53 protein-coding genes and 1 pseudogene (2 of these 54 cut by a window edge) are annotated in these 57259 nt (G+C 63.4%); 13 read left to right on the top strand and 41 right to left on the bottom strand.

All coding sequences use genetic code 11. From position 1 onward, the window contains the following. Positions 1–822, top strand: the 3' portion of a protein-coding gene (locus IVB18_RS20090) for a Xaa-Pro peptidase family protein (protein WP_247990729.1). 300 nt of this gene lie to the left of the window's left edge; the window shows 822 of its 1122 coding nt (coding positions 301–1122); its start codon lies beyond the left edge, outside the window; the stop codon is at positions 820–822. Positions 823–1515: 693 nt separating this feature from the next. Next, positions 1516–1638, top strand: a complete 123-nt coding sequence (locus tag IVB18_RS51645; protein WP_256476975.1) for a hypothetical protein — start codon at positions 1516–1518, stop codon at positions 1636–1638. Between the two features lie 17 nt (positions 1639–1655). Here IVB18_RS51645 and IVB18_RS20085 read toward each other — a convergent pair whose 3' ends face one another. The 10 genes from IVB18_RS20085 to IVB18_RS20040 form a co-directional block, all read right to left on the bottom strand. After that, positions 1656–2669: a formate dehydrogenase subunit gamma gene (locus IVB18_RS20085; protein ID WP_247990728.1), complete on the bottom strand. Its 1014-nt coding sequence runs from the start codon at positions 2667–2669 to the stop codon at positions 1656–1658. A gap of 42 nt (positions 2670–2711) precedes the next feature. Next, positions 2712–3308: a formate dehydrogenase FDH3 subunit beta gene (fdh3B, locus tag IVB18_RS20080; protein ID WP_247990727.1), complete on the bottom strand. Its 597-nt coding sequence runs from the start codon at positions 3306–3308 to the stop codon at positions 2712–2714. Positions 3309–3320: 12 nt separating this feature from the next. Beyond that, positions 3321–6263: a formate dehydrogenase subunit alpha gene (locus tag IVB18_RS20075; protein WP_247990726.1), complete on the bottom strand. Its 2943-nt coding sequence runs from the start codon at positions 6261–6263 to the stop codon at positions 3321–3323. A 12-nt stretch (positions 6264–6275) separates the two neighbouring features. Next, positions 6276–6485: a twin-arginine translocation signal domain-containing protein gene (locus IVB18_RS20070; RefSeq protein ID WP_247990725.1), complete on the bottom strand. Its 210-nt coding sequence runs from the start codon at positions 6483–6485 to the stop codon at positions 6276–6278. A gap of 29 nt (positions 6486–6514) precedes the next feature. Next, complete coding sequence (locus IVB18_RS20065) at positions 6515–7297, bottom strand: Cro/CI family transcriptional regulator (protein WP_247990724.1); 783 nt, start codon at positions 7295–7297, stop codon at positions 6515–6517. Between the two features lie 130 nt (positions 7298–7427). After that, complete coding sequence (locus IVB18_RS20060) at positions 7428–8051, bottom strand: DUF3306 domain-containing protein (RefSeq protein ID WP_247990723.1); 624 nt, start codon at positions 8049–8051, stop codon at positions 7428–7430. Next, positions 8048–8563, bottom strand: a complete 516-nt coding sequence (locus IVB18_RS20055; RefSeq protein WP_247990722.1) for a DUF3305 domain-containing protein — start codon at positions 8561–8563, stop codon at positions 8048–8050. The genes IVB18_RS20060 and IVB18_RS20055 overlap by 4 nt, the downstream gene beginning before the upstream one ends. Beyond that, entirely contained in the window at positions 8560–9567 is a 1008-nt protein-coding gene (locus IVB18_RS20050; protein ID WP_247990721.1) for a DUF6352 family protein, read from the bottom strand. Before IVB18_RS20050 ends, IVB18_RS20055 begins: the two co-directional genes overlap by 4 nt. Beyond that, a complete protein-coding gene (locus IVB18_RS20045) occupies positions 9564–10103 on the bottom strand; it encodes a DUF6505 family protein (RefSeq protein ID WP_247990720.1) in 540 nt (179 codons plus the stop codon). Before IVB18_RS20045 ends, IVB18_RS20050 begins: the two co-directional genes overlap by 4 nt. Continuing rightward, positions 10100–10807: a biotin/lipoate--protein ligase family protein gene (locus IVB18_RS20040; RefSeq protein WP_247991678.1), complete on the bottom strand. Its 708-nt coding sequence runs from the start codon at positions 10805–10807 to the stop codon at positions 10100–10102. Before IVB18_RS20040 ends, IVB18_RS20045 begins: the two co-directional genes overlap by 4 nt. Before the next feature lie 200 nt (positions 10808–11007). On the opposite strand from IVB18_RS20040, the gene IVB18_RS20035 reads away from it, so the two are divergent. Continuing rightward, on the top strand, positions 11008–12978 hold the full coding sequence (locus IVB18_RS20035; RefSeq protein ID WP_247990719.1) for a 4Fe-4S binding protein: 1971 nt from the start codon (positions 11008–11010) through the stop codon (positions 12976–12978). 17 nt (positions 12979–12995) lie between these two features. Here the strand turns inward: IVB18_RS20035 and IVB18_RS20030 are convergent, their stop codons facing one another. Beyond that, on the bottom strand, positions 12996–14276 hold the full coding sequence (locus tag IVB18_RS20030; protein ID WP_247990718.1) for a c-type cytochrome: 1281 nt from the start codon (positions 14274–14276) through the stop codon (positions 12996–12998). Between the two features lie 292 nt (positions 14277–14568). Here IVB18_RS20030 and IVB18_RS20025 point away from each other — a divergent pair, with 292 nt between their 5' ends. Further along, a complete protein-coding gene (locus tag IVB18_RS20025; protein WP_247990717.1) occupies positions 14569–14808 on the top strand; it encodes a hypothetical protein in 240 nt (79 codons plus the stop codon). Between the two features lie 124 nt (positions 14809–14932). On the opposite strand, the gene IVB18_RS20020 is transcribed toward IVB18_RS20025, so the two are convergent. The 10 genes from IVB18_RS20020 to IVB18_RS19975 all read right to left on the bottom strand — a co-directional run bounded on the left by IVB18_RS20020 (position 14933) and on the right by IVB18_RS19975 (position 23300). Continuing rightward, complete coding sequence (locus IVB18_RS20020; protein ID WP_247990716.1) at positions 14933–15145, bottom strand: hypothetical protein; 213 nt, start codon at positions 15143–15145, stop codon at positions 14933–14935. Positions 15146–15477: 332 nt separating this feature from the next. Continuing rightward, a complete protein-coding gene (locus tag IVB18_RS20015) occupies positions 15478–16044 on the bottom strand; it encodes a hypothetical protein (RefSeq protein WP_247990715.1) in 567 nt (188 codons plus the stop codon). Beyond that, positions 16005–16217, bottom strand: a complete 213-nt coding sequence (locus IVB18_RS20010) for a hypothetical protein (protein WP_247990714.1) — start codon at positions 16215–16217, stop codon at positions 16005–16007. Before IVB18_RS20010 ends, IVB18_RS20015 begins: the two co-directional genes overlap by 40 nt. A 423-nt stretch (positions 16218–16640) precedes the next feature. Beyond that, positions 16641–17678 (bottom strand): hypothetical protein, encoded by a 1038-nt coding sequence (locus IVB18_RS20005; RefSeq protein WP_247990713.1) that lies wholly within the window; start codon positions 17676–17678, stop codon positions 16641–16643. Positions 17679–18033: 355 nt separating this feature from the next. Next, the gene (locus tag IVB18_RS20000; RefSeq protein WP_247990712.1) at positions 18034–19029 is read right to left on the bottom strand and encodes a LysR family transcriptional regulator; all 996 of its coding nucleotides are present in this window, start codon (positions 19027–19029) and stop codon (positions 18034–18036) included. Positions 19030–19157: 128 nt separating this feature from the next. Next, positions 19158–19838, bottom strand: coding sequence for a DUF1028 domain-containing protein (locus IVB18_RS19995; protein WP_247990711.1), 681 nt, complete (start codon positions 19836–19838; stop codon positions 19158–19160). 7 nt (positions 19839–19845) lie between these two features. Next, positions 19846–20265, bottom strand: coding sequence for a RidA family protein (locus IVB18_RS19990; protein WP_247990710.1), 420 nt, complete (start codon positions 20263–20265; stop codon positions 19846–19848). 68 nt (positions 20266–20333) lie between these two features. Beyond that, positions 20334–20876: a flavin reductase family protein gene (locus IVB18_RS19985; RefSeq protein WP_247990709.1), complete on the bottom strand. Its 543-nt coding sequence runs from the start codon at positions 20874–20876 to the stop codon at positions 20334–20336. Positions 20877–20897: 21 nt separating this feature from the next. Next, the gene (locus tag IVB18_RS19980; RefSeq protein WP_247990708.1) at positions 20898–22412 is read right to left on the bottom strand and encodes a 4-hydroxyphenylacetate 3-hydroxylase family protein; all 1515 of its coding nucleotides are present in this window, start codon (positions 22410–22412) and stop codon (positions 20898–20900) included. A gap of 141 nt (positions 22413–22553) precedes the next feature. Further along, positions 22554–23300 (bottom strand): class II aldolase and adducin N-terminal domain-containing protein, encoded by a 747-nt coding sequence (locus IVB18_RS19975; protein WP_247990707.1) that lies wholly within the window; start codon positions 23298–23300, stop codon positions 22554–22556. Positions 23301–23642: 342 nt separating this feature from the next. Between IVB18_RS19975 and IVB18_RS19970 the strand changes: the two genes are divergently transcribed. From IVB18_RS19970 to IVB18_RS19950, 5 genes are all read left to right on the top strand, one after another. Beyond that, entirely contained in the window at positions 23643–24803 is a 1161-nt protein-coding gene (locus tag IVB18_RS19970; protein WP_247990706.1) for an ABC transporter ATP-binding protein, read from the top strand. Between the two features lie 71 nt (positions 24804–24874). Continuing rightward, positions 24875–25954 carry an ABC transporter substrate-binding protein gene (locus tag IVB18_RS19965; protein ID WP_247990705.1) on the top strand — a complete coding sequence of 360 codons (1080 nt, stop codon included), beginning with the start codon at positions 24875–24877 and terminating at the stop codon, positions 25952–25954. A gap of 45 nt (positions 25955–25999) precedes the next feature. Beyond that, on the top strand, positions 26000–27364 hold the full coding sequence (locus IVB18_RS19960) for an LLM class flavin-dependent oxidoreductase (protein WP_247990704.1): 1365 nt from the start codon (positions 26000–26002) through the stop codon (positions 27362–27364). A gap of 37 nt (positions 27365–27401) precedes the next feature. Beyond that, a complete protein-coding gene (locus tag IVB18_RS19955) occupies positions 27402–29180 on the top strand; it encodes an ABC transporter permease subunit (RefSeq protein ID WP_247990703.1) in 1779 nt (592 codons plus the stop codon). Between the two features lie 411 nt (positions 29181–29591). Continuing rightward, positions 29592–30452 (top strand): alpha/beta hydrolase, encoded by an 861-nt coding sequence (locus IVB18_RS19950; protein ID WP_247990702.1) that lies wholly within the window; start codon positions 29592–29594, stop codon positions 30450–30452. Between the two features lie 109 nt (positions 30453–30561). On the opposite strand, the gene IVB18_RS19945 is transcribed toward IVB18_RS19950, so the two are convergent. The 10 genes from IVB18_RS19945 to IVB18_RS19900 all read right to left on the bottom strand — a co-directional run bounded on the left by IVB18_RS19945 (position 30562) and on the right by IVB18_RS19900 (position 41327). Next, positions 30562–30915 carry a Rieske 2Fe-2S domain-containing protein gene (locus tag IVB18_RS19945; protein WP_247991677.1) on the bottom strand — a complete coding sequence of 118 codons (354 nt, stop codon included), beginning with the start codon at positions 30913–30915 and terminating at the stop codon, positions 30562–30564. Further along, the gene (locus IVB18_RS19940; protein WP_247990701.1) at positions 30908–31612 is read right to left on the bottom strand and encodes an ABC transporter ATP-binding protein; all 705 of its coding nucleotides are present in this window, start codon (positions 31610–31612) and stop codon (positions 30908–30910) included. The genes IVB18_RS19945 and IVB18_RS19940 overlap by 8 nt, the downstream gene beginning before the upstream one ends. Beyond that, positions 31605–32387: an ABC transporter ATP-binding protein gene (locus IVB18_RS19935; protein ID WP_247990700.1), complete on the bottom strand. Its 783-nt coding sequence runs from the start codon at positions 32385–32387 to the stop codon at positions 31605–31607. The genes IVB18_RS19940 and IVB18_RS19935 overlap by 8 nt, the downstream gene beginning before the upstream one ends. Further along, positions 32387–33433, bottom strand: a complete 1047-nt coding sequence (locus IVB18_RS19930; protein WP_247990699.1) for a branched-chain amino acid ABC transporter permease — start codon at positions 33431–33433, stop codon at positions 32387–32389. The genes IVB18_RS19935 and IVB18_RS19930 overlap by 1 nt, the downstream gene beginning before the upstream one ends. Continuing rightward, a complete protein-coding gene (locus IVB18_RS19925; protein ID WP_247990698.1) occupies positions 33430–34302 on the bottom strand; it encodes a branched-chain amino acid ABC transporter permease in 873 nt (290 codons plus the stop codon). The genes IVB18_RS19930 and IVB18_RS19925 overlap by 4 nt, the downstream gene beginning before the upstream one ends. Positions 34303–34372: 70 nt before the next feature. Further along, positions 34373–35527, bottom strand: coding sequence for an ABC transporter substrate-binding protein (locus IVB18_RS19920; protein WP_247990697.1), 1155 nt, complete (start codon positions 35525–35527; stop codon positions 34373–34375). Between the two features lie 81 nt (positions 35528–35608). Continuing rightward, positions 35609–36814: a 2Fe-2S iron-sulfur cluster-binding protein gene (locus tag IVB18_RS19915; RefSeq protein ID WP_247990696.1), complete on the bottom strand. Its 1206-nt coding sequence runs from the start codon at positions 36812–36814 to the stop codon at positions 35609–35611. Next, positions 36811–37647, bottom strand: a complete 837-nt coding sequence (locus tag IVB18_RS19910) for an FAD binding domain-containing protein (protein ID WP_247990695.1) — start codon at positions 37645–37647, stop codon at positions 36811–36813. The genes IVB18_RS19915 and IVB18_RS19910 overlap by 4 nt, the downstream gene beginning before the upstream one ends. Next, the gene (locus IVB18_RS19905) at positions 37644–40043 is read right to left on the bottom strand and encodes a xanthine dehydrogenase family protein molybdopterin-binding subunit (protein ID WP_247990694.1); all 2400 of its coding nucleotides are present in this window, start codon (positions 40041–40043) and stop codon (positions 37644–37646) included. The genes IVB18_RS19910 and IVB18_RS19905 overlap by 4 nt, the downstream gene beginning before the upstream one ends. A 6-nt stretch (positions 40044–40049) precedes the next feature. After that, positions 40050–41327 (bottom strand): amidohydrolase/deacetylase family metallohydrolase, encoded by a 1278-nt coding sequence (locus IVB18_RS19900; RefSeq protein ID WP_247990693.1) that lies wholly within the window; start codon positions 41325–41327, stop codon positions 40050–40052. A 159-nt stretch (positions 41328–41486) separates the two neighbouring features. Between IVB18_RS19900 and IVB18_RS19895 the strand changes: the two genes are divergently transcribed. From IVB18_RS19895 to IVB18_RS19885, 3 genes are all read left to right on the top strand, one after another. After that, positions 41487–41981: a MarR family transcriptional regulator gene (locus IVB18_RS19895; RefSeq protein WP_247990692.1), complete on the top strand. Its 495-nt coding sequence runs from the start codon at positions 41487–41489 to the stop codon at positions 41979–41981. Between the two features lie 298 nt (positions 41982–42279). After that, positions 42280–43698: a cytosine permease gene (locus IVB18_RS19890; protein ID WP_247990691.1), complete on the top strand. Its 1419-nt coding sequence runs from the start codon at positions 42280–42282 to the stop codon at positions 43696–43698. 9 nt (positions 43699–43707) lie between these two features. Next, positions 43708–44646, top strand: a complete 939-nt coding sequence (locus IVB18_RS19885; protein WP_247990690.1) for an acetamidase/formamidase family protein — start codon at positions 43708–43710, stop codon at positions 44644–44646. Here the strand turns inward: IVB18_RS19885 and IVB18_RS19880 are convergent. From IVB18_RS19880 to IVB18_RS19840, 10 genes and pseudogenes are all read right to left on the bottom strand, one after another. Further along, positions 44613–45029, bottom strand: a complete 417-nt coding sequence (locus IVB18_RS19880; protein WP_247990689.1) for a hypothetical protein — start codon at positions 45027–45029, stop codon at positions 44613–44615. The genes IVB18_RS19885 and IVB18_RS19880 overlap by 34 nt on opposite strands. A gap of 236 nt (positions 45030–45265) precedes the next feature. Then, positions 45266–48583, bottom strand: a complete 3318-nt coding sequence (locus IVB18_RS19875) for a molybdopterin-dependent oxidoreductase (protein ID WP_247990688.1) — start codon at positions 48581–48583, stop codon at positions 45266–45268. A gap of 2 nt (positions 48584–48585) precedes the next feature. Next, the gene (locus IVB18_RS19870) at positions 48586–49578 is read right to left on the bottom strand and encodes an ornithine cyclodeaminase family protein (protein WP_346732644.1); all 993 of its coding nucleotides are present in this window, start codon (positions 49576–49578) and stop codon (positions 48586–48588) included. Between the two features lie 24 nt (positions 49579–49602). After that, on the bottom strand, positions 49603–50265 hold the full coding sequence (locus IVB18_RS19865) for an XRE family transcriptional regulator (protein ID WP_247990686.1): 663 nt from the start codon (positions 50263–50265) through the stop codon (positions 49603–49605). Positions 50266–50330: 65 nt separating this feature from the next. Continuing rightward, entirely contained in the window at positions 50331–51560 is a 1230-nt protein-coding gene (locus IVB18_RS19860; RefSeq protein WP_247990685.1) for an ABC transporter substrate-binding protein, read from the bottom strand. Between the two features lie 101 nt (positions 51561–51661). Next, complete coding sequence (locus IVB18_RS51955) at positions 51662–52558, bottom strand: branched-chain amino acid ABC transporter permease (protein WP_346732669.1); 897 nt, start codon at positions 52556–52558, stop codon at positions 51662–51664. 141 nt (positions 52559–52699) lie between these two features. Next, positions 52700–53575 (bottom strand): annotated as a pseudogene (locus IVB18_RS51950) (branched-chain amino acid ABC transporter permease); the annotation flags it as partial. 13 nt (positions 53576–53588) lie between these two features. Next, a complete protein-coding gene (locus tag IVB18_RS19850) occupies positions 53589–54290 on the bottom strand; it encodes an ABC transporter ATP-binding protein (protein ID WP_247990683.1) in 702 nt (233 codons plus the stop codon). Then, a complete protein-coding gene (locus IVB18_RS19845) occupies positions 54283–55044 on the bottom strand; it encodes an ABC transporter ATP-binding protein (RefSeq protein ID WP_247990682.1) in 762 nt (253 codons plus the stop codon). Before IVB18_RS19845 ends, IVB18_RS19850 begins: the two co-directional genes overlap by 8 nt. Positions 55045–55196: 152 nt before the next feature. Next, on the bottom strand, positions 55197–56480 hold the full coding sequence (locus IVB18_RS19840; RefSeq protein WP_247990681.1) for an FAD-binding oxidoreductase: 1284 nt from the start codon (positions 56478–56480) through the stop codon (positions 55197–55199). A 204-nt stretch (positions 56481–56684) separates the two neighbouring features. Between IVB18_RS19840 and IVB18_RS19835 the strand changes: the two genes are divergently transcribed. Further along, positions 56685–57259, top strand: partial view of a LysR substrate-binding domain-containing protein gene (locus IVB18_RS19835; protein WP_247991676.1) — the 5' portion only. The gene runs 322 nt beyond the window's last position; only the first 575 of its 897 coding nucleotides appear in the window; it begins with the start codon at positions 56685–56687; the stop codon falls past the right edge of the window.

Below are 57259 nucleotides of genomic sequence, written 5' to 3'. Positions count from 1 at the left end.
GGCTATGCGACAGGCCGCGTCGGGCTCGACGAGGACTCCTATTGCATGCCGCTCTCCCGCTTCAAGCGTCTGTCGGCGCAACTGCTGGACGCGCGCTTTGTCGACTTCTCCGGCGTGATGGCTGAGCTCCGCGCCAGGAAGAGCACAAGGGAGATCGCCGTGCTCCGGCGCGCTGCCGCGATCGGCGACCTCGGCATCAATGCAGCTCTGAAAGCGTCCGGCGAAGGCCGATCGGCCCGCGACGCGGCAGCAGCCGTGTATCAGGTCTTCATGCAGGAAGGCGCTGACGTCGCACGCGCAGGGATCATTACCGCCGGTGTCGGCAACGCGTTCCTGCATGGCGGACTGACCAAGCAATCGCTGGCCAAGGGCGATATCCTGCATATGGAGCTGTTGCCCTATATTGACGGCTACAGCGCCCGCCTGATGCGCTCGGCCGTGATCGGAGAAATCGACCCGCGCCGGTCGCATCTCGCCCGGCGGCTAATTGATATCCAGGACCGGCAGTTCGAGGCGATCAAGCCTGGAGCCAACGCCGCCGGCGTCGACGCTCTGGCGCGAAAGGCGATGCTCGCCGATGGCCTGCGCCCCGACTACCCCAACATCACCGGCTATTCGCTCGGCTGCTATCCACTCCATAGCCCGCGCACCAGCGACTTCTCGCGCGCCTTCCTGCCCACGGCCCATTGGACGCTGGAGGAAGGCATGGTGTTCCACATGTACGTCTCCGCCGACGGCATCGCGATCAGCGAGACTGTGCTCGTCACTGAGACCGGGCATGAGTGTCTGACGCGCTCGCCGCGGCAAGTGTTTCAAGTCTGAGCAACGCACGACCGAGAGACAGGGTTGGTCGCGAGAGCCGCGCGATGCTCAGTGAAGGGACCACACGTTCGAGTTCCGATGATTGAGATTGCTCTGTCAACGCTCCACGAACTCCCCTCCCCCGGCGAATTCATGTCGTGTACGTCCCCCAACTTGAGGTGGCCTACCCACTTCGGAAGGCCTGTTCACATTGGCTGAGAAGAGATTTTCTTTGATCTCCCGGTGCACACGTCGTGCACACACCGCCTCCCAACTACTTGAAAATCCTGAACTCTCGCTCCTATCCATCATTGGCGCCGCGCCAAATTTTCGATCTAAGGTCTTCATTTTGTTGAGCTATTTTTACTCCTGTCGATCCTCTATGTGAATTGGATCGACTGAGAAATTGTGTTGGACGACGCTTCCGCGGACCGCTCGTCCTAGGCCCTTATACCTCAGGATTGGAAGCGCAAATCGGCCCTTCGGATTCTCAGTGCACACGACGCCGTGTCCACAAGCCTCGCATGGGCTGACGTCTCGCATGCGACGCGGCCTGGTCGCTCGCCTGTCAGAGGAGAAGCTGACACGCCCAATGCCCCCTCCACAGCGGCACCCCACCGTGACCGGCCATTGCCCCTCTGCCCAAGCGCAACGTTTGTTCGCAGCCTGACATCCTGTATAATACTTGTGAGGCAGCTTTTTTGGAGGATCGCGATGAAGGCTTTCATCCTTGCCTGCGTTGCGACGATCGTCACGGCGGCGATTGGAGTTGCCGTGCTCGACCACGCACAGCAACCCGTTGCAGAAGCCTTTGCAACAGCGGGCGTGCGTCTGTAGACAATGGTCCGCCAGCTCTATTCGGCTGCGGATGCAGCACGGCGAGGCTGCGACTGAGAATCGTTCGGGCCGCTCCGTGCCAACTGCTGGTCGAGCCACAGGCTGTGGTGCTCGCGCGCCCAATTGACATCCACCTCACCTGATCCCATCGCGTCGAAGGCCCCCTCCATCCCGATCGTGCCGATGTAGATGTGAGCGAGCATCGCCGCGATAAACAGCACGGCCACGATGGAGTGAACAATCTGGGCAATTTGCATGCCTTCGATTCCCGTCAGGTAGAACGGGAACATGAGCTGATAGCCGGTCGTGGCAACCAGACCTCCACCGATCACAACGATCCAGTAGATCCCCTTTTGACCGGCGTTGAAGCGGCGTGCCGGCGGATGATCATGTCCGATCAGGCCGCCTCCGCGCTTGATCCACTCCAGGTCCACCCTGCTCGGGATGTTGCCACCAATCCACATCAGAAAGATCAGCACGACGCCAATTGTGAAGGGAAAGCTGAGGTAGTTATGGGCGTACTTCGCCCATTGCGACCATTCCGAGAAGGCCTCAAATCCAATTAGCGGAAGCAGCAGCGGCCGCCCGAATGTGATGTTCAGTCCCGAGACCGCAAGGATGACGAAACAGGTCGCAGTCATCCAGTGCGCGAAGCGCTCAAAGGCGTTGAATCGCACGATTGTGCGGCCGGATCGGCCACTCTCCAGACGAACCATGCCGCGCGTCAAATAGAAGATCACGAGAACCGCCAGAATTCCGAGGATGGCAACGCCGCCGATCCAACGCAGCACGACGTTGCGGAATTCACGCCACTCGCGGCCGGCCGGTTGCATCAGCACGCTGGAGCGCTGGTCGGGAATGCTGACGCGCCCCTGGATCCGGTCCATCTCCTGGAGCAACTGGCGCTCGCTAACCGAGCTCGCCGTCGGATTGATCTGCTCCGCCGATGACGGTGCCGGAGCCGCCATGATCAACAGAAGCAACGCCCACGCGCCGATGGCGAGTCGAATGAACCTTCCAAATGACGACATGAACTCCTCCTCGGCATTGGTGCCGCGCGACCGCGGCCTGCTTCAGGACTCGATCGTCTCACGATAGGCGGTCTTCCAGCCCCACGCGCCTGAGCCGTAGCCACGCTTCAGCACGCGTTCTTTGTATATCTGGGCGATGATCTCGCCATCGCCGGCGAGCAGCGACTTGGTCGAACACATCTCGGCGCACAGGGGGAGCTTGCCTTCGGCGAGACGGTTCGCACCATATTTTTCGTATTCCTCCTTGCTGCCATCGGCCTCGGGGCCGCCGGCGCAGTAGGTGCACTTGTCCATCTTGCCGCGCGAGCCGAAATTGCCGATCTTCGGGTATTGCGGCGCGCCGAACGGGCAGGCGTAGAAACAGTAGCCGCAGCCGATGCAGAGATCCTTGGAATGCAGCACCACGCCATCGGCGGTGGTGTAGAAGCAGTTCACCGGGCACACCGCCGCGCAGGGCGCATCCGTGCAGTGCATGCAGGCCATCGAGACCGAGCGTTCGCCCGGCTTGCCGTCATTGATGGTGACGACACGGCGCCGGTTGATGCCCCAGGGGACCTCGTGCTCGTTCTTGCAGGCCGTCACGCAGGCGTTGCACTCGATGCAACGGTCGGCGTCGCAGAGAAATTTCATACGTGCCATCGTCGTTGCTCCTTACGCCGCCGCGATCTGGCAGAGAGTGACTTTGGTCTCCTGCATGTTCGTCGCGGGATCATATCCGTAGGTGGTGATCGTGTTCGCGCTTTCGCCGAGCACGATCGGATCGGTGCCCTTCGGGTAGTTGCTGCGAAGATCCTTGCCTGCGAGCCAACCGCCGAAGTGGAAAGGCATCCATGCAACGCCCTTGCCAACGCGCTCGGTGACGAGTGCCTTCATCCTTGCCTTGGAATTGTTCTCGGCGCCGGTGACCCAGACCCAGCCGCCGTCCTTGACGCCACGCTCGGCGGCATCAGCCGGACTGATCTCGATGAACATGTCCTGCTGCAATTCGGCGAGCCACGGGTTGGTGCGAGTCTCCTCGCCGCCGCCCTCATATTCGACCAGACGGCCGGACGTCAGGATGAGCGGGAATTGCTTGGCGATCCCCTTCTCCACCGCCGCCTTCTGCACGGAGAAGCCGATATTGGGCATGCGGAATTGCTTGGCGTCGGGCAGCGTCGGATATTTGGCGACGAGGTCAACGCGCGGCGTGTAGATCGGCTCGCGGTGCACCGGGATGGGATCCGGCAAGCCAAAGGCATTCATGCGCGCCTTGCCATTGCCATAGGGAACACAGCCATGCGCCAGCGCGACGCGCTGGATACCGCCTGAGAGATCGAGCGCCCACGACACCGTGTCGGGAGTTGCCGGATTGATTTTGTTGATTGTTGCCATCTCGGCTTCCGTCAGCTCCGTGTCCCAGCCGAGCTTCTTCAGGACCGCCAGAGTGAACTCCGGATAGCCGTCCTCGATCGCTGACCCCTTCGAGTACGAGCCGTCCGCGAGCAGGCTTACTTTCCGCGTCGTGCCGTCCGGCAGCTTCTCTTCACGCTCGACGCCAAAACGCGGCCGGAACGTGCCGCCGCCATCCATCACATGCAGATTGGTGTTGTAGAGCAGCGGCGTGCCGGGATGCTTGACCTCTGGTGATCCCCAGCATGGCCAGGGCAGGCCGTAATAGTCGCCGCCGACCTCGGGATCGTCCTTGGGCGCCCGCATCGTCAACATGTCGAACTTCGCCTGGTTCTTCATGTGCGCCTTGAGACGCTCGGGCGATTGTCCGCAATAGCCGGTCGACCAGCTGCCGCGGTTCATCTCGCGCAACACGTCTTCTGCCTCGGGCAAATTGTTCTCGACCTTGATTTTCTTGAACATCTGGTCGGCGAAGCCGAGCTTCTTGGCCATCAAATAGATGACCTCGAGATCATCCTTCGATTCGAAGACCGGCTTCACGATCTGCTCGCCCCATTGCAGCGAGCGGTTGGAGGCGACACGCGAACCCTTGCACTCGAATTGCGTAGCGACCGGCAGAATGTAGACGCCGTCCTTGCGTCCCGCCTCGACCGAGAGCGAGGCCCAGGTCGTCGGATGCGGGTCGGCGATGACGAGCAGCTCGAGCGCCTTCAGGCCGTTCAGGGATTCGGGAATGCGGGTGATGCTGTTGGAAGCGTGTCCCTGCACGAACACGGCCCGCACATTGTCTTTTTGCGCTATCTGATCCTTCGGCAGCGTCACCGCGTCGAACCAGCGCGTCAGCGGGATGCCGGGCGTTTCCATGATCTGCTTGGAATCGAACCGCGACTTCAGGAACTCATAGTCAACGTCCCAAACGCGTGACCAGTGCTTCCAGGCGCCTTCGGCGAGGCCATAGTAGAATGGCAGCGTGACGATATCGAGCCCGACATCGGTCGCGCCCTGCACATTGTCGTGGCCACGGAAGATGTTGGCTCCCATGCCCGGTCCGCCGACATTGCCGGTCATCAGCAGCGCGATACAACTGGCGCGCACATTGGCGGTGCCGACGGTCTTCTGGGTCTGGCCCATCGCCCAGATCAGCGTGGCCGGCTTTTCGGTGGCAAACATCTTGGCGACGCGCTTGAGCTGCTCGCCAGGAATACCAGTGACGCGCTCGACTTCTTCCGGATTCCACTTCTCGACTTCCTTGCGGAGATCATCGAACCCATAGACCCGCTGTCGGATGAATTCCTTGTCCTCCCAACCGTTCTGAAGAATGTGCCACATCATGCCGTAGAGCACCGGGATGTCGGTGCCCGGCCGCATGCGCACATATTCGGTCGCGTGTGCGGCCGTGCGCGTCAGGCGCGGGTCGATGACGATAAAGTTGGCCTTTTGCAGCTCCTTGCCTTCGAGCAGATGCTGCAACGAGACCGGATGCGCCTCGGCCGGATTGCCGCCCATTATGACCTGGGTCTTGGCATTGCGAATGTCATTGTAGCTATTGGTCATCGCACCGTAGCCCCAAGTGTTGGCGACGCCGGTGACGGTGGTTGAATGGCAGATTCGGGCCTGGTGGTCGGTGTTGTTGGTTCCCCAGAACGCACCAAGCTTGCGGAACAGGTAGGCGCCTTCGTTGGTCATCTTGGCCGAGCCGAGCCAATAGACGGAGTCGGGACCCGACTTCTCGCGCACGGCCTGAAGCTTGTCTCCGATCTCGTTGATCGCGGTATCCCAGGAGACGCGAGTCCACTGCCCGTCTACCAGCTTCATCGGATAGCGCAGCCGCCGCTCGCTGTGCACCAGTTCGCGCACGGAGGCGCCTTTGGCACAATGCGAGCCGCGATTGATCGGAGAATCCCAGCTCGGCTCCTGGCCGATCCATACCCCATTCAGCACCTCCGCAGTCACGGTGCATCCAACCGCGCAATGCGTGCAAACGCTCTTGCGAACGGTCGCGCCTGCCGTGAGCGGACCGGCCATCGCCGCTTTCGCCTTGCGCACGCCGCCGACCGGCAGGGTTCCGATCGCGGCGAGCGCGCCGCCGACAAGACCAGATTTGCGTAAGAAGCTGCGACGGTCGAGACCGCCGGCCTGCCCTGCGAGGGATTCGGCGACGGAGCCGTGGCGCTCGGAGCGCTGGTATGTTCGCTTGATCAGCACGGCAGCCTCCCTTCAAACCGGATAACGATTGACGCGATAAAAGGCCTTCACGTGATCGGTTTCCTTGTAGCGCGCCTTGCGCTTCTCATCGTTGGTCTCGCTATCGGCCTGGGCCGACTCGACCAGCGGTGTCGCGAGCGTCACGCCGGCGCCGGCCGTGCCGATGGCGAGCTTGCGCAGGAAGGCGCGGCGCCCGACTGTGGCTTTCCTGTCTTCACCCATCGCATTTCTCCTGGACCTGCGCGTGCAAGTCAGTTGGCGAATGTGAATGCTTCCGTCTCGATGTCCATAAAGGCGCGACCGAGCGCGCCGACCGCACGATAGAAGGTGGCGCTCTTTGCGCTCTCGATGTCGGCGAACAGCCGCCCCATCCAGGGCGCGACGTGTTTCTCGAAGAAGGTGCGCTGCGCGTCAGACGAGGCCTCGAGGCGGCCGCCGGCAAAGCCCGCCATGATCTCGCACAGGATGGCCGCGTGATCTTCCGGCTCCGAATTGTTCGCGACGCGCTCGATCCCAAACGCAGCGAGATCGGCGCGCAGGCGCGACAGCGGTCGCTCGTTGAGAAAGCCGGTCAGGTAGTAGGAAGCATAGGGCAAGAGCTCGCCGCGGCCGAGACCGACGAACAGGTCGAAATATTCGCGTTCGACCTTCGCCACGACCGCCTCGCCGGCGGCTGCGGCCAGCACAGCATGCGCGCGCCCAAGCGGCGTCGCATCACCGGCCAACGCGGTCAGTTGATCGAGCAGCTTTTTTGACGGTGCTGCGGACAAAAACGTCGCGAGCAGCAGATATTCCTGCGCACGCGCCGCGTCGACGGGATCATCAATCGGCTCTTCGGACAACAGCGGTTCCCTGTACAGATCAGGCCGCAACTCGTTGCGCGATATGCCGGTGGCCGATTCGACTGCAATCACCCGTTGCGCGGGCACCTTGCTCCAGTCCGAAACGGAGGGCTGGCTGATGCCGATTTTGCGCGCAAGCTGGGCAACGCCGCCGGCGGCGTCAATGGCTCGCTCGAGGCCATCATCACGCACGCGGACCTCCATCCAAGTCCCAGGTGCTTGATTTTTCTTTTGTTACAAAGCGCTAAGCGAAGCGTAGTCCTGGCCCCGCGGGGGGTCAATTGCCTCCCCATAGCCCAAGGCTATAGCTTTTCGTCGGGGTCTAGCGAGGCAACGCGCCGCCATGTGTGCAGCGCCGAATGGGCTCGCTTTCGCTCTCGCTGGTTTCGGCCGCCGTCGGTTGCGATGCAACAGGAACAGGGGCGGGTTCGGTCGTCGTGGATTCCTCGGCGGCAACTTCGACGCTTGACGTCGCGGCTTGGCGCAATTCTCGCGAAGAATCCGCGGGTTCTACCGGTATCTCAGGCTGCGCCTCGGCGGACTTGCGCAGGCCACCGACGACCCTGTCGACCAGCGCGGCCAACGATCCCTCGGAACAATCCAGCGGGCCAAAGCCCGGCATAGCCGTCGGATCGTTAAAATCCCATGCGTTCTCCGCAAGCCCAACGAAGTCGCGAATGGCAGGATCGGCGCTCCAGGCGCGACGAAGCGCCGCATGGGTCAGCTCCTGCGGAATCCCTTTGCGCAGGAACGCCTTGATGTCGGTCGCGGACGTGATCGAGTCGATCGAAGGCAGGCTCGAGAGGTCGAATTCCACATCGTCGTCTTTCACGGCGGGCGGCGGTGCTGACTGCACGTCGTGCATTGCCGGGTCCGGTAGCGTGGCGTTCGCCTTCGCCTCCTGCTTGCGACGGGACCAGCGCGCCAGGAACTTGTCCTCACTCATTCGTGTCCGCCTTCATGCTGCCGGCGCGCCAGCGCTTCCGGATCTGCCTGCCGCCGCTTGCGCTTGAAGAACTCACGTTCGACGTGGTGCTCGGCAACGAAACTTTCAATCGCCTCGCGCAGCATCTCCGGCATCGGTACGGCCTCGACAAGATTGGCACCGGCCCCGGTGAACGCCTCGCCTTCCGCAGGATCGGCGGTGGCAGCGGCCACCGAATAGGAACAAGCGCCTTCCGCAGGCGACAACACGGTCCAGATGCTCGGACTACCCGAAGCGAGATTGTCGCGATAGCGCGCCGTCTCAGACGGATAGAGATCGACCGTGGCGCTGCCGGCATAGAACAGCATTGCCTCGTTCTCTTCGCGAAGCACCGTCCAGGGTTTCGTGTCCGGCTCGTCTGGCAGCACAGCGACAGCGCGCCAGACAAAATCGGTCCACGGCGAGTCCGCCTTGTGCCGCTCGACCACGATGCCGACGGGAATGCGCACAAGCGGCAGCGCTGCCGGGCTCACGTCACCATCTCCAGGTGTTTGATCGGCAGCCCCGTCAGCAAATTCTGCGGCTTCATCCGGAGCTTCCGATCAGAGTTCATCGACAAGATGAGATAGACCGGCTCGCCCTCTATCTCTTCTGTGGCCGTGTTCGTGTCTGCAAACGTCAAGCGGAACAAGGAGAGCACGCGTCCGGCGCTGCGATCATCGAGCCGCTCGCCATGCCAGAGACGGTCGCCGAGCCCGGTAGCATCGGCGTCGAGCCCGACATACCAGGTGAGCCGCGCGTCGCGCAGCTCGCGCAACGGCTCGATGGTAACGTCGATTCCGAGCAGATGGGAGATCCAGCGCGCCATCGCCTGCGCCAGCGCCCTCGGCCCGCGGCCGCCAGCGGTGAGGTCGAACGCCATGTCGAAATGGTCGCTTCGGTGCCAATAGTCGTCGGCATTGTCCCCGCTCAACACGTCCAGCTGGGCATCGGTCACTGCCCGCAGCATCGACATCAGCGAGAGCACCGGGGTCGGGCTCTGCCCACCGACAACCTCTTCATCGCCGAGCAGCAAGGCCTGTTCATGCGGCAGGATGCGCTGCGGGCGGAAGAACAGCTCGGCTGCGCGCAGCACGAACGGATCATCGCAGTCATCGAGCGCGTTGCGCAGGATCACGTGCACGAGGTGATTGACGAATAGCGGCGGAAAATCGCTGGCCCTCGACCGGACGGTTGCGAGATAGGCAGCTTCCAGCGTCGGATGCCGCACGAGGAGATCGCGAAAGGCGAGCACAAACCGCCAGTTCTCTCGGGCATCCACATCGGCAATCGCGGCGATCTCGTCCGCGCTCACCGGCTGGCGGGGAGCGGCGAGCAGCTCGCGGTGCAGCTGCCGTTCGACCGGGCATGCTGCGTCCGGCGGCATCAGCTCGGGACGGGCGAAATAGGCTTTCAGGAACTCGTCGGTGACACAGAGCCCACCGCTCTCGTCGCGATCGAGCAGATGGTGTCCACACGCGATCCAGAAATCATTCATCGGTGCTGCGACTCCTGGCTCATGTCGGCAAGCCTGAGATCGCTGTCGGGTTCGACATCATCCTCGACCTCCATGAACGAGAACGCCTTGCCGTGTCCCTGCCCTTCCCGCAGTTGCAGCCTGCGGAATGACTCGCGGACTTCGCCGTCGCTCACCAAGCGGTGGACGGCAATGAGCGAACTGATCGGATGCGTGCAGAGCGACTGCGCAAAGGCGATCTCCTCTTCCGCGGCCGTCCGCGCGGTTGGCAGATCTGGCGCGCCGAAGCGATCGAGGAGTTGCCTGGCAAGGAGTTCGATCAGCGCCTGGCAATCGTCCTCCGTCGCCGGCACAATCTGCACCAGCGTCGACCAGCCCCAGGATTTCACCCCGAGGAAGCCGCTGCGGAAGGCCGCGCGAGGCTTTCCGGTGAGCTTCGCCGGATCCTGCTCGCAGAAGCGGAAGGTGCCGGAGACAGCCCATTCGCCTGGCTCGGCCGGCACATCGAACACGAAGGTGTCGGAGGCGTCGAGCGCGATGGTGCGCAGCAGTTTCACAGCCGCGGCCCTCCTAGCTTCAGATCGAGCCAGGATGGCGTGGCGAGCGCGTTGACGAGCTCGCTCCGCTCAGTCCTGTCGGTGCCAACGCGGCGCGTCAGGAGATCGCCGCCATCGTCGATCCTCTGAAGCGTTTGCCGCTCGCGGGGAACCCGGCTGAGATAGTCGCGCGCGACGCTGTCAAAGCCATCGACCTGCCAACTATCGATAACCCGCATGAGGTGCCGTGCAAAGCTCTCGGTCACCTGCTCGGCTCCCGCTTCGCCAAACCCCTCCTCGTCCAGCGCAGATGCGAGCGGATGAACGCCGGGCCCCCGGTCGGTCATTGCGACCGTCCGGATCATGGCGCCAAACACGAGCCATGCGGGCGGCTCGTCCTCGCGCGCGGACGACGGCCATCCCATCCGCCCGCCGCCGACCAGCCCGCCATCAATCCTGACGGCGTCGGGCCAACCGATCGCGACTGCCTTGTTCGGCGGCGCGTAGGCGCCGAGAGCGTCGGTGAGCGCGACCATGCCGGCGTAGAAGGCGCGTCGCGCGGTGCTCAAGGGTTCGCCGGGCTCGAGCACCACGGCGAATTCGGCAAGATCGAACCGCCCGACACACACCAGCGTGCCGGCACCGCTCTTGGGTGCAATGCAGCAAGCGTGGGCAAAGGCGTCACCGCTCTCGCGCAATCGGACGAGCGTGAATGGCGGCGGCAGATGGATCGGTTCCGCCGGGGAAACGTGGCTGGTTGGGGTCGACCGCAGGGCCGTCCTCCACTTTCCTTTTCTTCCCGATAGTAACTATCTATACGAGGTGTAGGAATGACGCGAGTCCGTAAGTCGGCGCCCGCACTGACGGAGGGATTCACCTGGAGCAGCCAGCGAAGACCGTCCTGATCTGCTCGTGTGAAGACACGATGCGCCTCGACATGGCTGCGATCCGGCGTGGATGCCCCAACTGCGAGATCAGGAGCTTTCGTCATCTCTGCGGCGCAGAGCTCGATCATTTCCGCAACGCCGCAAAAGCGGACAGCCCGCTGATGGTCGCCTGCACGCAGCAGGCTGCGCAGTTCACCGATGCGATTGGCGAACGCCCTGGCGGGATCACGTTCGTTAACATCCGCGAGACGGCGGGCTGGTCGCGCGAGGGCGCGAATGCAGGCGCGAAGATGGCGGCGCTGCTGGCGGCGGCTGCGATTCCCGCACCGGACTATCCGCTGGTCACACTATCGAGCGAAGGTATCATCCTGATCTATGGGCACGATGAGGCTGCAGTCGACGTCGGCCGGCTGCTCGCAGGCCACCTCGATGTCACGGTCATGCTCAAGCAGCCGGCAGACGTCACGCCGCCTGCCACGGCAGTGTTCCCGATCGTGAAGGGCACGATCCAGAACGCGCGGGGACATTTTGGCGCTTTCGAGCTCACGATCGACGACTACGCCCGCTCCCGCCCGTCTTCGCGCGACCGCTTCGTGTTCGAAGCCCCGCGCAATGGGGCGACCTCGCGCTGCGATCTCGTGCTTGACCTCTCCGGCGAGCCGCCGCTGTTTCCCGCGCACGACCTCCGGGACGGCTATCTCCGTGCGGATCCGAGAGATCCCGCGGCCGTACTGCGCGCGGTGCTTGCCGCGCGCGATCTGGTCGGCAGTTTCGACAAGCCGAAATATGTCGAATTCACGCCCAGCCTCTGCGCCCATTCGCGCTCGAAGCTGACCGGATGTCATCGCTGCCTCGATCTGTGCCCGACCGGCGCGATCACGCCCGCCGGCGACCATGTCGCTGTCAACGCAGAAGTCTGCGCAGGTTGCGGGCAATGCGCGGCCGCTTGCCCCACAGGAGCTGCATCCTATACGCAGCCGCCCGCCGACACCCAGTTGCAGATCCTTCGCGCCATGTTGCTCACCTATCAAGAGGCCGGCGGCACGCATCCGGTGCTGCTACTGCATGACAGCCAGCACGGCACGCCGCTGATCGATGCGCTCGCCCGCCACGGCGACGGATTGCACGCCAACGTGCTTCCCCTCACTGTCAACGAGCTGACGCAGGTCGGCCTGGAGGCAATCATCGGCGCATTCGCGTATGGCGCGGCTGCCGTGCGGTTCCTGCTGCGCGCCAAGCCGCGACACGGCGTGACCGGATTATTGCTGACGATCAGCATGGCAGAGACCATTCTTGCGGGGCTCGGATTTGACGGACGCCGTGTGGCCACGATCGAAACTGACGATCCCGATGCTTTGGCTGAGCAACTGACGGGGATTGGAAACCTTGCTGGCCTCGAGACGCCAGCGACTTTCCGGACGGTCGGCAAGCGGAGCGATCTGCTTCGCTTCGGCTTGAGTGAACTACATCGCCTCGCACCCAAGACCGTTGACGTGATCGCCTTGCCCGAGGGCGCACCGATCGGTGCGATCACCGTCGACACCGGCGGTTGCACGCTGTGCCTGTCCTGTGTTTCGGCCTGCCCAACCGGCGCGCTTCGCGCCGATCCCGAGCGTCCCGTCCTCAAATTCGTGGAAGACGCTTGCGTGCAATGCGGTCTGTGCGAGAGCACCTGTCCTGAAAAGGTCATCCGGCTCAAGCCGCAGATCGACTTCCGAGCAAGGCGCGCGCCAGCGCAAATCATCAAGGAGGAAGAACCGGCCCTGTGTGTCCGCTGCGGCACGCCCTTCGGCGTCAAGAGCACGATCGATCGGATCGCGACGGAGCTCGAGGGGCGGCATTGGATGTATCCCGCCGGGGACAAACGGCTCAACGTCTTAAGGATGTGCGCGGACTGTCGCGTCATTGTCATGAGCGAGCAACAGTTCGATCCATTCAAGGGCGTTCCCGAGCGCGCGCCGCCGCGCACGACGGATGATTACCTCCGCCGACGCGAAAACAAGGATTAGAGCGCAAAACTATAAGGCTATCTCGACGTGGCCCGGCCGAGAAAGTCCGTCAGCGCGCGGCGATCGTCGGCCGACCCAATGCGCTGCTCCGGCATCTTCGTGCCTGGCGTATAGGTGTTCGGACCGACCTCGAACAGTCTTGAGACCGTCTCGGGTGTCCAGACGATATCCATCTTCTTGAGCGCGTCGGAGAAGCGGTAACCCGGCAACGAAGCGATCTTTCGGCCGTAAAGTCCGGCAAGCGTCGGACCTGCACGTTGCACGTCTGTTTCCGATAAAGTGTGACACGCAACGCACGCTCTAAAGATCTCAGCTCCGTGATCGCCGGCGAACGCAGCGAGTGGGTCCGCTGGCGTGCCGAGCAGGTTCGACCCGATGGGCTCGCCGCTGCGCGCACTCCAGCGCCGGATCTTTCCGTCGGCGTCGCCGGTCAACAAGGTCGTGCCATCCGGCAAAAAAGCAACTGACCAGACGGGAACGCCGGACCCCGCAAGCGTGCGCACCACACTGCGCGCCTTGCGGTCGACGATCGCGACAGTACCGCCAACGCTTGCGGCGGCGATCAACGCGCCGTCGCCGGAGATTGCCAGAGCCACGATCGGTGCAGCGCCGGCCGCCACCTCGCCCGCATCCTTACCCTCGGAGGTCAGCAGGCGCAGCTTGCCATCTGCTGCGCCGGCGACGATTTCGCCATCAGGCGAGACGGCAACGGCATTCAATGGCGCCGGCATCATAACGATCTCGGAGGTGCCGTCCGGCAACTGCCAGATCCGCATTGTCCGGTCGTAGCCCACGCTGACCAGCGATTTTCCATCGGGAGCAAAGGCCACACCGTTCACGTTTTGCAAGTGACCTTCCAGCACGCGCGTCGCACCGTCGAGCAACGGTGAAACCCGCACAGTGTGGTCCCACGAGGCTGATGCGAGCTTCGATGCATCGGGCGAAGCGGCGAGCCCGACGATGGGCCCCGTATGGCCTTCGAAAACCTGGTCGGGCTGCTGCCGGCCTGGCGTCCAAATTGCAATCTGGCCGTCTGCCCCGGCCGTTGCCATTCTTCCGTCCCCGAGGAAGGCAACCGCGTCCACCGCATCCGAATGGAAGCGAAGGACTTGCTCGGCGGACTCGGTTGCAAGGGACCATCGGATCGCCGCGGTGTCGAAGCTACCCGACAGGACGGTCTTGCCATCGGCCGAAACGGCGATCGCACGGACAGGTCCGCCGTGTCCCGTCAACTGCGCGCGCACCGGTTGCAGCGCCAGAAGCAGCGATGCCGTCAGAAGCGCAGTGACAAGACGCAAGGTTAATTCCAAGGGAACAACGCAGCTTTGTCTTGCTGATTGATCTTTGTGGCACAGTCAAAATGCCACTGCTTGACGCAAATCTATTCTCACCGGCGCTGACCGTTGTGCGGATCTTTCCGGTACCGTTCGTGCGCCCGGCAGGCTTGGCGGCCGGACAAAAAGACCACCTATTTGATTCAACTCAACGAAGGGCGTCGTGTTCGGTTCCAGGGTGCGACAACCGGCGCCTTGAATGGCGACCCACGTCGTCGCAGGCTCGCCAATGGCCCCTCACAGGCTGAGGCCGAACATGCAAATGCACCCGAAAGCATATCTGCAGTTCATCTCGCGGTTGTGGCACTTTCGCGCCTTGCCGCCGAAAGATAGCGATCCCGCCACTCAAAGCGCGTCGCCACTGCTCGTCTACATCGTCGCCGTGCTAGCGCTACTATTCGCTATCCTTGAAATCGACCTTCACCGTGCGCCGCCTCAATCTTTCGGAGTGCCCGTCGATCCTGTTGGAATCAATTCCATTTTCATGAGTCCTTGAGACACCGCCGCTCTCGCAGGCGGACCAGCCGCCGGACGCATCGAGCTGTTCGAAATCGTACGAGCCGCCTGACGCGCAGATCGAACCTCAGTTAGTTCGGGGCGCAGCAACCGCAGCATTCCCGCTACCGCTGTGTTTCCCTTGGAAAGACCAGGGATCGATCTTCGAAATCTTCAACCGGCAGATGACCTTGTTGCGGCGCCTTTTGGATCTCTTGCACTGCGGGCATCCCTGCTACCGATGTGCGACCCGCCGACGATGGATGCGATCGCGGCATACTTGTCGCGGCCACGAAAAGCGCGAGGACGGTCAGGCCGGAGATCATCAGGAGCTTCATGCGAATCTCCGTTGGTTCTGAGAGAGTCGAAGCTCCTGACTAGTGCAAGACTCGAGGCCGCCGTGTGAGATCCTTCACATCTCTCTTTTTCTTGATCATCGATCGAGTTGTCCTTCGCTCCAATCCATCATGGGCCAATTTGAGCCAACTCAAGCCCTGCGCGCGGAACACCAAGATGTCCAGGCGAGTCCCAAAGCGTCGTCTTTAACGACGCGGCGCCGTCTACTTGAAGTTGTTTTCGCTCGACACGAGCGACCGATAACGGCAGGCGCTGAACTCCCGGCTCTTTGTCGCTCACACTCCCTAGGTCCTGAGATGTTCCGGCGAACCGCTCAGCGGTTAAACTCGAATCCGCCGTCGTTCACGAATCTTCTTATCGCGCGAGCGCCATCTGGCCAATCGCATCGTAGCTTGAGGAGGAACAGATCGAAGGTATCGAACAGCCGCGCGTGAACCTTCGCCACGTAGCCCCCTGCCCCGGTGAGGCTGACATGGCCCTCCGCCGCAGCCTCGACGAACAGGTTGCGGATGTGCGTCCGCGAGACTCCGACCCGCTCGGCAATGGCGGTGAAGGACAACTCGTCGCTCACAAGCTGCTTTCCCGAGAGCACCGCCTTCATCAGCAGAAGGAAGGCGCAGTAACCGGCATCGCGGGCGAGGAACATCATGATCGCCGGATGGCGGCCGATGAACGCGGTGGCGGTCGGAAACTCGAGAGAACCGATTCTGCGTATCGCCAGATGCAGGCGTGGATCACGCCGAACCACCGGCTCGTAGCCTCGGTCCGGAAACAGAATGTCCAAGGGATACAGAGCAGCAATGTAAGCTCGGTCGTGCGCAAGCAGCCGCTCCGTCGGTTTCAGAACCCGAATCCGTTTGTCGACCACGCTCGACGCCATTTTTCCACGTAGCCGGTTTGACGAAAGCGGGCGATGAGATCGTCCATTCGGCGCCGGCTCGCCAGGCCGAGCTCGGCGACGAGCTTCTGCAACCGTCCCACGGTCGCCCAGGTCGTCGGATCGCCGCGGTCATGGGCGGCAAAAAACCCGACCAGGAGATCCACCGTCAGCACGCAGGCCGCGTCGACGATGAGCCGGTTCGGAATTCTGCTCCTGACGAACACTGCGGCCAAAGCGTCGACATGAGCGCGGCGAGCCTAAGTGAAACGCGGGTGGGCGAGGATCTCTTCGGCCGACTTGTACGAAACTCCGATCATCGTCACCGCGCCGGCTCACACATTTCCTTTCCGGCCGCATTGACGAGACGACGATCGCACTTCGCGCCAGAGCACGCCGCGCCTCGCTCCTGGGTTCCAGATATCCGCAATCTTCAAGCAGGCGCGAACGTTTCTTCTTAAGGTTGTAACTCGTATAGATCGAAGTTCTTAAATCTTACTATCTTGGCGTGGGACGCGTGAAGGCATGAGCATGGCCGGGATAGCAAGTAGCAGTTCATTGCACAGCGACGCCGTCGAAGCTGCGCAATCGATTGGCCTTCAGCAGTCGCTCACACCGCTGCCAAACGGATTGAAACCACGCTGCGATTGCAAGCCGGACTTTCGACGGCCGAGCACCTCAAGACCTCGGGGTGCGCTGTGATGCCCGCGATTGATCAAGGCGCACCGGACTGGCAAGGCAGCACCCTGACCGGGGATTTCATCGTCCTGCCGGCTTTCGGCGACGACCACCTCTACTTCGCCGTGCCGCGAAAGGCGCTTCTCGGTCGGAGAACCGACGGTTCGCCATGGCTCTTCCTCGAATTCTTTTCGGACCGAAACGACGCGACGCTCAACAACAGCCTGTACGCCGTCATCGATCTGGGCCTCGAGCGCGATCGCAATCTTTCCGTCATCTACGATCTCATCACGAAGAACGGCGAGAGCGCCGCCCTCATGCCGGCGACGTTCACCGCCGGCACCTATTGTCATCTGGAGTGCGGCGAGGCGCATGTGACGGCGCCGTTCGCCTGGGAAGATGCGCAACGGGCGACGCTGCGTAGCCGGATTGGCATCTTCGTCCTGGATTGTCGGGATCGCCACCATCTTGCAGTGATCACGCTCGCCGCGCAGCCAGCCGAGAAAAGAGCGTTTGAGCAGCTCGGTGTCGAGCCGATCGGTCTTGGCGCGCCGGTGCTCGCGCGACACCGCCACACTCGATGCGTGAATGACGTGAGCCTCAATGTCGCGTGCCCTGAGCCAGCGCGCCAGCCAGAAGCCGTCACGGCCGGCCTCGAAAACGACGGCGATGCGTTTGATCCGATGCCCGGCCTTCGCCGCTTCCTCTCGCCATCGATGCAGCAACTTCAGCAATGCGCTCTCGTCGACCGCGAGCTTCTTCAATGGCTGGCGCTCGACGCCAGGCACGATGCCGGCGACGAGCCAGCTCGACAGGCTCAGTTCGATAACGGCGATCAGCGTGCCATTCGGGTCGAGGGGGCTCGGGGATCGGCTCAGATCGTTCAACTTCTGCATGGGGCGCTCCATCGGTTCATCAGCAACAATGGATGCAATATCCTCGTCGCCGCCCCATAGCATCTCCCTTGGAGGCTTTCGGACGCCGGCCCCGTGCGCGCGGCCCCACCGTCATGGGGCCGGCATCCGAAACCCTTCACAGGAGCTGACACTCGCTCCTGAGCAACTTCGCACGCGCGGCGAAGCCCATCCCCATCTTCAGCCGCGAGCAACAAGCGCGACAGGATGCGTTTTCTGAAGACGCCGCTCTCACATCCAATGCCGGAGTTCGCCGGTGCGGGCGGCTCTGCTCTACTGAGCACCCCCAATCACCGCCATAGATCGAGGGCCGTGACCTGGATGGACACGACTTGATAACGGATCGCCCGTCCGGGAACGAAGCAACGGCTTCGCCGATCCGCAACGGCCGTCCGGCGCATTAACTCGACGAGCCGTTGCTGGGCAACGCCCCGTCGCCATTGATCTGCCCCAGAAAGGTGCGGCGCTCCATGACGGGCGCGACCATGCCCGGGATGTATGCGTCGGAGACAAAGCGGCGGCAGTGCTCCTCGAAAACCGTAACCAGGCGAGGCTTGCGGCTTTGCGACAACGTCAGCACGCCGATCACCATCGGTCTGTGGTCACCGGACAAGCGAACCCGGGAGACGCGCCGTCCGTCCAGCGCGAGCTCGCAACGCGGGCGCACGTTCGCCAGCGTGTAGCCGTAGCCGTTAGCTACCATCGTCCGGATCACGTCCTGGTGCGTCGAGCGCGACGCAATGTTGGGCTCAAGGCCCTCCTTCATGAACATGCTGAGAAAATATTCACGGCTGATCGGCAGATCCAACAGGATCAACGGCTCGCGTGCCAGTTCCTGCAGACTGACGGCAGAGTGTCGCGCCAATGGCCCCGCCTCGCTGACCACGACGTGTGGCGGCAGACTCGCCAACGGCAGAAACTCGAACTCGTCGGGAATCAACAGGTCATAGGTGATCGCAACGTCGAGTTCGGCACTTAGCAGACGCTCCAGCAACTGCTCATGGTCGGCGACCGTCTGGACGATGCGCGATTCCGGATAGGTCGATGTGAACGAATGCGACAGCTCCGGCATCACCATCGGCGCGAGCGTGATGAAACAGCCCAGCGACAATTGTCCACGGACGCGCTCCCCGACCTCGGAGGCGACTGAATAGACATGCTCGGCCTGTTCGATCAGTTGCTTTGCCTCGACCAGCAAAAGCCGGCCGGCCGACGTGAGCGAGAGCCCTTGCGCATGGCGACGGATGAAAAGCTGGGTTCCGAGCTCCTCTTCGAGATGCGTGATCGCCGTCGAGATCGAAGGCTGCGATATGTTGACGCGCTCGGAGGCCAGAGTGATGCTTCCTGTCTCAGCCGTCGCGATGAAGTACTCGATCTGGCGTAGCGTGTATCTCATGTGGTACTATTCATCTCTGCTGAACTTGGCCGATAGCGACCACACCCTCTTGCCGGCATGGGCGCCGATTGCGTTGCTTCGGCCTGAATATAGCAGGATTGACCGGGCTGAACCGGCCCATCGGTCGTTCAGATCCGACTTTCACCGGCCACACCAAAGCGGGGCGCTTCGGACGGGTTGCTCGCGCGCCGGATATAGTCTTCGACCTGGGGCTCATAGCAGGTCCAGGCCTCCTCGAGCGCGGCGATCGGCCGGTCGCTCCAGTCGACCCGCAAGTCCACAATCGGCCAGGACACATCTCGCACCACGCAAAGACCCGCGGAGCGGACCGGGCCGGCCTCCCCGCCCTGGTCGAGCCCCGCCTGCAGGGCCGCGACCAGCCGCGTGGCAAACGGCTTGCCGGCGGTGGCCTGATAATTCTGGACCATCGCGGCCGGCACCTGGTCATTGGCCAGCAAGTTGCCGGCAGCAATCACGCCATCGCCGAGATGGATGGCGTGATTGCCGAGCGTGTTGCTGCCGGAGTGGAACGCCACGCGCCCAACTGCGTCGACAAGCGCAAGCTGCCGATATGCGATGAAGGGGGTCGATGCGACGACCGCATCGCGAACGTCACTGGCGCTCAGGCCCCGCGCCAGCAGGTCGAGACCGATCTGGCCCAGCGCAGGATCGGTAATGTTCTGGCTCGCGACCGCGCCGGCTTTGGCGCGCAGATGAACACAGCGTGCCGCAACTGCCGGCGAGGAGGACGAGATCACTATTCCGAACATCCCGGTGTCCGGACACCGGGCCGTCAGAGAAAACGTCATGTCGGCCTCATCGGTTGTCGGGAACGACGGCGGTGACGTCGACCTCGACCAGCCATTCCGGCCGTGCCAGCGCCGACACCACGAGACCGGTCGAAACCGGAAAGACGCCCTTCAGGTAATCACCGATCTTGCGATAGACCGGCTCGCGATAACGTGGGTCGGTGATGTAGATGGTGATCTTGCAGATGTCTTCGAGCCGCGAGCCGGCTTCCTCCAGAAGCATCTTGACGTTGGCCATCGCCTTGTCGGCCTGACCGACGGGATCGCCGATGGCGACATTCACCGCGGTGTCGAGATCCTGCCCGACCTGTCCGCGGACAAAGACAATGCTGCCCGTGGCAACCACGGCCTGGCACAGATCATTGTCGAGCTTCTGCTCAGGATAGGTGTCCTTTGTGTTAAACTTACGGATGCGCGTGTGGGTCATCGGGTTCTCCCGGGTGGTCATTGGAGCGATAAGGCTTGACCTGCGGCACGACCTCGTGCCGCAGGCGGTTATGGTGACTTTGGCTCGGGTGAGACGATGCGCTGAGCCTTGCCATAGGCGCGGTCCGCGTAGATCAACGCCGTGCCCAATCCCATTGTCACCGAGCCCACTGCGCCGATGAAGATGTGATGCGTGCCGACCCGTTCGGCCGACAGCACGCGGCAGTCGAACGCCACGACCGCATCGGCCAGACGCGGCGCCCGCGTGTCACCCTCTACCCATTTGCCATAAGCAAACTTGTCGGCACTCTCGAGCTTGCGCCCGCCGAAGCAGTCGGCGATGCTGGATTGATCGTCGCGCAGAATGTTGATGCAGAACACGCCGTTTTCGACGATCGCCGCCGCCGTCTTGCTCTGGTGATGGATGCAAACCAGCACCGTCGGGCTGTTGCCGTCGGCGGAAATTGATGACATTGCCGAGACCGTAACACCGGCGCGGCCTGCCGGGCCGTCGGTCGTCACGACGTTGACACAGAATGCGGCACGGCTCATTCCATCAAGGAATTGCGCACGAATGTCCGGCGCGGCCTGTTGCAAGCTGATGGCTGACACGAAAGACCTCCTCTGCGTGCGTTATTCGGCGGCGTCCCTGACCTGACCGAACCATTGGCTCACGGCGCGATCGCCGGTCCGGACGCCCTTCGCGTCGAGGACCTTTCTGGACAGCCCTGCGGACCTGCGGACGAAGTCCAGCGGACCGTCCCAATCGAAATTGCGATAGACTGCGGCAAGATGCGCGAACGGCGCCGATTGCGCGAACAACTGGAACGTCAGGCGATGACCGCCATAGTCCGAATTCAGGAGATCGCGCGCAAAGGCAAGCAGTCGCCGCCTGTCATCGGCAACCCACTGATCGTTGATCGTGTAGAACTTCTCGAGCCACGGGCCTGTCTCGGCATCGTCGAACGCCGCCTTGTCCGGCGTCACGCAGATCTGCCCCCCGCACAATTCGCGCGCGATATGCATCATCTCGTGGAGCTGCGAGCAGGCCAGCACGCGTCCCGTATAGAGCAGCGACTGGTTCGGCATCATCAGGCCACCGGGACTGCGCTCGGGCAGCGCAATCGCTGCGGTGAGATGGGCGTTGATACCCTCACGGTAGATGGCGAGTTGCGAGAGCTTCTCCTGCACTGCCTGCTGCTTCTCAAGACCGGTCTGACGGACGTTGAAAAGCGCCGCGCCGATCAGCATGTCGGCGAGCTTGAGATTGCGCTGCACGAAGGCAAAGGCCGAATAGCGATGCAGCGTGGCACGAATGAACACCGCGGCCTTGGTGTGCCGGTAGAACAACACGTTCTCCCAGGGGATCAGGACGTTGTCGAAGACGACGAGCGTGTCGACCTCGTCGAACCGGTTGGACAGCGGATAGTCGTCGATCGGCGCGCGGCCGGCGAAGCCGGTACGACAGATGAACTTCAGTCCAGGTGAACCAAGATCGCAAATGAAGCCGACGGCATAGTCCGAATAGGCGGCATCTCCCCAATTGGCGATCGTCGGCTTGGTGAAGGCCTGGTTGGCGTAGGCAGCGGCAGTTTCGTATTTCGCCCCGCGCACGATGATGCCGGCATCGGTCTCCTTGACGACATGCAGCAACATGTCCGGATCCTGGTCCTGCGGCGCCTTCGAACGATCGCCCTTGGGATCCGTGTTCGCCGAGACATGAAAGGGATCGGTATGGAGAACCTTGAAGATATGGTTGCGGATGTTCTTCGAGAACTGCGGGTCCACCTCGTTGAGCACATCCTGTCCATCGAACAGTGACCACATTTCGCCGACGGTTTCGTCGCCGACGCGCGTGACCACGCCGCCGACATCTTCCAGCACCGTATCGGTCGCGCGGCGCTTGTCCCACCAGTCCTGCTGGCTCAACGGCAGCTTGTTGTTAATGGCATGGATTTCGCCGTCCTCCCTATAGGTCATCAGGTGACGGCTCGCCGGGTCATGCTGGAGGTCGTAGATGCGGGCGCGGATATCGACCAGCGGCTTGAACGACGGATGAGTGGTGACGTCCTTGATCCTCTCACCGTTCATATAGACGGCGCGGCTGTCCCGAATGGAAGCTTTGTATTCTTCACCGGTCCGTATCATATCCGCTCCTGTTTCGTCTTCTCGGTGGCCTGGTTGGAACTATCGCGTGTCGGCAAGCAAAGAAAAACTCGAACTTTCCGGTGCCCTGCTTAGCGATAGCCGAACCACGGCGCTCCGAGGCGTCCATGCCTCAGCCGCAGCTCAGTGCGCGTAGGACGGATCTTCGGCATCAAGAATGCGCTTCATCTCCTCGAAATGAGCGATCGAGAAGTCGGTGATCCGCTCCCAATCCTGCGCGGTGTTTTCGGCGACCTCGTCGGGCAGAACCTTGAGCGGCTGGCCGGTTGCGTAGGCCTGCACAAGGATCTGACAGCTGCGCTCAAGCGTATAGATGTCATCGAAGGCTTCACCGATGCTGCTCGCGGTAACGAGCACGCCGTGATTCCCCATCATCAGCCGCGACTTGTTGCCGAGCAGCCGGGCCAGGCGGGCGCCCTCCTGCTCGCTGTCGGCCATTCCGGCGTAGCTTTCGTCGATGGCGAGCCGGTTGAAGTAGCGCGCCGTATTCTGATCGATCGGCCTGACGCTCGGATCTGCCAGCGACGCGATCGTCGTCGCAAAGGGCGGATGCAGATGCATCACGACCCGGGCCTGCGGCAGTTGCTTGTGCATCTGGCCATGGATCGCCCATGCAGTCGGATCGACATCGGGCCTGTCCTTCAGACCCCTCGCGTCATCGAGATCGAACAGCACGAGATCGCTGGCCTTGATGCGGGAAAAATGGCGCCACTTCGGATTCATCAGAAATTTTCGGCCGTCGGCCGAAACGGCGGCGCTGAGGTGGTTCGCGACAGCCTCGTGCATGCCGAGCCTGGCGATGATGCGGAACGCCGCAGCGAGATCAATGCGGAGCTGCTGTTCATCCGGCGCTGCGGCGGAGTGGTTCATCTGTCGCTCCGAGGAATCTGAAGGCGTCTCGAATGGGGCAGCTGAGATTTACGGACTTCGATCCATGGGGTAAAATAGGAAAATCGTGGCCGGTGATTACTGTGAAGCTATAGTTGCAAGTGCCGCCGCATCGAGCGCAAAGATCAATGCATAGTCAATCATCGCCCAATAATTCCGCACTCCGGCCGATTAGGCCTCGTCTAAGCAAAGGGCCCGGATTTCGTAATTTACACATTGCGGCTCCGGACGGCTTACTTTGCGCAAGTTGACCCGACAGGACCTGTAATGGACGCGATCCGCGCCTTTCCACCCCTTCGAAGCCGCCGTAGCGATGCGTTTCGGATGTTGTGGCGATTGGCGCGTAATGACCTCGGTCCGGAGGTCGACGATGTGGCATCCGATCAGACTCCGGCAGGTGAGCCCGCGCAGCAGTCGTCGCGGGTCAAACTGCATGTCCGTGGCATCGCGAAGGCGTACGGCACCTCGATGGTGCTCAAGCCGCTCGAATTGAAGGTCGTTGCCGGCGAGCTATTGGCCGTTCTCGGCCCATCGGGCTCGGGGAAGACGACGCTGCTGCAGATCATCTCCGGGCTGGTCGAGCCGTCAAGCGGCCGTCTTGTCATCGACGGTCGTGATGAGACCGACAATCCCGCCAACAAGCGCGATATCGGCGTTGTCTTTCAAAACTATGCGCTGTTCCCTCACCTCACCGTGCGGGAGAATGTTGCATTTCCCCTGCAGATGCGCGGAACGCCGGCAGACAAAGTGCGGAGCAGGGTCGAGGCGACGCTCGCAATGGTCGGCCTGTCGGAGTTCGCCAGCCGCTTCCCCCGGGATCTGTCAGGCGGCCAGCAGCAACGCGTGGCGCTTGCCCGCTGCTTCGTTTACCGGCCATCGCTGATCCTGATGGATGAGTCGCTATCCGCGCTGGACAAGAAGCTGCGGGATAGCATGCGGATCGAGATCAAGCGGCTGCACCGGGAGACCGGCGCGACCATCATCTTCGTGACGCACGATCAGGAGGAGGCGCTGGCGCTGGCCGACCGCATCTGCCTGATGAACGACGGGCGGATCGAGCAGTTAGGCAGGCCTGAGGACATCTACGAGCGGCCCGCCAACACGTTTGTCGCCGACTTCATCGGTGCATCAAACCTGATCTACGGGACCGTCGCCGCAGGCGGTCGCATCGAAACTGCCGATGGCGTCTTGCCGCTGCCCGACGGTTGCTCCGCGCCGATGGGCGAACAGGCCGCACTGGTCGTCCGCCCTGAAAAGCTCCTGCTCTGCAAGAATGATGACAGCTTCCTGTCCGGCCGCATCGAGGAGAGCATTTATGCGGGCTCGGAGACGAGACTTCTGGTCCGGCTTCCCAGCGACACCGTGTTGACCGTACGCCGTGGCGCCGGTTTGCCGCCGGTTGCGATCGGCGAAAATGTCTTCCTGCGCTGGGACCGCCAACAGGCCCGCCTGCTCGAGGGCCGCTCGGCCGCGGCGATTACATGAGCAAGGCCTGCGAGCGCCGCCACGCAGCTTTCGATTGCGGAAACCGACACGTGTATCACGGAGAACAATAAATGTCTGCCATCACCACGATCACGCGACGCAAGCTTCTGAAGGCTGCCGGCGCGGCTGCGTCGGGCATTGCACTCCCGGCTGTCTGGAGCGGACGGGCCAGCGGGGCGGAGCAGATCACCGTCGCCGACGTCGGCGGCGCGCCGGGACAGGCGCTACGGACCGCCTTCTACGATCCATTCGAGAAAGCCAGCGGCATTCGCGTTGAAGGCGTCGCCCATGAATCCGACCCGGTGACCCAGTTCAGGCTGGTCGTCGATACCGGCAGCAAGATCTGGGATGTCTGCATGGTGACGCCCGACGACGTGGCACGCCTGACCTCGGACAAGAACTATCTCGAGCCGTTGGATATCTCCAAGGGCCCGGATGATGACCTCATTCCCGGCGCGCTGATGCCGAACTGGTTCGGCTTTTCGGCTTACGGCATTGTCATGGCCTATCGCACCGACGTCTACAAGAAAGAGGCGCCGACCGGTTGGGCGGACTTCTGGGACACCGCCAGGTTTCCGGGACGCCGCGGCCTCTACCGCAATCCGAAAGGCGTGATGGAATCGGCGCTGCTGGCCGACGGCGTGGCACCGAAGGATCTCTATCCGTTGGATATCGATCGCGCCTTCGCCAAGCTGGACAAGCTTCGCTCGGATGTGGCGGTTTGGTGGACGAGTGGCGCCCAGAACACCCAGATCCTGCAGAGCGGCGAAGTCGATATGGCGGATACGTGGTCGGCCCGCGCCTTTGCCGCAATCGATGGCGGTGCACCCGTCAACATCGTCTGGAAGGGGCTCTATTCCATCGACGGCTGGTCGATCCCGCTCGGCACGTCGAAGCTCAAGCAGGCACGCGACTTCATCAAATTCTGCATGCAGCCGGAACGGCAGGCGGCCTATTCGAGCATCGTCGCGAACGGTCCGAGCAACCTGAAGGCCTACAAGTTCATCGCGCCGGAGCGCGCGAAGATTCTGCCGACGCTGCCGGACAATCTCGCCGGTCTCACCGTGCGCGACTACGCTTATTGGGGCAAGAACTACGCTGCGGTCTCCGATCGTTTCCAGGAATGGCTGCTGACGGGCGGAAAGCGCTGACGCACGGCATCAGGCGATGATGCAAAGAAACATCGAGGGATGGTCATGAGCAAGAAGAAGCAGATGGTGGTCGGCGCGTTGATTCATGCCAACGGATCGCACGCGGCATCCTGGCTGATGGACGAGGCACGGCCGCACGCCTCGACCGATATCGACTATTACCGCGAGATGGCGCAACTGGCCGAACGCGGCAAGTTCGACTTCTTCTTTATCGCCGACACCCCCGCGGCGCGGACCGAGAACCTCAAGGTCTGGAGCCGCTCTCCCCTGTTCATGAACGTGCTGGAGCCGATCACCCTGCTCTCGGCAATCGCTGGCGCCACCACGCATATCGGCCTCGGCGCGACGGCTTCCACGAGCTTCTTCGAGCCCTACAATCTGGCCCGGCAGTTCGCCTCGCTGGATCACATCTCGTACGGCCGGGCCGCCTGGAACGTCGTGACCTCTGCCAACGACTACGCGGCGCGCAATTTCGGCCTCGACCGTCTTCCCCCGCATGCCGACCGCTACGCCAAGGCAAAGGAATTCGTCGATGTCGTCGAAGCGCTGTGGGATACATGGGAAGACGGCGCTTTCGTCTACGATAAGACAAGCTGCCTGAGTTTCCTGCCCGAGAAGCAGCATCTGCTAGATCACAAGGGCAAATATTTCACCGTGCACGGCGCCCTCAACATCGAACGCTCACCGCAAGGCCGGCCGGTCATCATCCAGGCTGGCGCGTCCGATACCGGCAGGGATTTCGCAGCCGAATACGCCGAAGTGGTGTTCGGATCGAGCGGCGATCTCGATGGCGCCAAGTCGTTCTACAGCGACCTGAAGGAGCGGATGGGCAAGTTCGGCCGTCGGCCGGATGATCTGAAGATCGCATCGGGTATTTCGGTCGTGATCGGCGAGACCGAGCAGGAAGCCCGCGACAAGCTCGATAGCTGGCAGGAGCTCATTCATCCCGACGTCGCCGTGATGCGGCTTGGGATGGACCTCGAAACAGACCTCTCGGATCTGCCGCTGGATGAGCCGGTGCCGAAACATCGAGTTCCGACGTCATCCAATCACCACCAGGCCTATTTCAACGAGATCGCCGGCATAATCCGTCAGGGTCTGACCTTGCGCGAGATCGCGAAGCGCTACAATCGCAACAAGGCGACCTTCTGCGGTACCGTCAAGCAAATCGCCGATCACATGGAAAACTGGATCGAGGCCGGCGCCTGCGACGGTTTCATGATCTCATTCGTCGCCCTGCCGAGCACGCTCTCTGATTTCGTCGAGAAGGTGGTGCCAGAGCTGCAGCGCCGCGGTGTCTTCCGCCGGGACTATGAGGGACGCACGCTACGGGAACACCTGGGCTTGTCACGTCCGGAAAATCGCTACGTCGCGTCCGAGCTGACATCGCCGGCCGCAAAGCGCGCTTAGCCAGCCCCTGCAACGGATCGAACAGAGGTACTGACCGATGGCCGAGATCGCTTCTCTCGGAATCGCCGACCGGCCGAGGCGCCGGAAGCTAAAGCTCGATCCGTTGTGGCTCGCCTTGCCCGGCCTCGCGTTCCTGGCCGTGTTTCTGATCGTGCCGACGGCTCAGATGCTGTCGCTGAGCTTCGTCGACAAGGTCACGGGCGCGGCAACCCTCTCGGCCTTCACCAGGATCTGGAACGGAGGCCCCTACCTAGCCGTGCTATCGACGACTTTTTCGGTCGCGCTCTGGACGACCGCGTTGTGCGTCGGGCTCGGTTATCCCCTGGCCTATTGGCTCGCACGAAAACCACCGCGGCAGCAGCGAATAGCGGCGCTGTTCGTGCTGCTGCCGTTCTGGACCAGTGCGCTGATCAAGAACTTCTCCTGGCTCGTCCTGCTCGGACGCAACGGAATCATGGCAAAAACCATGGCCGCGATCGGCATCAAGGGCGGCGACCAGCTGCTCTTCAGCCGCACGACGGTCGTGTTTGCCATGGTGCACACCTTGCTGCCGCTCGCGGTCGTGACGATGCTACCCGTGATGAACCAGATCGATCGTCGCCTGATGATGGCTGCGTCGACCTTGGGCGCCAACAGCGCGCGGGCGTTCTGGCAGGTGTTCTTCCAGCTCTCGATGCGCGGTGTTGCCGCGGCCGGCCTTCTGGTCCTGGTCGCCTCGCTCGGCTTCTTCATCACGCCTGCGTTGGTGGGCGGCCCCAGGGATACGATGATCGGGCAGTTGGTCATCCTGCAGATCAACGAGTTGCAGAACTGGCAGCTCGGCAGCGCGTTGGCCGCGATCCTGTTGATCTCCACGATCGCCACCTGCTTCGTCTATGACAGGATCTTCGGCCTTTCTTCAGCGACGAATGATGGCGATCGACCCACGCGCCCGGATAGCCTCGTGCGGCGCGTGGGGCTTGCCGTCGTCAATCTCGTGGGACTGATTTGTGGACTCGTCGAAGAGACCTGGAAACGCAATATCCGCGGCCTTCGCGGCGGTACCCTTCTCTCGGTCTATGCCTGGACGATGATTGCGATCCTGCTGGTTCCGATTATTGCCTTCATTCCGATGGCATTCACGGGATCCACCTTTCTGTCTTTCCCGCCGCCAAGCTGGAGCGTTCGCTGGTTCGAGCAGTTTGCCGCTTCACCGCTTTGGCTCGGCGCAATGATCCGATCCTTCAGCATCGGGTTTGCGGCCGCCGCGATTACATTGCTGATCGCAGCGACGGCAGCCCTCGGCGTCGCACGGACGCGCAGCCGGCTCGGCAGCGCCGTGTTCCTGCTGTGCTTGTCTCCGATGATGGTTCCATCGATCGTGATCGCGATCGCCCTCTTCTACCTGTTCGCGCGGATATCACTGGTGGCGAGCGACGTTGGCATCATCATCGGCCACACCGTCATCGCCATGCCGGTCGTATTCATGGTGATGCTGGCGACCTTCAAGGGATATGATTGGAAGCTAGATGCGGCGGCCTTGACGCTCGGGGCGGGACGCCTGCGCGCTTTCTGGCGCATCACACTTCCGCTCGTCGCGAGCGGGCTGGCGGTCGGCTTCGTGACCGGATTCCTGCAATCCTTCGAAGAACTGACCGTCGCGCTCTTCATCGGCGGCGGAATCAAGACGACATTGCCCAAGCAGATGTGGGACGGGATCCTTCTTCAGGTCAGCCCGATCATCGCCGCGGCGTCAGTCGTCGTCCTCATCGTCGTGATCGTTATGTTTGCGATTATTGAATTCGTCCAGGACCGGCGTCTGCGTTCTTCCTCGTGAGCTTCCATAGCCCAGCTAGCGGGATCGTCCTCTTGATAGACCTGTGGACCCGTTCCAGCGCGCTTTGCTGACGAATCTTGAGAGTTCACCGCTTTGAAGCCCGGCGAATGGAACGTCTGCCCCCGAACCTCTGCACGCCACGGACCGACTGCTCAGATTTGCCGTCAAATCGCAATGAGTCTGTACTTCACGGCCGACTGTTTGAAGCGATGCGGCATTTCCTTCAATTGATGTTCAACTGGAATGAGATTTGTGGCACTCAGGAGAGAGCACCGTCGGTCACACGTGCTGTAACGCGAACTATCTGGGTCCAGATTCGGCGCGGATGGTCCAACACCTCAATAGACGGTGAACGGCCGGCTCAACTTGGACGAGCCGTCGGAAGCCGCCGAGTGCCGGCCCGGAGAATCTATGGTTGATGACACCCGTTTGACACATCCGCTGCTCGATCCGCGTCCGAACTGGTCGGAGCTTTCCCAAGCGGATCGCGACGCTGCCTATGACAATAACGCGGCCGTCAAGAACAGTGCAGCCCTGATCGCCGAGCGGAACGAAACTTCGGGGCGGCTGCGGGACACATTGAAATCCCACCTCGATCTGCCTTACGGCGAGCGGACGAAAAACAAGATCGACCTCTATCCTGCTGCGAAGCATGATGCTCCCTGCCTAGTCTTCCTGCATGGCGGCTATTGGCAGCGCAATTCCCGAGAGCTGTTCGCCATGCTCGTCGAAGGCGTTGCCGCGCATGGCTGGTCGGTCGCCATTCCCGGATATTCGCTGGCGCCCGAGGTTTCCCTGACCGACATCGTTGTCGAAATCCCCCGGGCGCTCGACTGGCTCGCCGAGCACGGCGCATCTTACGGAATCTCCGGACCGATAGTGCTCTCGGGCTGGTCCGCGGGCGCCCACCTCGTTGCGATGGCGCTGGACCATCCGCGCGTGCGTGCGGGACTGGCGATATCAGGCGTCTACGATCTCGCGCCGATCCGCGATACCGGGCTGAACAATGCGCTGAAGCTGACGGATGAAGAAATCGCCGCGCTGTCGCCGCTTCGTCTGCCCGTGAGGCAGAAACGGCTCGACATAGCCTACGGCAGCGCCGAGCTTCCGGCACTCGTGCTCGATTCAATCAATTTCCACGACAAGCGCGCGGCCGCAAAGGCGCCTGGCAAGCTGATCCCGATCGCAGGCGCCGACCATTTCACCATCCTCGAGGCGCTGCGACGCTCTGACGGCATTCTGGTGGACGCTGCCCGCCGGTTGCTGGATTAAAAACGCGAAAACAACCCCATGCACAGTAGAATGCCCCTTGTTTCTGAAGGCAAATCCACCTCGCGCATGGCTTTGACTCGTTGGGCAAAACAGGGGCAGAATGCCATCATCACCCTGACTGTCCCGCCCCCGCATCAATCCGGACCTGCTCTCCCGTGACCCGGACCGGATAGAGCCGCAATGGCGGACTTGACCAGCCCGAAGAGATGCAGCCGTCGCGCAAATCGAACGATGCTGCGTGACGGGGACAAGACAGGCGTCGCGCCGCCACCTGTCCAAGGCCGAGATCAGCCTGTTCGTGCGGACACGCGCGCTCGCAGGCTGTGACCTCGCCATCGTTCCAGATCACGAGCATGTCGAGCCCGGCCACGCGCACGCAAACGATCGTCTCTGCCTTCAGCCGATCCAGCTCACAGACCGCAATCCACCCCGACTCGTCTGGGCGGACCGTCGCATCATCCACCAAGATAGGCCTTCCGCACATGTTCGTTCTCGATCAGCTCAGCGCCGGCCCCGGACAGCACGATGCGGCCGTTCTCGAGCAGGTAGGCATGATCGCACATCTCGAGCGCGGCGAACGCGTTCTGCTCGACCAGGAGCACCGTGGTGCCGGTATCGCGAATGCGGCGGATAATCGCAAAGGTCCGCTCGACGATGTTGGGGGCCAGCCCGAGCGATGGCTCATCGAACATGATCAGCCGCGGCCGCGACATCAGCGCACGCCCGATCGCGAGCATCTGCTGCTCCCCGCCGGACAGCGTGCCGGCCGCCTGCCGGCGCCGCTCAGCAAGCCGCGGAAATTCCGCGTAGATGCGATCGCGATCGGCCGCGATCTCGCCGGAACCGCTCCGCAAGTAAGCTCCCATGTCGAGATTTTCCTCGACACTCATGTGCGGAAACACCCGCCGCCCTTCCGGGCAATGCGCGATCCCGCTCGCCAGGACGCGTGGCGGCTTGGCTCCCGTGATGTCGAGGCCCTCGAAACGCATCTGCCCAGAGCGCGGCGGCACCAGTCCGGAAATCGCGCGCAGCGTCGTGCTTTTGCCGGCGCCATTGGCGCCGATCAGCGCAACCAACTGGCCGGCCTTCACGTCGAGCGAAATGCCGCGCAGCGCGGTGACGCCGCCATAGCCGCACACCATGTCGCGGATCTCAAGCACGCCCCGCCCCATGTCCGAGATAGGCCTCGATCACGGCCGGATCGTTGCGGATCACTTCGGGCGTCCCCTCGGCGATGATGCGGCCGTAGTTCAGCACCACGATGCGGTCCGAGACAGTCATCACCATCGGCATGTCGTGCTCGACCAGCAGGATCGTGATGCCGCGGTCGCGGATGCCTCGGATGAGCTCGACGAACCGGTGCGTCTCCGAAGCATTCATGCCCGAGACTGGTTCGTCCAGCAGGAGCATCGAGGGTTCCGCAGCGAGCGCCAGCGCGACGCCGACCAGACGCTGCTCGCCATAGGAAAGCGACCCGGCCGGATCGTGGGCGCGGCGTTCGAGGCCAACCCATTCAATCAGCTCGCCTGCGCGCCGTCGCAGCTTGCGCTCCGCGGCGCGCGCACGCGGCAGTCCGAGAATCGCATCGACCAGCCGGACCTTGCCCTGACGATGCAACCCGATCAGGAGATTGTCGTAGAGCGTGTCATTGGGAAAAACACTGGTGCGTTGGAACGTCCGGATCAGGCCGAGATCCGCGATCTGATGCGGCTTCAATCCGTTGAGCGTGGTGTCGCGATAGGTGACGCGCCCTGCGCTGGGCTCCAGGAAACCGGTCATGACGTTGAATGCCGTAGTCTTGCCGGCGCCGTTGGGCCCGATCAGACTGACGATCTCGCCCTCCCCCACCGTGAAGCTCATGTCGGAGATCGCGACCAACCCGCCGAAGCGCACCGCAACCTGCTCGATCGTCATGGCAACGGCGCTCACCGTCATCACACGCGCTCCTTGACACCGGTGTCGGTGAGCCCGATCGGCGCCAGCGCCGTCTTCCCGCTCCGTCTCCCGGCAAAGCGCTGGGCGAGCGACGGCACGATGCCGCGCGGCAGCACGAACAGAATGGCGATCAGCGCGCCGCCATAGGCAATCCACTGCGCTTCAGGTGCCATGATCGGACGCAGCGCGACCGGCAGCAGCCCGAAGATCAGGCCGCCGACGACGGGGCCGACCAGCGAGCCCTTGCCGCCACTGACGACCATGATCACCATGGTGACGGTGTTGATGAAGGCAAACACCTCGGGATCGATGATCCGGATATAGTGGGCATAGAGGCTGCCGGCTGCGCCTGCGATCGCGGCCGATATCACCGCTGCCAGCGTCAGCGTCCTGGTCACGTCGATGCCGACCGAGACTGCCAGCGTTTCGTTCTCCATCAGCCCGCGCATCGCCCGGCCGAAATGCGAATGAACGAGGCGCGCGATCAGGAGATAGGCGATCAGCCCCACGACCAGCACGAGGTAATAGTTCTGCATCTTGGTGCGCAGTGTCAGCTCGCCAAGGCCAGCCAAAGGGAGCGCAATCGAGGGAATGTTGGTCAGTGCCAACGGGCCTTGCGTCAGCTCGACCCAATTCAACGCGACCAGCCGGACGACCTCGGCAAAGGAGATCGTCACGATGACGAAATAAGCACCACGGACACGGAATGAGAGCAGCCCGACGAAATAGCCGCACGATCCGGCGATCAGGATCGCGAGCACGAATCCCAGGATCGGCGGCCAGGGCTCATGAACCAGCCGGAAGCCCCCGGGCAGTCCGATTTCGAAGCCGAGCGATGTCAGCGCGCTGACATAGGCGCCGATGCCGAAGAAGGCGATGTGACCGAGGCTCAGTTGGCCGGTGAAGCCGAGCAGCAGATTGAGACTCATCGCGCCGATGACGAAGATTCCGGTCGTGATCAGCGCGTTCAGGAGATAGGGATCACGCAGCCAGAGCGGCACCGAGGCAAGTGCTGCGACCGCGAAGATCGTTACAGCTGCCCTCATCCGACGCGCTCCGCGCGCGCGAACAGGCCGGTTGGCTTGAAGATCAGAACCGCGATGATGATCACAAAGCCCATGGCGTCACGATAACCGGAGGAGACATAGCCGGCGCCAAGCTCCTCGGCCAAAGCCAGGATGAAGCCGCCGATGACCGCTCCAGTGATGTTGCCGAGGCCGCCGAGGATGACGATGGCGAAGGCCTTGACAGCGGCAAGATCGCCCATCTGCGGAAAGATCACGTAAACCGGCCCGAGCAGCGCGCCTGCGGCAGCTGCAAGACTGGAGCCGATCGCGAAGGTCGAGGTGTAGATCAGGTCGACATTGACCCCCATCAGCGATGCCGTGTCGTGATCCTGAAACGTTGCCCTCATTGCACGGCCAAGTCGGGTCCGGTTGATCAGGAGATACGTGACCAGGATCAAGAATGCCGCCGCCGCCAGCACGAACAGGCGCAGCCAGGACACCGAAACCGGTCCGAGCACCAGGGGGGCCTCCGGAAACGGCGTTGCCACCGATTTCGCGACGCCGCCCCAGATCCACAACGTGCCCGACTGCATCGCGATCCAGGCCCCGATCATCACCAGCATCGTGGTGTCGATGTCGGAGCCCCGCAGGGGCCGCAACAACGTCAGCTCGATGGCCGCACCTAGCAGCCACCCGGCCAGCACGGCGACGGGCAGCGCGAGGAAGAAGTTCAGTCCGAGCTGTTGCACCACGATGAACATGATGTAGGCGCCGAACGTGTACAGCACGCCATGCGTGAAGTTGACCACGTTCATGATGCCGAAGATCAGCGTGAGCCCGATGCCGAGCAGCGCATAGGTGCCGCCGAGCACGAGCATGTTGACCAGATGCTGAAGAAATTCGCTCAAGGCTATTCCTGACTGACCCGTATATGAGCGAGGGCCGCCATGCGCCGCCCTCGCCCGGGATTGGTCGACGTCAGAGCGTCTTCATCTCGACCTTGCCGTCGTTGATCTCGATGAGATAGACGTTCGGCTGGCTCTGCCCGCTCTCCTTGCCTTCGGGACCGGACTTGCGGAATACGATGTCGCCGTTGAGCCCCTTCACCTTGATGTCCCAGAACGCCGCCTTGATCGCCGCGGGCTCGGCCTTGCCCGCCTTCTCGATCGCGGCCGCCGCAGTGCGGATGCCGTCATAGCCGCGGAAGCTCTCGGTGCAGCCGGCGAACTCGAAGCCGCGCTTCTTCCATTCGGAGATGAAATAGTTGGTCGCTTCCGGATTCGGCGTCTTGTCGGGGAACCACGGCAGGAAGGTGGTCAGGTGCATGGTGCCGTTGGCGGCGGCTCCGGCCTGCTCGATGATCTGGTCCGGATTCTGCGATCCACCGGTGGTGATGATGCGCTTCTTCAGCCCCAGCGCCGCGGCCTGCTTGAAGATCAGCGTCAGTTGGTCGACCGCGGTCGTGACGATGACCGTCTCGGAATCCGAGCTCTTGATCTTGGAAAGCTGGGCGCTCATGTCCTGCGCGCCCTGGTCCATGGTTTCGACAAGGCCGATGCTGATGCCCTTGTCCTTCATCATCTTGCTGAAGTCCTCGGCGGTGCCACGGCCCCAGTCGTTGTTGATGACGAGGAAGTCGACCTTCTTCAGAGCGAGCTTGTCGACGATCCCCTTGAACGCGGCGGCCTCGACCGCCGAGGGCGGCGAGATGCGGAAGATGAAGGGATTGCCGGTCGTCGTGATCTTGCCCGAGGACGAGGTCTCCACCACCATCGCCGTCTCATATTCCATCAGCTTCGGCATCACGGCCAGCGTCAGGCTCGAGCCCCAGGCGCCCATCAGGACCGGCACCTTGTCGCTGGTGATGAGCTTCTCCGCAACGGCGGCCGCTTCGGTCGGGTTGCTCTTGTTGTCCTCGATCACGAGCTCGATCTTCTTACCGAGAACACCGCCCTTGGCGTTGATCTCGTCGGCCGCGATCTTGGCACCATTGACGACGTAGGTGCCGGACGCCGCGAACGCGCCGGTGAGCGGTTCGTTGATGCCGATCTTGATGGTCTGCGCCTCCGCCGCGCTACCGAACAGGGCTGCCGCCAGCGCGACTGCCGGAACAAGTCCGAGTGCTCGTGTCATTCTGTCTCTCCAAATCCCACGCTGTTGATCCCTAGGCAGTCCAAGCTTCGTCGCTCCGCGCTGCGCGAACGCGCCGATCCGTCATCCCGCTCCGCCCCGGCTGGCGAAGAAGCGGCCAAAGACGCGCGCGACCCGGGCGCGCAAGACATCGAAGATGATCGACAAGCCGCTGAGCTCCGCCGGAGCCACCTCGCGCAGCGGCGCACCCGACATGTGGCGGTCGAGATTGCCGGCGAAGTCCGCAATCAGACGTCTGGCGAGATCGCGCACCAGGTCGGGACGACCGACCTGGGCCAGCATTCCCGTGAGCGTGTAGCCGATCGACAGTTCGACCGCGGTCGCCGTGCCATCATCGACCGGCACGAGGCGATAGCGGATTTCTCCCTGCGTCGCCGAGTGGCTGCGCCGGTCGGTGCCGATGCCAATGATGCGGCCTGAGAGCGTCGCAGGATCGCGTTCGACGCGCGCGGCCCCCTCGAAGGCCGCCGCGATCGGCCCGAGCCTGACGCGGATCGCGCCTACAACGCGCTCCGGGCTCGGTGGCGCCGTCAGCGACACGCCGGGCAGGCAGGCTGCGACGCCCACGATATCATCGAACATCGCAAACACCTTCGCCGGCGCATGCGGCAGCGTGAAGCGCTGCTCCAGAACAGTTGCAGGGGTGAAGTCCGGAATGACGCCCGGGGCGACACCGTCCAATGCCGGCGCGAACTCCTGCCGCGCGAGCCGAAGCGGCTGCTCGTTTCGACCGGGTGCGGCTCGCCCCGAGCCCGCGGGGCCAAGGCAGCTCCGACCACCGCCGGCTTGCGGCGCGATATTGCGCGCGCGCCGGGCCTCGATCACGGACTGCACCGCCCGCACGATTCCGACATAGCCGGTGCAGCGGCAGAGATTACCGCTCAGGCCGACGCGGATTCGGCGCTCGTCGCCATCCGGCAGACGCAGCACCAGGTCGCGCGCCGACACCAGCATCCCCGGGGTGCAATAGCCGCATTGCAAAGCATGCTCCCGGGTGAAGGCGGCACGTAGCTCGGCCGTGACCTCGTCCTCGTCGAGGCCTTCGATCGTGGTGATGTCGGCGCCCTGGCAGGCCACGGCATAGGTGATGCAGGAGCGCGCCGGCACGCCGTCGAGCAGCACGGTGCAAGCGCCGCAAACGCCGTGCTCGCAGCCCAGATGCGTGCCGGTCAGGTCGAGCTTGTCGCGGACGAAATCGGCAAGACTGGTGCGCGGCTCCGCCAGCACCTCCACCGCACGACGGTTGACGTTGAGGGCGATGATGTTCATGCGGCGGCCTCTTCAACGGCGCGCTTCAACACGCTGACATGGATATGACGTTGTACGGCGTCACTGATGCCCGCCTTCGCAAGGAGAACATCCGCGACACGGGCGTCAAAACGCTGCTTGTAATCGGCGGCGACCCGCCCGCCGAATAGCTCCGCTGCATCGGTCACGACGATCGGCGCCGTGTCGATCGCACCGATCACGACGCGGGCCGTGGCGCCGGTCGGATCGACCAGGACCGCGCCGATGGCATGGGCAAACTCGCCGGTCTTGCGGCAGCTCTTGGCATAGCCCCAATGCGCCGAGACCGATCGCGCCGGCACGCGGATGGCCTCGACGATCTCACCGGCGTGCAGCGCCGATTCGAGGGCGCCAACGACGAACGCCTCGATGGCCAGCGTGCGTGCGCCGGCGAGGCTGCGCAGCGTCAACCGCGCCCCCAGAGCCGCGAGCGCCGAGACCCAGTCCGCGGCGGGATCGGCATGGCTGAGCGAGCCGCCGATCGTGCCGCGGTTGCGCACCGCGCGATAGGCGATGTTGGCGGCAACGCCGCGCATGGCGCCACGCGTCACATCGGGCGTGCGTCCATCCTCGATATCGGCATGCGTGATCAAGGCCCCGAGCACGAGCTCGTCGCCGCAAAACTCCGCCTGCTTGAGGTCGGCAAGGCCGGAGATATCGACGACCAGTTCCGGCTGCACCAGCCGCAAGTTCAGCATCGGCCCGAGCGACTGGCCGCCCGCGATGATCTTCGCCGATCCGTTCGCCGCTGCAAGCATCGACAGCGCCGCGTTGAGGTCGCGTGGACGCTCATAGCCGAACGGCGCGGGTTTCATGCCGCGGTCCTTTCGGCGGCGCGCGCGGCCAGCACGGCCTCAACCACGCGACGTGGCGTGATCGGCGACTGCATCATCTCGACGCCGAGCGGCCGCAGCGCATCGTTGACGGCGTTGGCGATCGCGGCAGGCGGCGCAATCGCGCCGCCCTCGCCGATACCTTTCACGCCGAACTGCGTGTAGGGCGATGGCGTCTCCATGTGGTCGATCCGCGCCGCCGGAACCTCGGTCGCGCCGGGAAGCAGATAGTCGGCCAGCGTCGTCGCCAGCGGCTGGCCGGACGCATCGAACGGCATTTCCTCGTAGAGCGCGGTGCCGATCCCCTGGGCGAGACCGCCATAGATCTGGCCGTCGACGACCATCGGGTTGACCAGCACGCCGCCGTCTTCGACGATCACGTAATCGAGGATCTCGACCTCGCCGAGATCGGGATCGACCGCAACGACGGCGGCATGCGCGGCGTAGCTGAAGGTGCCGCTGTCGCGGACGGGCTTGTAGCCCTGGGTTACTTCCAGTCCGCCCGGATCGACGTCGGCCGGCAGATCCTGCGGGCGGCGATACCAGGTGTGAGCGATCGCCTGGAGGCTGACGCTGCCATTGACGCCGCGCACCTCGCCGTTCTGCAACACCACCGAGGCCGGATCATGCTGCAACAGTTTGGCGCCGATGCGCCTGGCACGTTCGCCGAGCTCGCGGCAGGCGGCCGCCACCGCACCGCCCGCCATGACCATCGAGCGCGAGCCCCAGGTGCCGGTCGAATAAGGCGTCATCGCGGTGTCGCCGAGGATAATACGCACCTTTGCGACGTCTATTCCCATCATCTCATGCGCGACCTGGGCGAGCGTCGTCTCCATGCCCTGCCCGTGCGAATGCACGCCGACGCGCAGCTCGAGGCGGCCGTCCGGCGTCAGCCGTACCGATGCCTGCTCATGGCCCGGCACCATCGGAATGCCCCAGCCGGAATAGACCGACGTGCCGTGCGCGGCCTGCTCGCAATAGATGGAGACGCCGACGCCGATCCGGCGGCTATCGGCGTCGCCGTGCCCTCGACGCTGGCGCGCGCGAATGCCGTCGATGTCGATCGCGGCCAGCGCGCGCCGCATCGCCTCGGGATAGTCACCGCTGTCAAAATGCTTCTTCGTAATGTTGTCGAACGGCATCTGTTCCGGCCGCACCAAGTTGCGCAGCCGCACGTCGCCGGGCTCGAGACCGGCTTCGATCGCCACGAGGTCGAGCATTAGTTCCAGCGCAAAGCACACGCCGGTGCGCGCCACACCGCGATAGGGCAGAATCGGGCATTTGTTGGTGGCGACCGAGAAGGTGCGGCAGCGATAGGCCGGCATCCGATAGGGGCCGGGCAGGATGCTCGCGACCTGCGCGGCCTCGAGACAGGCCGAGAACGGATAGGAAGAATAGGCGCCGGAATCCACGGTCGCCTCGCAATCGATGCCGCGCAACGTGCCGTCCCGATCGGCATAGACCGTGATCCTGTAATGGTGCTCGCGGCAATTGGAGCTGGCAACGAGATGCTCGCGGCGATCCTCGGTCCAGCGCACGGGATGGCCGTGCCGCATCGTCAGCCAGGACAGGCAGACCTCTTCGGGCAACAAGATTCCTTTATGCCCGAATCCGCCGCCGACATCGGGCGAGATCACGCGGATCCGGCCCTCCTCCATGCCAAGACATTCGGCGAGACCGCTGCGCGTGATGTGCGGCATCTGAGCCGCGGAATGCAGCGTGAGCTGATCGAGCCGCCGGTCGAAGGTCGCGACCACGCCGCGGCCCTCGAGCGGCGACATGCATTGCCGCGCGGTCGAAATCTCGCGCGTCACCTTGATCGGCGCGTCCAGCGCGGCGGAGATGTCGACCTCATAGTTGGTCTCGAGGAAGACGTTGTCGCCCCAATGCTCATGCACCAGGGCCGAGCCCGGCTCGCGCGCCTTCAGCATGTCGTACACGGCGGGCAGCTCCTCGAGGTCGAGCATCACGGCAGCCGCGATGTCCTCCGCCTCGGCGCGCGTTGGTGCGACACACATAGCGACGAGTTCGCCGACCTGGCGCACCTTGCCGGTGGCCAATACCGGCTGTTCCGAAATCTTGAAGCCAGGAAGTTCCGATACCGCGCGGATCGGATTGACGCCGACGAGGTCCGCTGCCGAAAATACGCTGCCGCGGTAGCGCTCGGGCACGTGGATGCCTCGGATTCGCGCATGCGCCAGCGGACTGCGCACGAACGCGACGTCCTGGAGGCCAGCGAGGCGAATGTCGGCAACGAACTGGCCGCGGCCACGCATCAGCCGATCGTCTTCCTTCCGCGGCAGCCGTGCGCCCACGCCCTGCCTGGACCTGCCAGAAGGAAACTCTCGCTCGTTGCGCACGCCGGCGTCCTCCTTCACCGCGCGCTACGCCGCGACGGCCTGCGGCAGGATCGGCGCGACGGCGTCAAAGCGCGTACCGGCGCGCAGGCAGAACGCCGGCTGAAGCAGACGCTCGGCGATCACCTCGTTCTTCTCGTTGTCCTTGAGGGCGAAGCGGCCGTTCTTCTCCGTGAGAACGGAGATGTCCGCATCCCGGCCGACCTTGAGAGCGCCGATCTCTTCGCTGCGGCCGAGCATCTTGGCCGGATTGGAGGTGACCATCGGCACCACCTGCTCGAGCGACAAGCCAAGCGCCATCATCGAGCTCATAGCCTGTACCAGGCTGAACTTGGCCTGCCCGGCGAAGGGGTGGTTTTCCTCATCCTCGTGCTGGTCGGGGGTCCCGGCCGGCGCGGGCACATGCGTGTTGTAGCCGTGAATGTCTGCCCCGAGCGTCGTCGGAATGATGCCGGCCGCGATCGCCTTCTTCGCAAGCCGGTACGAGAAGTGGCTGCCGTGACCGACGTCAACCCTCAGGCCGCGATCGAGCGCCGCCTGGATCACCGGATGCACCTCGCCCTCGCGGTTGACGAAGCCGCCGGGATGGCGCGTGAAGGGATGCGCGAGAATGTCGCCTTCACGCAAGAGCGGGATCACGCGGGTCAGGATGGTGTCCGCATCTTCGCCATTGACGCCGCTCTCGGGCAAACCCCAGAGCTGGCCGAAATGCACATAGACGGGAAGATCGGCACGGCGACCGATCTCGGCGGCCATCTCGATGACGCGGATTCCCCAGCGCGCAAAGCCGCCGATCTCCGCATGGGCCTTGATGCCGCGCACGATGTCGAGATTGGCCATCGCCGATTTGACGGTCGCATCGATGTCGACACCGTCCGGACTATAGAGTTTCGGATAGTAGTGCCCCTCCAACCCGCCGACGAGATACGCGGACAGGAACGCATAGACGCGCGAGGCCGAGGACTCCGCGATGAAATGGCGAAAACCGGGCAGTGTCATGCAGGACGGACCGCCCTGATCGACCAGCGTCGTTACGCCCGATTGCACGCCGACCATGTCGGCATTCATGCCGAAGCGGCCGGAGACATATTGATAGACATGCGCATGGGTGTCGATCAGTCCGGGCAGCACGAGCTTGCCGCTGACATCGACTACCTCGCTGGCACTGCTCGGCAGGATGTCCGGCGCGACGGCCGCGATCTTGCCGTTTCGGATGGCGATGTCCCTGATGCCGTCCACACCGGAGGCCGGGCAGATCATGCGACCGCCTCGCAGCAGAAGGTCGAAGCTGGCAGTGACGGACATGGCGCTCTCCTCTGTTTCGCGCAGACGGTTTGCCCCGCCCCGGAATTACGAAGCATGCTTCGTATTTTACAGAAGCAAACTTCGTGCCATGATCTGATGGTAGCGAGCGCACTCGAATCGAGCTAAGCGCGACGGAGTTCCAAGCTGGGAGAGCGCGCATTGCGGCAAGCAAAGAAACGTCGCAGCGGGGGCAAGCACCGCCCCTGGCCATTGTCCCAACGTCCCGGCTACTTGATCCGGCGGCTGCACCAGATTCACGTCGCACTCTTTCAGGAGGCGTGCGGCGAGTTCGAAATCACACCATTGCAATACAGCCTGCTTTCTGCGCTGGCGGTCCGCGAGACCGCCGATCAGACGACTTTGGCGGCCGATATCGCCCTCGATCGAACCACAACGACCGGCGCACTGAAGCGCCTCGCCGCACGGAACCTGGTCGAACGCGCCGTCAACAAGAACGATCGCCGAGCACGCTTGTGCCGGCTGACGCCGGCAGGCGCCGCCCTGCTCGTCAAGATCGAGGGCTCAGCGCGAAGGGCGCACCGCGCGACGCTCGGCGATCTCAGTGAGCGCGAACAGGCACTGTTCATCGAGATGATGCAGCGCATCGTGGCCGGCAACCCCAGTCGCGACAGCGCCGCTGCCCTATTTGAATAGCCGCCGGAGCGACCGCCTGCTGCACTTTTGAGTTGGGTTGCCCAATTTATCATCGCGTCACTGCTCCCGGCGCAAACGTCCTCAGCGTCTTCTCATGCGTCCAGACAGCGAAGCAATGTCTCACACATGCTGCGGCGGCACGGCACGTGAGGCCGGCCCACACTTGAAAACTCAGCGGCAATCCAGTGCAAGGCGCGCTGCATCCCGCGGCAGCGCAAGCCCTGCCCGGCAAGTCCGAACCCAATGGCACGATTTATGCTGCAGCCAATGCGAAGTGTGCTTCGTATTGGGGGACGTCATGACGGATTCCGAACTTCGCGCTGACATTCACAGCATCGAGCCCATTCCCGACGCAGACCGGGACTCGACCGGACCACAGCAGATGTGGATCTGGGCGGGCGCCAACATCGCTCCGGTCAACTGGGCGCTTGGCGCACTCGGCATCATCCTGAAGCTCGGATTGATGGAGACGATCGCGGTCATCGTGATCGGCAACATCGTCGGCTGCGCCATCTTCGCCGCGTTCACGGTGATGGGACACAAGACCGGCGTCAACCAGATGGTGTTGAGCCGATCCGCGTTCGGGGTCCGCGGCGCCTACCTGCCAAGCATCCTGATGTTCGTGATGACGCTGGGCTGGATCGGCGTGAACACCTACTTCCCGGTGAAGATTTCGATCGGCATCCTCGGCCAGTTCGGCGTTCCCGACACCTGGCTGATCGAGATCGTTATCATCACGGTGGTGATGGCCGCTCAGGTCATGATCGGGGTTTACGGGTTCTACGCGATCCGCACCTTCGAGAAATACACGGTGCCGCCGACCATCGCCATTATGGTACTGATGAGCATTCTGGCGTGGACCCGACCCGGTGTCGTCAATTGGGGACTTGCAACGTCGCTGCCGCCCGGTGCGCACCTTGCGATGCTGACCCTGCTCACGACGGCGATCGGTGTCGGCTGGGGCATTTCCTGGGTTACATGGGCTTCCGACTATTCGCGCTTCGCACCGAGAAACGTGCCTGCCAAGTCCGTGTTCTGGTACAGTTACATCGGCATGTTCGTGCCAACGGTCTGGCTCGGCATTCTTGGCGCCACCATCGCCTCGACGACGCTCGACACCGATCCCGCCAAAATGGTCAGCGCGGTGTTCGGCGGCCCGGTCAGCATCCTGGTCCTGCTGATGGTGCTGCACGGCCCGATCGCCACCAACATCCTCAACGTCTACTCGGCGACACTGGCGGCACTGAGCGCGGGGCTCAAGTTCTCGCGCTTCTGGCTCACCGTCATCGTCGGCATCGCCGGCTATCTGGTCACGCTGTATTTCATCTTCGCGCCGTCTTTCGCCAAGGCGTTCGACAACTGGATGATCAGCCTGCTGCTGTGGATGAGCCCGTGGGCCGGCGTGGTGCTCGCGGATTTCTTCATCAAGCGCAAGGGCAAGATCAACGTCGCCGAGCTCTATCGCTCGCCGGAAGCCAGCGCCTATGGCGACATCAACTGGGCCGGCATGATCGCCTTTTTTGCGGGTCTCATTGCCGGATGGTCGGTGGAAGACGGCCTGGTCGGTGCGCTCCAGGGGCCGATCTCGATCAACTTCCTGGGCGGCGCCGATCTGAGCTGGCTGTTCGGGATCGGGGTCTCTGGCCTGGTCTATCTGGTCCTCGGCAAGCACGTGACCTCGACTTCTTCGATCGCTGCGAGCACCGCAGGGAGGTGACGGCGAGTCATGGACTTCATTCTTCGATCCACTCCCGGAAACGTTCAGTGGGGACTTTGGGATGGACGGCTGAAGCCGGCGCTCCGGATCTCACCCGGAGACCGCGTAAAAATCGAAACGCTCTCCGGCGAGCCAGATGATCTGCCCGATCCGTCACTCGGCTTTGACGTGGTGCCCGGACACGCGGATGTGCTGGCAAGCACGTTTCGCGGTCCAGGACCGCACCTTCTCACCGGGCCGATCCACATCGAAGGCGCCGAGCCCGGTGACGTCCTCGAGGTGCGCGTCCTGAACATCGAACTGCGCTGCAACTGGGGCTGGAATCTCCAGGTCCCGACGCTCGGCACTCTCCCTGAGGACTTCCCCGAGTTTCGCCGCATCCACATTCCGCTCGACCGCGCGCGCAACGTCGCAAAACTTCCCTGGGGGCAGGAGCTGCCCCTCGCCCCGTTCTTCGGCAATTTCGGTGTCGCACCGCCGCCGACATGGGGCCGGCTGTCCTCAAAGGAGCCGCGGGTCTTTGGCGGCAACATGGACAACAAGGAGCTCGGTGCCGGCAGCACGGTCTATTTTCCCGTATTCGTGCCGGGTGCGATGTTTTCCGCGGGCGATGGTCACGCGCTTCAGGGCGACGGCGAAGTCTGCCTGACCGCGATCGAGGCGGCGCTCACCGGCACCTTCGAATTCCACGTCAGGCGCGATCTTCGCCTCTCCTCGCCCCGCGCGGAAACCGCGTCCGACTGGATCACGATGGGATTCGATGAAGATCTCGATGATGCGGCCAAGGCCGCGCTGCGCAACATGATCGCGCTGATCCGCGAGCGGAGTAGCCTCTGCGCGCAGGATGCGTATACGCTCTGCTCCATCGCGGCGGACCTACGGGTCACTCAAATGGTCGACGGCAACAAGGGGATTCACTGCGTTCTTGCAAAATCTCGCATGCCGTGACCCAGCTTGCTCGTGAGCCACGTCCGCGTCAGATCATGCGGGGCTGGCTCTCGACCGAACCTGATCGTGGCCGCTTGCTGCGCTGCGAAGTCCACAATGAGCTGTTCGAGCGCGCGATTCTTCATGTCGTCGCCGAGGTCAGGTACGGTCACCGAGATGGTACGCGTGCGCGCTTCGCGGTGGGGTGCGCGCAATCGTCCGGGATGCGCGCGTCCATACGCATCGAGGAATGCCGCGCGCTCGGCGCCGGACAAATGGCAGACTTCGAAGATGACCGTGACATGCTTCGCCGGGATCGGCACCAGATACGCCGGATTGGTGATCTGGGTCACGAAGAAGCGATTCTTGCCTAGCGCCGCCGCAAGCAGGGTGCGACGCTGCATTTCCGCGTCGCTGGACCCGACGGCGAGGCCGCTTGCTGCCGTGCTTGCGCTTGTGCGCGACGGTTTCGGCGAAGCTTGACGGCGGTGGCCGAGATCCATCTCATCGGCCGTGCTGCTTCGCCGGGTCTCGCGATCGGGCCGGTCACCATGCTGACTGTGGCCGTGGCCAAGCGGACGGCGAGCGACGATCCCGCACAGGAAGCGATCACTAGTTGACCCAGCTTCCGCTATCCCCGTCATGCGTCGATGACGAGATCGGAAAGTGGAACGGCCTGACAGGTCAGGCAATGCCCGTGATCCAGCTCCGGGCAATCGACGAGATGGCGGACCTCGCCGGTTTTTATCGGCACGGCGCAGCTCTCGCATTGTCCGACACGGCAGCCGCTCGGAATCGCAATGCCCGCAGTTTCCGCCGCTGCGAGAATACTGGCAAGCGGCGCCTGTGGCGACCATGTCAATGTGCGTCCAGAGCGCGCGAAATGGATTTGGCGCGACAGCAGGCCATCGAGCGCGCGAGGCGCGGGCGAACGGAAGCGTTCCTTGAATATCTCGAAGACCGGTACGCCTCGCGCATGCAGAGCCGCGCCGACCTCTTCCATCATCGCATCCGACGCACACATGTAGATGCGCGCGCGTTTGCGCAGCAATTCCGTGTCGATATCCGATGCCGCGAACCGCCCCAGTCGGTCGAAGCGGTCGCCGCTCTGCGGGCGGCTCAGATGCGTGACGAGCGTCAAGTTCGGCAACCTCTGCCGCAACGCTTCAAGCCGATGGTGGAACGGCCGGCTTGCGCCATCGCGGCACCCATAGTGCAGCGTGACGCGCGGTTCATCGGTGCCGCCTTCAAGCGTTTCGAGGTAAGACAAGAATGGCGTGATACCGATGCCGCCGGCGATCAAGACGACCGGAAACTCGTTGCGCAACGGCAGCACGAAGTCGCCCTTCGGTGACTGCAATTCAACGGTGTCGCCGGGTGCGAGCTTATGCCGGACCACCGTCGAAACTTGTCCGCCTGCGATGTGCCTGACACCGATGTGGTAGGCATCGGGCGCAGCGACCGCGCATCCCGTGAGCGAATAGGAGCGGATCGCCTCGCCAATCCGGAAGCTGACGTATTGGCCGGGCCGGAAAGCCGGAAGTGAGCCGCCATCGACCGGTCGTAATGTCAACGCCACTACGTCGCTACATTCCTCCCGGCGCTTTGCAACGACGAACGACCGCCAGCCCTGCCAGGAGGTGGTCTCGTCACGCTCGACGTCGCAGGCAAAGGAGCGCAGCGCCAACGCTCCGCTGAGGGGATCGCGCCCGCCTTCCGAGATAATGGCGTTGAAGCTGGCGCCGATGGGCCGCGTCTCGTCCGGTAGATAGCCCGGCAGGCCGAGATCTGGCGCAGGTTGCCACCAGCCATAGTCGCTCGCCACCACATCCTGCGCGAGCGCTTCGTTAAAGGCCGCGCGCATCCGGATCGTGCCGATGCGACTGCGCACCAACATCCAGTCGCCCTCCAGGATATTCTTGCGACGGGCGAGCTCGGGATGGATCTCGGCTGTCGGTTCCGCGCGCTTGCGGCGTAGCGCATTGATGCCGCGATGCTGGCTGTGGCAGAAATAGCCGCTATTGGCGGAGAACAGCGTCAGCGGAAACGCCTCGTCGCGTTGCTCGGCCGGCTCGATGAAGCGCGGCACCGCCGGATAGCCATGGCGATGCAGCAACTCCGAATAGAGTTCGACCTTCCCGGTCTGGGTGGCGAAGCCGGTCGTCTCGTATTTGCGATGAACGTGCTTGAGTGGCACGCGAATGCCTTCCGGCCTCGCCCGTAGCGCTTCGAGGTCGAGTCCAAGCGGGGCGAGCAGATGCTCAAAACCCTTCTCGATATCGCCGTCGAAGAATAGCTCGCCCATGCCGAGCCGTTTCGCGAGCTGGAATACGATCCACATATCGGAACGGGCATCGCCCTGCCGCGGAATCATCTGCGGGCGCAACTGCACCAGTTCCTGCGCCTCGGGCGAGATCTCGAAACCGAGGCGGAGCGCCTCGTGCTCCCAGGGACTCGACACCGGCAGCACGATGTCGGCCATCTCGGCGGTCGGGTTCAGGAACAGATCGCAGTGAACCTGGAAATCGAGTGCTTTCAGTGCCTCCCGTCCACGCTCCGGCGCAGGATGCGACACCAGAAGGTTGGAGCCGAATGCGAACAGCGCGCGCACGCGGTAGGGCTTTCCGGTCAGCGCCGCGTCGTAGAAGTCGCTGGAGGTGATCCAGCCGTCGGTCGGCGGGCCGAGCGGGCGCTCCGAAAGCCCGAGCGTGCGTGCTCTCGTCTCCGGCGCGATCATCGCGATCGAATGCAGCGAGGGCACCGGAAGGCTCGGCATCCTGACATTGCCGCCTGGCGCATCGAAGCAGCCGGTCAGTGCATAGAGCGTTGCGACGGCGCGTTCGGTCTGTGAGGCATTGGTGTGCTGTCCGAGCCCGGTCCAGCCGTGATAGCAGACCGACGCTGCCGCCGAGATCGTGACCGCGAGCTGCTCAACCTGCGCCGCCGGGATGCCGGTGATACGCCCGACCGTTGCGGCATCGTAGGGCTCGGTCGCCGCCACATAGTGATCGAAACCAGTGCGGCAGGCGACCGGGCCTTGAGGGCCGATGACATCGAAGCATCCCTCGAGCGCGGCTGTCGCGAGCCCGTCCTCGGCCAGCACCGCCCTGCCTGCGACCTCGTCCCAGACCAGGAAACCGTCTCCTTCGAGTCCGGCATCGCGTGCACGCAGAAAACAGCCGTCGCTGTTGCGGATCAGGAAGGCTGCATTGGTCCAGCGCCGCACGAAGTCGGCGTCGTAGGCGCGGTTGACGATGAGCCAGCGCGCCAGGCCGAGCGCCAGCGCCGCGTCGGTGCCGGGGCGGATCCGCAGCCAGAGATCAGCGTCCCGTGCCGAGCCGGCCCGACGTGGGTCGATCACCGCAAGCTTTGCCCCCCTCGCCCGCGCGGCGCCGATCGCCTCCGCTTGGGCGAGCCATACATTGGCGGGGTTGTGGCCCCAGAGCAGGATCAGTTCGGAATTGCGATAATCCGCCGTCGGCAGGCCACAGCCAAAGGTGAAGGCGTGGGCGTGGTCCTTGTGCCAATTGCAGATCTCGGTGGAGAAGCAGTTGTTCGGACTGCCGAAGCCACGGATGAAGCGCTGAATCCAGTCCAGGCTGTCGGATGTCGAGGACGACGAACCGGAGGTCACCGCGAACGCGACCGATTCCGGCCCGGTCTCTCGCCGGTAGCGCCCCAGCCGCTCGGCGATCTCGGTCAGCGCTTCGTCCCAGGATATCGGCACGAAGCCGGGATCGGCGGCCCCCTTCGGTGCGGTGCGTCGCAATGGCGTCTTCAGGCGGCGGGCCGAATGCGCGATCTCCGGCGCGGCCCTGCCTTTCGGGCATATCGCCTTGCCGGTCGGGTGGGCCGGGTTCGGCCGCACCGCGACGAGCCTGTCATTCTCGACGACGTTGATCGTGCCGCAACGGGAGCGGCAGAGCGTGCAGAAGCCGAGCTTTTCCTGCGTAGACATTGCTAGGCCTTCGTTGCCGCACACCCTCGTTCAGGAGGCCGCGCGTGTGAACTCGGATTGCCCTCGCTCACCAGCAGGCTCGCGGCCGCGAGATCCTCAATCGCCGCCCCGACCGACTTGAACAGGGTGATCTCGTCAGCGTCAAGGCGGCCCGGTTTCGCACCGTTTGTCAGTTCATGGAGATCGCCGCAGATACTGTCGGCGCTCCAGGTTCCGGCGGCGATGGGTTGCAGCAGGTCTCCCGCTTCGGCGAGCGCGCCGGGATAGGTATCGACGAAGACCCGGCTGCGCGAAACGGCAGCATCGTCGCTTTCACGCATCTGCGGCGTGAAGGCGCCGACCAGGTCGAGATGGGTTCCCGGCCGCAGCCATTCGCCTTTAACCAAAGGATCGGCCGAGGTCGTGGCGCAGCTCACGATATCGGCGTGCGACAAAGCCTCGGCAAGGTCGACCAGCGGAGCTGCGTTCATACCCTGCCGAACAAGCGCGTCGGCCAGGGCCCGCGCGCGCTGAGGACTGCGTCCCCAGACCAGCACCTTTTCGATCGGACGCACGGCGCGGTGGGCGGCGACGAGTTGGGGCGTGAGATGGCCGGTCCCCACTATAAGCAGCGTGCGGCTGTCCGCGCGCGACAGATAGCCGGATGCGAGTGCTGAAGCAGCCGCGGTGCGGCGGTTGGTCAGCGCCTCGCCGTCAATCATCGCACGCGGCTGGCCAGTCTCACCGTCGAGCAGGAAATACAGCGACGACACCGCACCGAGACCACGCTCGGCATTCTGCGGAAACACCGTGACGAGTTTGACGCCGAGTGCTTCGCCGCGAATCCAGGCCGGCATCGTCAACAGACGCGCCGGCGAGCCATTGACGCCGACCTCGTAGGCCTGCCGCAACGGCATCGGCTCGCCGTCGCGCTTGAAAGCCTCGCGCAATGCCTCGATCAGCATGGGGTAGCCAAGCGCGGCATGAACTTCGGCAGCGGAGTAGCTGCGCAGCATCGCTGTTATTCCTGTCCTACAAAATCATGAGAGCGCGGTGATGCCGGTACATATCCAGATGACCTCGGCATCTTCCTTGCTCAACGATACGACGGCGTGGCCCATCTTGCTGTCGAAATAGGTGCTGTCGCCGACCCCGAGCGTGACGGGGGCGTAGAATTCCGTGAACACCTGGACGGTGCCGGACAGGACGCACAGGAACTCCTCGCCCTCGTGACGCACCCAGCCGGGGAACTCGTCCAGGCTGCGCGCCCGGATCCGTGCCTTGAAAGGCAGGATATGCTTTTGCGAAAGGTCGGTCGCCAACACCTCGTAATCGTAGGTGTCGGTCCGGTGCGGCTTGCCCTCGCCGCTACGCGTGACGCTGCGGCGGCCGAATGGCGCATTCTGGCGACGCTGGTCGAACAGCTCGACGATGTCGAGAGCGACGCCGCGCGTGATCTTCTGGAGCACGTCATAGGTCGGCGACATCTGGCTATTCTCGATCTTCGACAAGGTCGAACGCGCAACCCCGGTTCGCTCGCTCACCTCTTTCAAGGTCAACCCCTTGTCAATCCGCACACGCTTAAGTCTGTGGCCGAGGTCGTCGTCGCCCTCGGCCGGCGCGACGTCGGCCGAGAAACGCGCAGGCACGACCTCAGCGGCCGCGGTCTGCCTCAGCGACGATCGCGTCGCAGTCTTCTTCATCGCGGTTCTCTCCCTTTTTATTGCGTATGTGCGGTCCCGGCGGCGCGGCGCCGCCGGGCTTTGCCTCACTTCTTGACGAGCGGGCATTCACTCTGGGCAAGAGACTGGAAAGCCTGCTCCCCGGGAACTGTCGCCACGACGTTATAGTAGTCCCATGGCTGCTTTGATTCGGAAGGTTTCTTGACCTGGACTAGCAGCATGTTGTGGACCATGCGGCCGTCCTCGCGCACCTTGCCGTCCTTGGCAAAGAAGTCGTCGACGGGCAGTTCGCGCATTTTGGCAGCCACGGCCTTGGCCTCATCGGTCCCGGCAGCCTGGACCGCCTTGAGATAGTGGCGGATCGAGGAATAGACGCCGGCCTGCGGCGCGGTCGGCATCACTTTGCGCACCTCGAAGAAGCGTTTGGCGAAGGCGCGCGTCTCATCGTTCTGGTCCCAGTAGAAGCCTTCGACAAACGAGATGCCCTGCGCGGTCTGCAGACCAAGGGCGTGGACATCCGTGATGAACACGACCGGCGCGGCGATGGCCTGCCCGCCCGCGATGATGCCGAACTCGTTAGCCTGCTTGATCGCCGTCGTCATATCCTTGCCGGCGGTGGCGAGCAGGATAACCTTCGCCTTCGATGCCTGCGCCGGGAGCAGGAAAGACGAGAGATCGGCGGCGCCGAACGGATGGCGGACGGTGCCGAGCACCTTGCCGCCGCTCGCCTTGATCGCCTCGCTCGCAATCTTCTCGAGCGAATGTCCGAAGGCGAAGTCGGCGGTGATGATGAAGAACGTGTCGTTGCCCTTGTCGATCAGCGCCTTCAGCGGGCCGACCGCGTTTGAATAATTGTCGTAGACCCAGTGAAAGCCGGTGGGCGAGCACTGCTTGCCGGTCAAATCCGTCGTGCCGGGCGACGCGAACAGCGCCACCCGGCTGGTCTCGCGCGTCAGCTGCTGCACCGCCAGCGCTATGGCGCTATTGGTGACATCAGAGATGGCGTCGACCTTCTCGTTCTCGATCCAGCGCCGGGCGATGCCGACGCCAATGTCGGCCTTCTGCTGATGGTCGGCGCCGATGACCTCGATCGGCTTGCCGAGCACCTTGCCGCCGAAATCGGCAGCCGCCATCTGCGCCGCCAGCAACGAGCCCGGTCCGTTCAGGTCGGAATACTGGCCAGACATATCGGTCAGCACACCGATCTTGACGACATCGTCGCTGACCTGGGCCGTAGCCTGGCCGGCGATGGCGAGCGGGCCGAGACAGAGCGCGGCCGCAATCCCGCGCAGAAGTTTGGAAGGCGTCTGCGGCATGATCTATCCCCCTGTTGTCAGTCCGCTCTTCCGAGCGGGGTCTGGTTCAGTCCTGTAGCGCTTCCCCGGATGGCGAAGCTTCCTTGTCGAGACGTCCTGGCTCATTCCTGCGGCGCGACCGCCACTTTGCGAAGCACTGCTGATGTCGTCACTGATGCTCGGCGCGGGCGGTGCCAGAACTCGATCAGTTCGCCGACGATGCCGCGTCGGAAGGAGAGCACGCAGACGACGAAGATCAGGCCGTGAATGACGGTGACCCATTGTCCGAACGCCGCCAGATAGTTCTGCATGGCGACGACGATGAAGGCGCCGACGAGCGGGCCGTAGAGCGTGCCGACGCCGCCGAGAAACGTCATCAGCAGCACTTCGCCCGACATTGACCAGTGCACGTCGGTGAGGCTGGCGAGCTGGCTGACGATCGCCTTGGTCGAACCCGCAAGCCCCGCCAGTGCCGCCGAGAGTACAAAGGCCACGAGCTTGTAGCGGTTGGTCTCAAAGCCGAGTGACTGGGCGCGCGGGTCGTGATCGCTGATTGCCTTCAGCACGCGCCCGAATGGCGAACCCACCAGACGCATGATCAGGAAGAATCCGCCGAGGAATATCGCCAGCACGAAAGCGTAGAGATTTGCAGGTCGCGACAGGTCGATCAGGCCGAACAGCATGCCGCGCGGAACTGCCTGCAACCCGTCTTCGCCGCCGGTAAAGCGCGCCTGCAGCGCGACGAAATAGATCATCTGCGCGAAGGCGAGCGTCACCATGGCGAAGTAGATGCCGCTGCGGCGAATGGCGAGCCAGCCGGTGACGAGGCCAAGCATCGCCGCCGTTGCCGTCCCGGCCAGGATCGCAAACTCGGGAGGTAGCCCCCAGATCTTGGCGGCATGGCCGCAGACATAGCCGGCCGAGCCCAGGAACATCGAGTGGCCGAAGGAAACGAGCCGTCCGTATCCGGCGACCAGGTTGAAGGCGCAGGCGAACAGCGCGAAGATCATCGCCTTCATCATGAAGCCTGGATAGACGACGAGTGGCGCAGCCGCGAGGCAGGCGGCGAGCGCCAGGAAGATCAGCATCTGCGTGCGCATTGACGGCGCGGTCACCGACAGGCTGGACGGCGATTGCCCCTGCGCGGCCTCGAGCTTCGATCCGAACAATCCCGCCGGGCGGATCAGCAGCACCACCGCCATCACCACGAAGACGACCGTCGTCGAGCCTTCGGGATAGAAAGCCTTCGTCAGCCCCTCGATGACGCCGACGAGGAAGCCGGTCACGATCGAGCCCATGATCGACCCCATCCCACCGATCACCACCACCGCGAAGACGACAATCAACAGATCGGCTCCCATAAGCGGACTGACCTGGTAAACCGGTGCGGCCAGAACGCCCGCCAGCGCGGCGAGCGCGACGCCGGCGCCGTAAGTCAGTGTGATCATGCGCGGGACGCGGATACCAAAGGCCTGAACCAGCATCGGATTTTCCGTCGCGGCGCGCAGATAGGCGCCGAGCTTGGTCCGCTCGATGACGTACCAGGTGCCGAGGCAGACCACGACTGAGGCTGCGATCACCCAGGCCCGATAGTTCGGCAGGAACATGAAACCGAGATTGTGCCCACCCGTCAGCGCCTGCGGAATCGTATAGGGCTGGCCCGAAGAACCGAACCAGTTGCTGAACGCGCCCTGCACCATCAGCGCAAGTCCGAAGGTGAGCAGCATGCCATAGAGATGGTCGAGCTTGTAGAGGCGTCGCAGCAGCAGCACCTCGATCACGATGCTGAACGCACCGACCGCAAGCGGCGCCAGGATCAGCGCCCACCAATAGCCAACGCCGAGATAATTGAGCAGTAGCCAGGTGCCCATCGCGCCCATCATGTACTGCGCGCCGTGGGCGAAGTTCACGATGTTCATCATGCCGAAGATCACCGCGAGGCCGAGGCTCAGCATGGCGTAGAAGGCCCCGTTGATCAGCCCGAGCAGGAGCTGGCCATAGAGGACTGCGGAAGGGACGCCGAGGATCGTGGTCATAATGCCTGTTCGGTTAGAGTCCGAGATAGCTTTTGAGCGAACCGAGCCTGCCTTCGAACGCAGCGCCCGGAATTTCCTCGACGACGCGGCCGAGCTCCACGATGTAGTGCCGGTCGGCGAGGCCGGCGGCGAAGCCGACATTCTGCTCGACCAGCAGGATGGTGAAGCCGAGCGTCTTCAGTTCGGTGATCGTCTGGCCGATCTGGCGGATGATCACGGGAGCGAGCCCTTCGGTAGGCTCGTCGAGCAGCAGGATGCGCGCGCCCGTGTGCAGAATGCGACCGAGCGCCAGCATCTGCTGCTCGCCGCCGGACAGCTTGGTTCCCTGGCTGTCGAGGCGCTCCTTTAGATTTGGAAACAGCGCGAATATCTGCGCGACCGTCATGCCGCCGGCAGCGACTTTCGGCGGCAGCAGCAGGTTTTCGCGCACGCTCAGGCTCGCGAAGATGCCGCGCTCCTCCGGACAGAACGCGATGCCCTTGCGCGCGATGACATAAGGCGCGGCACCGATGAGTTCGTTGCCGTTGAGCGCGATCGAGCCCGAGCGCTTGTCCAGCAGCCCCATGATCGCCTTCAGCGTCGTGGTCTTTCCGGCACCATTGCGGCCGAGCAGCGTCACCACCTCGCCGGCGCGGACGCTGAAATCCATTCCGTGCAGGACCTTGGACTCGCCGTACCAAGCCTGGAGGTTACCGACCCTAAGGCTCTCAGCCATGCGCCTGCCCCGTATAGGCAGCCATCACGTCGGCGCGCGAGGAGACTTCTGCATAGCTTCCTTCCGCGAGCACTTCGCCGCGCACCATCACGGTGATGGTATCGGCGAGTTCGGCGACCACATTCATGTTGTGCTCGACCAGCAATACCGTGCGACCCTTCCCGGCCTCGCGGATCAATTGCGTTACCCGCCCGATGTCTTCGTGGCCGAGCCCCGCCATCGGCTCGTCGAGCAGCAGCACGCTTGGCTCCAGTGCAAGCGTCGTCGCCAGTTCGAGGACGCGCTTGCGGCCATAGGAAAGACTGCCCGCCATCGTCCCGGCACAGTCCGACAAGCCGAAGCGCTCCAGCTGAGTATCGGCGCGATCGAGCACACTGCGATGACGCGAAATCCGGCCGAGCAAATTCCAGGCGAGACCATGCTCGCGCAGCAGCGCGAGCTCGATATTCTCGCGCACGGTCAGTCCGGCGAACACCGCCGAGATCTGAAACGAACGCACCACGCTGCGCTTGGCCATCGCCGGCATGCTGAGGCGGGTGACGTCATGGCCGTCGTGCAAGATCGTACCGGCCGAAGGCGGAAGGAATTTCGTCAGAAGGTTGAACAGGGTGGTCTTGCCGGCCCCGTTGGGGCCGATCACGGCGTGCATGCTGTTGCGGGCAAGCCGGAAGTTGACGCCATTGACGGCGAAGAAGCCGCCGAACTCGCGGCTGAGGCCGCGGGTCTCCAGAGCGTAAACGGCGCCGTCCGTCATGCCTTACCCTGCTGACGTCTGGATCCTGGATAGGAAAATCAGGCTTGGACCAGACTGCGGGTCCATCCTTGAGCAAAAGTTTCCTATCGTCAACTTATTTCCGATACGATTATTTAGTGCCAGTTCTGAATTCCGGAACCCTGTGGCGGAATCTACAGCCGCGCCTGGATCAGATGAAGGAGCTGCGCCCCGACCTCGTAATAGGCCGCTTTGGCGCTGCGGAAGCTGGGCGTCGTCGGCGTCGAGGCCGGAAGCGGCAGATCTTGCTCGTCGACTTGTCCGAGCGCATGGAGCGCCAAAAGGCGTCCGAAGGTCGTGCCGGGCGCAATGCCGCGCCCGTTGTAGCCGCTGAAGCCGATTACGTTCTCAGCGAGCTTATGGAATCGAGGAAGGTGATCGTCAGTCATCCCGATCAGGCCGTACCACTCGGCTTCAAATCTGACGTCGCCGATTTGCGGGAATAGCTTCTTGAGCGCTCGCTTTGCCCAGGATCGGTGGACCGCGGCACCGGTGCCTCGGAGCGCGCCGCAGCTTCCGAACACAAGGCGGCCGGCGCGATCGAAGCGAAACGAACTCAGCACTTCATTGGTGTCCCAGGCCCCCTGCCGTTCGGGAAGGATGGACGCGCGGATGTTGTCCGACAGCGGCTGGGTGGCGAAGTTGAAATAGGGCAAATAAATCTGCTCCGTTTTGACTTCGGACCAGGGCCCCGTCGCATAGGCATCGGTGGCCACGATGACGCGATCGGCGATGACGTGACCATCCGCGGTTTGCAGCTTCCACTTTCCGCCAACTCGCTCGGCCGAGATAACCGCGCTGCGGGTGAATATCTTCGCGCCAGCGTTCAGGGCGCAGCAGGCAAGGCCCCGCACATAGGCCAGCGGCTGGATCGTGCCCGCGCGCCGATCCCACAGCGATCCGGCGTAAGCGGACGAGCCAATTTTCGCTGCGGTGTCGGCGGCGTTCAACAACTCCACCGGCGCGCCGCGGCGGCTCCACTGCGCGGCGCGCTGCTCGAGTTCCTTCAGTCCTTTGGGACCGACGGCGCAATGCAGCGTGCCGGCGCGCTCGACCTCGCATTCGATGCCATGACGGTCGATGAGATCGAACACCAGCTTCGGCGCGTCGCCCAGCAGCTCGAGAAGGCGCTCGCCGTAACCGCCGCCGAGCATGTCGGGGAGTACATCCGGCATCACCCACATGCCGGCATTGACCAGGCCGACGTTCCGGCCGGCCCCGCCAAAGCCGATCTCCACCGCCTCCAGCAATGCGACGTTCGCACCCGCCTCCGCGAGATGGAGCGCCGCCGAGAGACCGGTATATCCACCGCCGACAATGGCGGTGTCGACCTTGATCGATCCGAGCAACCCGGCGGTTTCAGGCGCCGGCGGTGCGGTCAATTCCCAGAGACCGTGGGATCTGGCGTTGTCTAGCATCGTCTCCGCGTCCTCGTCTGTTGCCGCCCGCAAGGTCGAGTTTTCCGAGGCGCGTTGACTGGTTCATTCCAATTCGGCAAGTTGGATGCCGACCGCTGAAGAGATGCCGAAGATCTGACGGCAAGGCCAGGCGGAAATCTAGCGTTGCCGGCAGCAGCGGGCCAAGCGATGTTTGGTCAAGACCTCATTCGGCTGGAGAATGACGTGCAGGGCCCCCGCCGCTTTTTGCCTTCGCTGCCTCTGCTGTCCGCGTTTGAAGCGGCGGCGCGGACCGGAAGCATCACGGCCGCCGCCAAAGAGCTGTCGCTGACCCAAGGCGCGGTGAGCCGCCAGGTCAAGGCGCTGGAAGAGCAGCTCGAGGTCGAGCTGTTTCATCGCGAACGGCAGACCATCCGCCTGACCGTGGGTGGCGACGCCTATGCCCGCGAGATACGTGATGCGCTGCGCAAGATCAGCACCGCCTCGCTCAATCTGCGCGCCAATCCGTCCGGCGGCACGCTGACCCTGGCCATCCTTCCGACCTTCGGCACCAGATGGCTGGCGCCGCGGCTTCCCAAATTCCTCGCGGGCAACCCCGGCATCACTATCAACCTGGTCACGCGGCTATCGAATTTCGACTTCAGGCTGGAGCCCGTCGACGCCGCGATCCATTTCGGGCGCCCGGAATGGCAAGGGGGTGAACTGGCGTTGTTGCGGTCGGAGACCGTGATCCCTGCCTGCAGTGCCGAGCTGCGAAGCCAATATGGATTCAAGCGAGCAAGCGACCTGCGAAAAGCTCC

This window comes from Bradyrhizobium sp. 186 (assembly GCF_023101685.1).
Taxonomy (GTDB): domain Bacteria; phylum Pseudomonadota; class Alphaproteobacteria; order Rhizobiales; family Xanthobacteraceae; genus Bradyrhizobium.
The sequence above is the reverse complement of the archived record's forward strand: the minus strand, read 5'-3'. Positions and strand labels throughout refer to the sequence as shown.

What these genes read in the sequence shown, in the direction of transcription:
- IVB18_RS19970 (WP_247990706.1), top strand. Translation starts at nt 23,643, where the DNA reads ATGTTGTGGCGATTGGCGCGTAATGACCTCGGTCCGGAGGTCGACGAT.
- IVB18_RS19935 (WP_247990700.1), bottom strand. Translation starts at nt 32,387, where the DNA reads ATGACGGTGAGCGCCGTTGCCATGACGATCGAGCAGGTTGCGGTGCGC.
- IVB18_RS20070 (WP_247990725.1), bottom strand. Translation starts at nt 6,485, where the DNA reads ATGGGTGAAGACAGGAAAGCCACAGTCGGGCGCCGCGCCTTCCTGCGC.
- IVB18_RS19965 (WP_247990705.1), top strand. Translation starts at nt 24,875, where the DNA reads ATGTCTGCCATCACCACGATCACGCGACGCAAGCTTCTGAAGGCTGCC.
- IVB18_RS19860 (WP_247990685.1), bottom strand. Translation starts at nt 51,560, where the DNA reads ATGCCGCAGACGCCTTCCAAACTTCTGCGCGGGATTGCGGCCGCGCTC.
- IVB18_RS20050 (WP_247990721.1), bottom strand. Translation starts at nt 9,567, where the DNA reads ATGAATGATTTCTGGATCGCGTGTGGACACCATCTGCTCGATCGCGAC.
- IVB18_RS19990 (WP_247990710.1), bottom strand. Translation starts at nt 20,265, where the DNA reads ATGACCCACACGCGCATCCGTAAGTTTAACACAAAGGACACCTATCCT.
- IVB18_RS20015 (WP_247990715.1), bottom strand. Translation starts at nt 16,044, where the DNA reads ATGGCGTCGAGCGTGGTCGACAAACGGATTCGGGTTCTGAAACCGACG.
- IVB18_RS51645 (WP_256476975.1), top strand. Translation starts at nt 1,516, where the DNA reads ATGAAGGCTTTCATCCTTGCCTGCGTTGCGACGATCGTCACGGCGGCG.
- IVB18_RS19840 (WP_247990681.1), bottom strand. Translation starts at nt 56,480, where the DNA reads ATGCTAGACAACGCCAGATCCCACGGTCTCTGGGAATTGACCGCACCG.
- IVB18_RS19845 (WP_247990682.1), bottom strand. Translation starts at nt 55,044, where the DNA reads ATGACGGACGGCGCCGTTTACGCTCTGGAGACCCGCGGCCTCAGCCGC.
- IVB18_RS19890 (WP_247990691.1), top strand. Translation starts at nt 42,280, where the DNA reads ATGACGGATTCCGAACTTCGCGCTGACATTCACAGCATCGAGCCCATT.
- IVB18_RS20025 (WP_247990717.1), top strand. Translation starts at nt 14,569, where the DNA reads ATGCAAATGCACCCGAAAGCATATCTGCAGTTCATCTCGCGGTTGTGG.
- IVB18_RS20035 (WP_247990719.1), top strand. Translation starts at nt 11,008, where the DNA reads ATGCGCCTCGACATGGCTGCGATCCGGCGTGGATGCCCCAACTGCGAG.
- IVB18_RS19900 (WP_247990693.1), bottom strand. Translation starts at nt 41,327, where the DNA reads ATGTCCGTCACTGCCAGCTTCGACCTTCTGCTGCGAGGCGGTCGCATG.
- IVB18_RS19910 (WP_247990695.1), bottom strand. Translation starts at nt 37,647, where the DNA reads ATGAAACCCGCGCCGTTCGGCTATGAGCGTCCACGCGACCTCAACGCG.
- IVB18_RS20020 (WP_247990716.1), bottom strand. Translation starts at nt 15,145, where the DNA reads ATGAAGCTCCTGATGATCTCCGGCCTGACCGTCCTCGCGCTTTTCGTG.
- IVB18_RS20005 (WP_247990713.1), bottom strand. Translation starts at nt 17,678, where the DNA reads ATGCTATGGGGCGGCGACGAGGATATTGCATCCATTGTTGCTGATGAA.
- IVB18_RS19975 (WP_247990707.1), bottom strand. Translation starts at nt 23,300, where the DNA reads ATGAACCACTCCGCCGCAGCGCCGGATGAACAGCAGCTCCGCATTGAT.
- IVB18_RS19930 (WP_247990699.1), bottom strand. Translation starts at nt 33,433, where the DNA reads ATGAGGGCAGCTGTAACGATCTTCGCGGTCGCAGCACTTGCCTCGGTG.
- IVB18_RS19955 (WP_247990703.1), top strand. Translation starts at nt 27,402, where the DNA reads ATGGCCGAGATCGCTTCTCTCGGAATCGCCGACCGGCCGAGGCGCCGG.
- IVB18_RS19950 (WP_247990702.1), top strand. Translation starts at nt 29,592, where the DNA reads ATGGTTGATGACACCCGTTTGACACATCCGCTGCTCGATCCGCGTCCG.
- IVB18_RS51955 (WP_346732669.1), bottom strand. Translation starts at nt 52,558, where the DNA reads ATGAAGGCGATGATCTTCGCGCTGTTCGCCTGCGCCTTCAACCTGGTC.
- IVB18_RS19880 (WP_247990689.1), bottom strand. Translation starts at nt 45,029, where the DNA reads ATGCAGCGTCGCACCCTGCTTGCGGCGGCGCTAGGCAAGAATCGCTTC.
- IVB18_RS19885 (WP_247990690.1), top strand. Translation starts at nt 43,708, where the DNA reads ATGGACTTCATTCTTCGATCCACTCCCGGAAACGTTCAGTGGGGACTT.
- IVB18_RS19995 (WP_247990711.1), bottom strand. Translation starts at nt 19,838, where the DNA reads ATGACGTTTTCTCTGACGGCCCGGTGTCCGGACACCGGGATGTTCGGA.
- IVB18_RS19870 (WP_346732644.1), bottom strand. Translation starts at nt 49,578, where the DNA reads ATGCTGCGCAGCTACTCCGCTGCCGAAGTTCATGCCGCGCTTGGCTAC.
- fdh3B (WP_247990727.1), bottom strand. Translation starts at nt 3,308, where the DNA reads ATGGCACGTATGAAATTTCTCTGCGACGCCGACCGTTGCATCGAGTGC.
- IVB18_RS19980 (WP_247990708.1), bottom strand. Translation starts at nt 22,412, where the DNA reads ATGATACGGACCGGTGAAGAATACAAAGCTTCCATTCGGGACAGCCGC.
- IVB18_RS19865 (WP_247990686.1), bottom strand. Translation starts at nt 50,265, where the DNA reads ATGAAGAAGACTGCGACGCGATCGTCGCTGAGGCAGACCGCGGCCGCT.
- IVB18_RS20085 (WP_247990728.1), bottom strand. Translation starts at nt 2,669, where the DNA reads ATGTCGTCATTTGGAAGGTTCATTCGACTCGCCATCGGCGCGTGGGCG.
- IVB18_RS19920 (WP_247990697.1), bottom strand. Translation starts at nt 35,527, where the DNA reads ATGACACGAGCACTCGGACTTGTTCCGGCAGTCGCGCTGGCGGCAGCC.
- IVB18_RS20000 (WP_247990712.1), bottom strand. Translation starts at nt 19,029, where the DNA reads ATGAGATACACGCTACGCCAGATCGAGTACTTCATCGCGACGGCTGAG.
- IVB18_RS19960 (WP_247990704.1), top strand. Translation starts at nt 26,000, where the DNA reads ATGAGCAAGAAGAAGCAGATGGTGGTCGGCGCGTTGATTCATGCCAAC.
- IVB18_RS19915 (WP_247990696.1), bottom strand. Translation starts at nt 36,814, where the DNA reads ATGAACATCATCGCCCTCAACGTCAACCGTCGTGCGGTGGAGGTGCTG.
- IVB18_RS20060 (WP_247990723.1), bottom strand. Translation starts at nt 8,051, where the DNA reads ATGAGTGAGGACAAGTTCCTGGCGCGCTGGTCCCGTCGCAAGCAGGAG.
- IVB18_RS19850 (WP_247990683.1), bottom strand. Translation starts at nt 54,290, where the DNA reads ATGGCTGAGAGCCTTAGGGTCGGTAACCTCCAGGCTTGGTACGGCGAG.
- IVB18_RS19875 (WP_247990688.1), bottom strand. Translation starts at nt 48,583, where the DNA reads ATGTCTACGCAGGAAAAGCTCGGCTTCTGCACGCTCTGCCGCTCCCGT.